We start from the raw sequence: 56614 nt of genomic DNA, 5'->3' as shown, positions 1-56614 counted from the left end.
CGCGAGGTCGACAACGGCTCGACGGTGTAGCGGTGCCGCCCGGCCTGCAGCACGGCATCGGCATAGAAGCCCGAATCGGCGGTCCAGGTGCCGTAGGCGCCCAGGTAGTGGCTGCGCAGGTCGTTGGAACCGACGGCCAGGTTGGCGATGCCGCTGGCGAAGCCGTTGACCCTGACGCGGCCGTCGAGTTGGCCGACGTACACGCCGGCACGCCAATTCGAGGCGGCGAAGAGGTCGGTGCCGGCCTGGAAGCCCTTGACGTTGCCCTTGCTGTGCGGGCTGACGGTGCCCTGCTGGCGAATGTCGATGTCGGTGGCGATCACACGGCCCCAGGCACGGCGCTCGGTGTCGGTCGATGCGGGGCCGCCGGCCTTGACGTCGTCGTCGCCGATGCGCTGGTGCAGGTTGCCGATCATGGCCAGATCCATCTGGCGCACCTGGCTGGGCAACGCGGACAGCAGCGGGACTTCGGCGCGGTAGGTTGGCACTTGCACGGTGATCGGGCCTGTGGTGCCTGTGGCGCCTGTTGCTGGCGTTGCCGTCGATACCGTCGCCGTGGTGGTCGAGCGCAGGTACCAGTTCTCGCCGGCACCGCTCGCGTCGGCGGCATGCAAGCGGTATTCGTAGGCGCCCGCATCGACGTGGCCGCCTGCGAGAGAGAAGGCGTCCTTCGTGGTCTGCGCGGTGGTGGTGGCACCGTTGCGCCCCGAGATCACCTCGATGCCGTTGCCCGTGGTCAGCGCGCCCAGGCCACCGAGTTGCGTGATCTGCACGCTGGTGCGGCCGCTGGCCGAGGCGCTCGCGCCGTCGAGCACCAGCCGGTCGCTCACGCTGCTGCTGTCGCCCAGGAAGGTGCCCAGCCGCAGCACGCCGTTGTTGCCGGCATAGGCGCCGGTGACGGTGAGCGTGGTGCCCGGAGCGGTGCCCACCAGCGAGACGGTGCCGCTGTTGGCGAGCGAGGCCACTGTCTGGCTGAAGCCCGCGAGGTCGAGCGTGGCACCGCTTTCCACCGTGTGCGCCGAGGCTGCACTGAAGGTGCCGGTCGCGCCTGCCCTCAGGGTGCCTTCGGCCACGTCGGTCGCGCCGGTGTAGCTGTTGGCGCCCGAGAGCGTGAGGGTGCCACTGCCCAGCTTGGTGATGAAGCCGCTGCCGCTGATGTTGCCGCTGAGCGCTGCGCTGAAGCTGCCGGTGTCGATGACCGGGTCTTCGCTGCCGGTCAGCACGATGGCGTTGGCGAGGTTCAGGCCGTCGGCGGCGAAGCCGAGCGTGGTGCCGTTGTCCATTGCCAGCGCGCCGGTGCCCAGCGCCAGGCTGTTGCGGACGTTCAATCGGCCCTGCTTGAGCGCGGTGCCCCCGCTGTAGCTGTTGGCTGCGGTCAGCGTCGCGGTGCCGGCGCCCTCTTTCACGAGCAAGCCGGTGCCGCTGATCGTGCTCGACAGTGTGAGCGCATTCGAGCGGTTGATGGCCAGCGTCGCGTTGTTCAGGATGTTGCCCACGATGCTGCCCGTGGTGCCGCCGTTGCCGAGCTGCAGCGTTCCCGCACTGATGGTGGTGCCGCCTGCGTAGCTGTTGTCGGCGGTGAGGATCGTGGTGCCCGTGCCGGCCTGCACAAGTGCGCCGGTGCCGCTGATGGTGCCTGATAGCGTCAGCGCGTTCGAGCGTTGGACGGTCAGCGTTGCGTTGTCGACGATGTCGCCCTTCACCGCGCCGGTGGTGCCGCCATTGCCGAGCTGCAGCACACCAGCGCTGACCGTGGTGGTGCCTGTGAAGGTCTGGTCCTGTGCCAGCGTGAGCGTGCCTGCGCCGGTCTTCTCGATCCCGCCCGAGCCGCTCACCAGGCCGGCGTAGGTGGCGTTGTCGGGCTGGGCGAAGCGCACGAGTCCGTTGTCGGTGATCGCCGCCGGCGCGAATTGCGCGCTGCTTTGCAGCACGCCACCCGAACCGACCGTCATGCTGCCTGTGTAGGCGCTCGCACTGGCACCGAGGATCAGGGTGCCGCCATTGACGGTCGTGCTGGTGATGCCCGAGGATGGCAGCGCGACGTTGAAGGTCCAGACCCCGGCGTTGCTCTGCAGCGTCTGGAATCCAGTCAGGGAAAGCGGAGCAAACGTCGAGGCGCCACCGTCGTCGCTTTCGAGCGTGAGAAGGTTGGCACCGCCGCCGCCGCTGATGTTGCCGGTGATCGAAGACCCCGTGTAGACATGCAGCGAGTCGTTGCCGTTGGCAAAGTTGAGCGAGCCGATGACGCTGCCCTTGTTGGTGAAATCGACGGAAGAGGTGCCGTTGGCACCGAACACCGTGGCAATGCCTGGGTTGGTGCTGCCTGCTACATAGCCCGCTTCCATCGTGCCAGTGTTGAGGATGGTGTTGTGGCCGGAGTTCGCCTGGAACCAGATCGCCGCGTGGGTCGATCGCACGGTTCCGTGATTGATGATCGTGTTGCCGCTGCCCACGGGATTCACGGCCTCCGAATTGCCGGCAGTTCCATCCGCGAAGACGTTGGCGTTCTGCTCGATAGTGAGGGTGCTGTTGCTGTTGAACTCGATCGTGTTGGCGCCGATGCCGCCCGGGTAAGGACTGTTCCCGTTGGTGGAGACGTTCCGGACCGTGGCGCCGCTTCGGACCGTGATGGTGGCTTGGTTGCCAAGGCTGATCGCGGAACTGTTGCCCGTGTCGATCAGCGCACCCGGCTGCACGTCTACTGAGGTGTTGTCAGCCGTGGCTGGGCCCGTCCCGACGGTCGTGGTCTGGTTTCCCGTGCAATTGATCGCATTGGCATTCGTACCCGTCGTACATGCGGCGGAGGCGGGCAAGGAAGCAGCCGCCAGCAAAGTGGCGGCTAGCAGGGCCACGCCCTGCGTGGCTGAGGTAGATCTTGCGTGGCCACGTCCCAATTCGGAAGCGACGGTCCAAAGGGCGAGTGCGTCGTTCCAGATGACGCGAAAAATCCGGTTCATAACCTGTCTGTCCTGGCAATGCGCTCCGCAAGAACTGCGGGCGCGGGCGCCGGTGTTTCCGGTGCTCTCATGCCTCCCTGTGCGAGCCGCGGACTCTAAATAGAAACAATCGTAAATGGAGCTTTCGCCTCAGCCCGAATTATGCATTCACCCGTATAAACGCCAATTTATTCACATTTGTTTTTATTGCATCCTGAATCGATCACAGGATTACATTGAAATATGAGCGACTGAATTTCATTTATCGTGTCAATTGGAAACAACAGGGTTCGGAACAGGCTTCTTTTTCGCTCCGCAAATAGCCCTTCGGCCGAATTTGATGGATTTGATCAATCAACTGGTGCGGCCCTATAACCCCGCAAAACACCGAGACACGGCCGAGATTCTCATTTAACAAAGTTTGCTTCCATGACGATAGCCCACCGAGCCGACGCGATCGCGATAGTTGATGACGACCTCCGCGTGCGGCAATTGCTAGGCAGCTACCTTTCGCAAGAGGGATTCGAAGTATTCGAGGCCGAGAACGGTGCATCGCTCTCGTCGATCCTGCGGCGCCGCGCGATCGACCTCATCGTGCTCGACCTGCTGCTGCCGGACGAGGACGGCTTTTCGATCTGCCAGCGGCTGCGAGCCAATGGCATCCGGATCCCTATCATCATTCTCAGTGCGCAGGCGCAAGATACCGATCGAATTGCAGGATTGATGATGGGCGCGGACGACTATGTCCGCAAACCATTCAATCCCAGGGAAATACGAGCGCGTATCCAGGCAATTCTGCGACGCAGCCCTCCGAGGGAGGAGCCGGGCGGTCCTTCGAGCAGAAACGAGGTGGTCCGGTTCGGTCCATTCGAATTCAACCTGGGCACGCGCACGCTTCGCAGGGACGGGCAAATCCTGGGCATCACAACTGTTCAGATCGCGATACTCAAGGTGCTGGTCCGCCATGCGGGGCAGCCGCTTTCGCGGGAAAAACTCGCGCAGGTCGCGCGCGGCCGCGAACTCGGTGCTTTCGAGCGCAGCCTGGATGTGCAAGTCTCCCGGCTTCGAAAGCTATTGCAGAACGGGCCGTTCTCTTACATCCTGACAGTCTGGGGCGTCGGGTATATGTTCGACCCCAGCGGCGAAGGCGGGGTTGTCCGACCACCCGACCTGGACGCGAAGCTAGTTGGGCATCCGGCCATTGAGCACGTCGCCTGAGCGCGCGACACTGTGTTCGCGGGATCGAGACGCGGTGCGGAAATCGTGATGGTCTGGCCCTACCCCGCCGGCAAACCATCGAAAGATGTTGGTTTGCTTTCCTCTTTCTTCGCCGAACCTGACGAAGAGAAAGCCCCGTTCTGCATTGCCCTGCGCGTCAACGGGAATGCCGGCAGCCCGAAGGGCAGTGACCTCTTCGCTGGCATCCAGGTCGAATGGCAGTTTCAAGGTGATGGTCGCGCTGTGGATGGTCCGTCTCGGCATTGCTCCGCTTTCGCATGCTTGCAAATGTCCGAGTTGACCCGAAAGGAGCCTCTCCAGGCATCCCGTATTTATAGGAGGTCCGCACGCGATCGGCATGGAGCGGTCCTTGCCGAGCGGCCGTATCAGCCCGAGGCTTTCACGGCCTCGACCAGAAACCGCACAAAGGCTTTCCCGGCATCGGGCAGCGAGCGCCCCGCCATGGTCTCGATCTCGAGGTGGCGCTCGTTCATCTCGCGGTCCTTGAGCGGAATGGCGACCAGCGCCTTGCTGCGCAGCAGCGTGCGCATCGACAGCGCGCCGTAGAAAGCGATGCTGCCGCCGGCCGCCGCAAAGCTCAGCAGCGCACTCGCATGGTTGCTGGACATGGCCTGCTCATAGCGCAAACCCTGCCGGATGCAGCTGGCGTCGAGCAGGCGCCGGATCGAGCTGTCTTCCTGCGGCAACCCCAGCGGGTACGCCACCACCTGGCGCAGCGACAACTGCCGCTGCATCGCCAGGGGGTGATCCCTCGCCATCACGGCCAGGATGGGGCTGGGGTGCCGCAGTTCGATCTCGATGCCGGGCTCGGGCACAGCGCTCAAGGTGATGCCCACGTCGGCTTCGCCGTCGCGCACGCGCCTGGAAATGTCGCCCAGCGAACAGACCTCGAGGTGAAAGCGGATGCCCTCGTGCTTTTGCCGGAACTGCGCGATCAGCGTCGGGATGAAGTCGAAGGCAAAACCCTCTGTGCTCGCCACGCGCACATGCCCGCTGCGCAGGCCGCGCAGGCCGGCGATGTCGTTGGTGACCCGCTCGATGTCCTGCTGCGCCCGCTTGGCGTGCGCGGCCAGCATCTCGCCGGCCGCATTGGGCACCATGCCGCGCGCGTGGCGCTCGAACAGGAGCGTGTCGAGCTCGCGCTCCAGCCGCGCCACCTGCCGGCTGACCGCAGAGGGCGCGACGTTGAGCTTGAGCGCGGCGTCCTTCACGGAACCGGTCTTCACAACCTCTAGAAAGTACCGGGCCGCGGTTTCCTGCAAGGCGCGAATTGCCATGGATTTCCCCGGTTGGTGCGGCCGCAAGCGGCCTGCATCGATTGCCGAATCGGCAATCGACAATTCTAAACATTGCGCTTGTAGCAGCGCCCCGCCACTCCTAGGATGAACTCATCCCCCTAGCTCCAGGAGTATCCCGATGAACCGTCTCCCGCTCATGGTCGGCATGGTGCTGCTGTCCTGCCTTGGTCTTGCACCGTTGGCCGCCCTCGCCGCGGACACGGGTTTCCCGTCGCGCCCCATCACGCTGGTGATTCCCTTCCCGCCCGGCGGCGCGACGGACGTCAACGGCCGCGTGATTGCGCAGCGGCTCGGCAAGGAGCTGGGCCAGCCCGTCGTCGTCGAGAACCGCGCGGGCGCCGGCACCGTCGTCGGCGCAAGCTATGTGTCGAAGGCAGCGCCCGACGGCTACACGCTGTTGATCAGCTCGGGCTCCACATTCACCGTCAACCCGGCGATCCGCTCCAACCTGCCCTACGACCCGGTGAAGAGCTTCGAGCCGATCGGCATCGCGGGGCGCGTCGCGCTGATCCTGCTGGCCAACAGCGAGGTGCCGGTGCAGACGGTGAAGCAGTTCGTCGATTACGTGAAGGCCGCGCCGGGCAAATACTCGTACGGCTCCTTCGGCACCGGAACGACCGCCCAGTTCGCCGGCGAGACCATGCTGCATGCCACCGGTCTGAAGATGACGCACGTGCCCTACAAGGGCAGCGCCCCCGCAATGACCGACCTGATGGGCGGGCAGATCCCGTTCAGCATCGATACCGTGAGCGCGGCGATCCCCCAGCTCAAGAGCGGCAAGATCAAGGCCATTGCACTGACCACCGCGAAGCGTTCCGCGCTGCTTCCCGACGTGCCCACCTTCGCCGAGAGCGGCTACGCCGAAGTCGACATGGACTCGTGGCTCATGGTGGCGGGGCCGAAAGGGCTGCCCGCCGACGTCAAGGCCAAGCTCGAGAAGGCGCTGGCGGTGACCATCGCCGACCCCGACACGCGCACCAAGCTGCTGGGCCAAGGCTTGGAGCCGACCTACAGCAACGCCGCCGCGGCAAGCGAACTGATCACCCGTGAATTGCCCCTGATGCGCGCCGTTGCGGCGCGCGCCAACATCACTGCCGACTGATGAACCACATGAACACCGGCACGGAGCTCGTCGAGAAGTCCGCCGTCGAACTCCGCCGCCTCATCGGCAGCAAGGCGGTCTCGCCCGTCGAACTGCTGGAGGCGTGCATCGCGCGGATCGAGCGCGTGAACCCCTTCGTCAACGCGGTGACCGCCACCTGCTTCGAGCGCGCGCGCGCCGAGGCCAAGGCGGCGGAAAGCGCCGTCCTGCGCGGCGACACGCTCGGCCTGCTGCATGGCCTGCCGCTGGGCGTGAAAGACCTGGAGCCCACCGAGGGCCTGCTCACGACCTGGGGCTCGGCGATCTACCGCGACCACGTGCCGACGGAAGACATCGAGCTCGTGGCCCGGCTGCGCCGCGCGGGCGCCATCGTGGCGGGCAAGACCAACGTGCCCGAGATGGGCGCGGGCGCCAACTCGCGCAACGACGTGTGGGGCGCCACCGGCAACCCCTTCAACCCGAACCTGAATGCCGGCGGTTCCTCCGGCGGCTCGGCGGCCGCGCTGGCCTGCGACATGCTGCCCGTGTGCACGGGCTCCGACACCGGCGGCTCGCTGCGCATTCCGGCCGCCAAGTGCGGCGTGGTGGGCTTCAGGCCCTCGCCGGGCGTGGTGCCCAGCGTGCGCAAGCCGCTGGGCTGGACGCCCATCTCGGTCGTCGGCCCGATGGGCCGCACCGTGGAAGAGGCCTGCCTGCAGCTGGCGGCCTCCGCTGGCATGTGCGCGGGCGACCCGCTGAGCTATCCGCTGGACCCGATGTCCTTTCTCGTGCCACCGCCCGTCGACCTGGGCCAGCTGCGCGTGGCATGGACCGAAGACTTCGGCACTTGCGCGGTCGACGACGGCATCCGCGTCACCTTCCGCCGCAAGATCGAAGCCATGCGGCATCTGTTCGGCCGCTGCGACAAGGTCGAGTTCGACATGGGCGAAGCGCATCGCTGCTTCGATGTGCTGCGCGCCGAGGCCTTCGTGGCGGGCATGCAGGCAGCCTACGAGCGCGACCCGAACAGCCTGGGCCCCAATCCGCGCGCCAACTACGAGATGGGCGCGCGCATGAGCCTGCTCGACAGCGCCTGGGCGCAGGCCGAACAGACCCGGCTGCTCAAGCGCTTCCAGGCGACCTTCGCCGACTACGACCTGGTGCTGTCGCCAACCACACCGGTCTCGCCCTTCCCGTGGACGCAGCTGTACGCCGACACCATCAATGGCGAGACGCAGGCCAACTACTACCGCTGGCTCGCGCTGACCTACGTGGTCACGCTGACGACGCACCCGGCAATTTCGCTGCCTTGCGGCCTCGACCACGCGGGCATGCCGTTCGGGCTGCAGATCGTGGGTGGGTTCAGGGCCGACCACCAGGTGCTGGGTGCGGCGCATGCGATGGAGGCGGCGTTCTCGTCGGATGCGCAGCTGCGCCGTCCGCGCCCCGACCTGGCCTCGTTGCGCGCGGCCGAGCCCGCGCTGACGTCGATCGTCAAGACGCCGCCGATTTTCGACAGCCGCGCCGAAGGGTCCGCCGCTGTGTCGGTCGTCTGAGCGAAGGTGCCGCTCCCGGCACCTGCATCACGTAGCATCCGGCCATGAGCTACACAGTGAAACTGGTCGACTTTCCCGACGCCCCGGCCGACGTCATCGCCACCGCGGAGTCGCGCTTCCGCCGTGAACTCGACAAGCTGCTGGGCGACGGCGTCGAACCTGCGCTGAAGGCATTCGAGAACGCCAGCGAGTCCAGCGCCGACGAACTCACCAAGGACGAACTCGCACTGGCCGCCACCTGGGCCAAGGCCTACGAAGCCGCGAAGACCGCGGGCTTCCGCGCGCTCGGTGAAGCCGACGAGGCCTACTTCGAGATCCGCCTCGACTGACCTGCCGTCTTCTTTCGCAACGACTCGGGAGCCGGCCTGCGGCTGCCGCTGGACCCAGAAGAAACAACCGCGCGGGAGGCGCCCGGCAGCTTCGCCACCCGCTCCGACAGAAAGTCCACCAGCACGCGCACCCGCAGCGGCAGTTGGCGGCGCGGGGCATACAGCAGGTGCGCCTCCTGCGGCGGACCGGTGTGACGGCCCAGCACGCGCACCAGCCGGCCTTGCGCGAGCAGGTCGGCCACCATCCAGGTGGGCTGCAGCGAAATGCCTGCGCCGCCGAGCACGCTGTCGAGCAAAGCCACCGCGTTGTTCACGCGGTAGCGGCTGCGCACCGGCACCGTGACGGAGCCTTCAGGGCCCTGCAGCAGCACGCCGTCGTCGCCTGATGCGTAGCGCAGGTAGTCGTGCGCCAGCAGGTCCTGCGGCTTGCGCGGCCTGCCGCGCGCCGCGATGTACTCGGGCGAGGCGACCAGCACGCGCGGCCACGTGCCCAGGTGGCGAGCGACGAGGTCGGGCGGCAAGGCGCCGCCGACGCGCAGCGACACGTCGATGCGCTCCTCCAGCGGATCGACGAAGCGGTCGTCGAGCACCAGCTCCAGTTCGATGTCCGGATACAGGCCCAGGAACTCCAGCGCCATCGCATTGAGATGCCGCTGGCCCATCGTCACCGGCGCGCTCATGCGCAGCAGGCCGCGCGGCTGCTGGATGCCTTCGCGTGCATCGGACACCGCGTCGCCGTAGTCCTCCAGCATGCGCCGTGCGCGCTCGTGAAAGCGCTGCCCCTCCTCCGTCAGGCTCAGGCCGGCCGCCGTGCGCCGCAGCAGGCGCACCCCGAGCGAGCGTTCCAGTCCCGCGACCAGCTTGCTGACGGTCGGCTGCGTGGTGCCGAGCGCGCGGGCCGCGCCCGACAGGCTGCCCAGCTCCACGCTGTGCACGAAGGCTTCGAGGGCGCGCAGGGTGTCCATGATTTATTCGGATATGGAATGGTCTGCATGCCATTCTGCCTTCTACCCATCCGGATGCGCATGAAAGAAAGTCGAGTCCTGGCCTTACCGCTCATCGAAGGACTCCCATGACAACCCCGAAATTCGCATCGATCCTGCGCCACGGCGCCCTCGCACTCACCCTGGCCGGCATGGCTGCCGGCTCGGTGGCCGAACCGGCTGCCGCGCACTGGAGCCCCAGCTGGATGTCCAGCACGCAGCCGATCTGGAGCGGCGACTTCGTGCTGCCCACCGGCCTGCCGTTCCAGTTCAACCGGCAGACCGTGCGGCAGGTCGCGCGGCTGAGCATCGGCGGCTCGCGGCTTCGCGTGGCGATCAGCAACGAAAGCGGCGCCACGCCGCTGCACATCGGCGCGGCGCGCGTGGCGCGGCATGCCGAGGGCTCGGGGGTCGTCGAAGGCAGCGACCGGCCGCTGCGCTTCGGCGGGCAGGCCGAAGTCACCATCCCGCCCGGCGCGCGGCTGGTCAGCGACCCGGTGGACATTGCCCTGCCTGCAATCGCCGAGGTGGCCGTGTCGCTCTACCTGCCGCAGCCCAGCCAGCCCGCGGGTTTTCATTTCGACGCACGCCAGACGGCCTACGTGGCCGACGGCGACCTGAGCGCGGCGCAGCGCTTGCCTGCCACGGCCACCGCGTGGAGCACCCGCGTCTACGTGAGCGGCCTCATGGTCGAGACGCCGCGGCCACCCATCACCGTCGTCACCCTCGGCGATTCGCTGACCGACGGCAACGGCTCCACGCCCGGCGCCAACACCCGCTGGCCCGACGCGCTGGCCGAACGGCTGGCGGGCCGCAACGTCGCGGTGCTGAACGCCGGCATCTCCGGCGGCCGCCTGCTGAAGGACGGCATGGGCCGCGCCGGGCTGGAGCGCGCGGGCCGCGACGTGTTCAGTCAGCCCGGCGTGCGCGCCATGGTCGTGCTGCTGGGTACCAACGACATCGGCTGGCCCGGCGGCCCCTTCGCACCGAACGAGCCCGCGGTGAGCGCGCAAGCCGTCATCCAGGGCCTGCGGCAACTGGCCGAGATGGCCCATGCCCACAACGTGCGCATCATGGCCGGCACCATCGCGCCGACCGAGCGTGCGCTGGAAGGCACGCCGCTCGAAGGCCACTATTCGCCCGACAAGGACAAGGTACGCCAAACCGTGAACCGCTGGATTCGCGAGAGCAAGGCGTTCGACGCGGTGGTCGATTTCGATGCGCTGCTGCGCGACCCGGCCCGCCCTTCGCGGTTGAAGGCGGCAATGGACTCGGGCGACCACCTGCATCCGGGCGATGCCGGCTACAAGGCGATGGCGGCGGCCATCGACCTGGACGCCCTGCTCGGCGCCCCCGTCCAGCCCTAGGGAGCCGCTTTCCTCAGGGTTCGCGAGCCCGGAAACATACTGTACACAAACACAGTGTTTGCCTAGAATTCGTCGTCTCCAAGAACAACTTCAAGGCGACGCCCATGACCACCGCCAATCCGCCTGCGCCCTCTGCGCAGGTTCTTTTTTTCTCCCGGCTGCACCCGTTGCAGGCCCGCTCCCGCTCTCGCACTGGCCGGATTTCGACCTGGCCCTTCAAGGTAGCCCGCGACAGGGACGACATTCGCGTCCAGGCGGCGCGCGTGATCCGCACGACGGCCGAGAATTGGTGGCCATCCGAATCCTGATGGAGGTGCGCAATGGCTGCTCGCAGACAGCTTCTCATCGGGCTTTTTCCTACCAGGGAAGTCCAGGCCAAAATCGAGACTCACCGCAAGGAATGGTTGTGGCCCCGCGGCTGCTCCTTTCCGCCCCTGGAGCGCCTGCACCTGACGCTTCAGTACCTCGACGACCAACAGGAAGACGCCGAGCAACGCCTGCGTGCCGCGCTCGCCGAAGTGTCGACGCAGCCGCTGGAGCTCACGCTCGACCGCTCGTGCACCTGGCCGAACAATGTCTCGGTGATGCAGCTGTCCGAGCACGAAGGATTGCGACGCCTTCAGCGCGACATCACCCACGTGCTGCTGCGGGCCGGCTTTCCCCTTCTGGTTCACGTGTGGACACCGCACATCACGATCGCACGGCACTCGGAGCATGCCGCAGGGCCCACATTGCGGACCCCGATCCGCTGGACAGCGACCGAGTTCCGCCTGGTGCGCTCGCATTTCACGTCCCCGTTCCGCCACGAGCTGCTGGGCTCCTATCCCCTGCACTGAACTGCGCAAGAAAACAGCTCAGATCAGCATGTCCTGCGCGTCGTCCTCGAAGCCCTCGACCGGCTGCGCCTTGGCCAGCGCAAGCCACACCGCAAACGGAATGCGATCGAACGCGCGATGCACGGCCGCGCGTGCCACCACGAGACGCTCGCCCTCGAGCACCATCACGCCGCACTCGGCCGGCACCTCCTCGGGCGTGGCGATGCAGCGGCCTTTCGCGTCGTTGCCCAGCACGTACCAGCACTCGCCGCCCAGGTCGAGGTAGGCCGCGCGCTTGTCGGGCTTGCGCAGGTCGCCCAGCAGGTCGGCGCGGCTCACCTTCACCTCGTGCACGATGGGGTGCGCATAGACCTCGACGCTGGTATTGCGAATCGAGAACACATCGGGCCGCGCAACGCACCAGCGCGGCTTGCCGCCCTCTTCCAGCGGCGGCAAGCGGGCCCGCAGGCCCAGGCCGCGCCATGCGATGCGGCCGCCGCGCGTCATCTCGCGCGCCACGCGCTCGACCAATGCCTCGTGCGGCGACAGCGCCGCGCGGTTGATGGTTAGCGTGGTGGCGATGCGCGCAATGCCGGCGTCGGTCACGCGCAGCGTCTCGTGGCCATGCACGGCGCGCACGCGCTCCAGGTAGCCGCCGGCGAGCAGTTCGACCTCGATGGCGTCGCAGCAGGGCCACCCCGCGGATCGGTAGATCTCGCGCAGCCGCCGCGCATGCAGTTTTCCGAACGGCACCTCGCCGGTTCTCTGTATAGGCGGCGGAGGCTCCACCACGGGCGGCGGAAAACCGGGATCGGTGAACGGCGGCTCCACGGGTGGCGGATCGCCCTCGGGCGGAAGTCCGGGCGGCGGTGGGGGCGGCACGGGTATGGGCACGTCGGGCGCTGGCGGCGGCGGGCCGATCGGCGTGTCGACGGCGGAGTCAAGAGCGAGTGCGGACATGGGAGAAACAGGTTAGCGAAAAGTCGAAGGGTGCGCGAGGCATGGAACGATCGGTTGCATTCGCCCTTGCCCGTCAATGGAAGTCGCGGCTGGTGTTGCTCAGCGCGAGCCGGCCCATGAGCGGCGTCAGGTCCTTGAAACCGGTGGCGATCAGGTGCTGCACCTTGCCGCCGCTGTCGTCGTCGCGCTGCCATGTGCCCTGCACCGCGAGCAGGTGCGACTTCAGCAGCGGCTCGCGCCAGGCCTCGATGACATGGCTCCAGACGATGACGTTGACGTTGCCGGTCTCGTCCTCCAGCGTGACAAAGATGGTGCCGTTGGCAGTTCCGGGCCGCTGGCGCCCCTTGACGATGCCGCAGGCGCGCACGGTCTGGCCGCTGGGCTGCGCACGCAGTTGCTCCGCGCTCAAGAGCTTCATGCGCGCGAGGCGCGGGCGCAGCAGCGCGAGCGGATGGCGGCGCAGCGTGAGGCCGAGCGCCGCATAGTCGCCGACGATCTCCTCGCCCTCGGGCGCGGCCGGCAGCAGCAGTGCCTGTTCGTGGATCGGCACACCCTTGAGCAGGGCCGGTGCGCGGCGCTGTGCAGTGGCGTCCCACACCTGCTGGCGGCGATGGCCCGAGAGCGACATCAGTGCATCGGCCGCGGCCAGCGCGGCCATGTCCTTGCCGTCGAGTTCAGCGCGCAGGGCTAGGTCTTCGGTGCTGGTGAAAGGCGCCTGCGCACGCGCTTCGAGCAAGCGCTCGGCGCCCTGTTTGCTGAGGCTCGAGATCCGTTTCAGGCCGAGCCGCACCGCAGGCTGGTTCTCGTTGCCCAGGCGATCGGCGTAGCGCGCATCGGTGCCCGGCGGCATGCGCGGTGCATCGAGCGCGCGGGCTTCGAGCGTGGTGTCCATCTCGCTCTTCGTGACGTCGACCGGGCGCACTTCCACGCCATGGCGCCGCGCGTCCTGCACGAGCTGCGAGGGGCTGTAGAAGCCCATCGGCTGCGAATCGAGCAATGCCGCGAGGAAGCAGGCCGGCTCGTAGTTCTTGAGCCAGCTGCTGATCGTGACCAGGAGCGCGAAGCTGGCAGCGTGGCTTTCGGGGAAGCCGTAGTCGCCGAAGCCCATGACCTGCTTGAAGATGGCTTCGGCGAAGCTGGCCTTGTAGCCGTTATCGACCATGCCCCGCACGAGCTTGTCGTGGAACTTGCCCAGGCCGCCCTTGCGCTTCCACGCGGCCATGGCGCGGCGCAATTGATCGGCCTCGTCGGCAGTGAACTTGGCCGCGATCATCGCGATCTGCATCACCTGCTCCTGGAAGATCGGGATGCCCAGCGTGCGCCCCAGCGCCTCGCGCAATTCTTCTTTCTCGTAATGGATCGGCAGATTGTTGCGCACCCGCTCGCGCTGCTTGAGATACGGATGCACCATGCCGCCCTGTATCGGCCCCGGCCGCACGATGGCAACCTCGATCACGAGGTCCTCATAAGTCCGGGGCTTCAGGCGCGGCAGCATCGACATCTGCGCCCGGCTCTCGATCTGGAACACGCCGATGGTGTCGGCATCGCAGATCATGTCGAACACCTTCTGGTCGTCGTTGGGGATGTGATGCATCTCGATCGCCGAGTTGCGCCAGCGGTTCATGTGGTCGAGTCCCCGGCGGATCGCGCTGAGCATGCCGAGCGCGAGCACGTCGACCTTGAGCATGCCCATCGCCTCGAGGTCGTCCTTCTCCCACTGGATGACTGAGCGGTCTTTCATCGAGGCCTTCTCGACCGGCACCAGCCGCGTGAGCTTGGTGTGCGTGAGCACGAAGCCGCCCACGTGCTGGCTCAGGTGGCGCGGAAAGCCCTTGAGCCGCTGCGTCATCTCGATCCATTGCACCAGCTTGAGTTCGTCTTCCTCCACGCCCACGCGCGCGGCCGCCTTGAACAACTGTTCGCCGAGCACGGTGTCGTCGAACCAGTAGTGGTCTTTCGCGAACTCGTCGATCAGCCGCTCGTCGATGCCGATGGCCTTGCCCACATCGCGCAACGCGCTGCGCGAGCGGTAGCAGATGACGACGGCCGCGATGGCGGCGCGCTCGCGGCCGTACTTCCTGTAGATGTACTGGATGACGTCTTCGCGCTTCTGATGCTCGAAGTCGACGTCGATGTCGGGCGGTTCGCGGCGGTGGCGGCTCAGGAAGCGCTCGAACAGCAGGTGGCCTTTTTCGGGGTTGATCGCGGTGATGCCCAGGCAATAGCAGACTGCGGAATTGGCCGACGATCCGCGCCCCTGGCAGAGGATGTGCTCCGAGCGCGCGAAGCGCACGATGTCTTCCACGGTGAGGAAGAACATCTCGTATTCGAGTTCGAGGATCAGGTCGAGCTCTTTCTGCACCTGCGCCCGCACCACGTCGGGAACGCCCTGGGGATAGCGGACCTGCGCTCCCTCCCACGTCTTTCGCACCAGCGTCTGCGCCGGTGTTTCATGGCTGCCCACGCTTTCCAGCGGGTACTTGTAGTTCTCGCGGATCACCTCGGGATCGAAGTTGCACCGACCGGCCGCCACCAGCGTGTTCGCCAGCATCTGCGGCAGGTAGAGCTCCGCCAGCCGCATGCGCGGGCGCAAGTGCCGTTCGGCATTCGACTGCAGCGCAAAGCCGCATTCGGCCACGGTCCTTCCTTCGCGCACGGCCGTCAGCACGTCGTGCAGCGGCTTGCACGAACGCGCATGCATGTGCACGTCGCCGGCCGCCACCAGCGGCACGCCGGCCTCTTCGCCCGCCTGCATCAGCGTGACGAACCAGAGGTCGTCGTCGAGCTCGTTGAACAGTTCCACGGCCAGCCAGAGGTTGTCGTCGTACAGCGCCTTGGCGGCCATCAGGTCTTCATGCAGCGTTGCCGTGTCCATCGCGCCGCCGGGGTTGCGCTGCGGCACGAAAAGAACCTGGCAGTCCTGCAGCGAGGCCACGTCGCTGTCTTCCCAGCTCACGCGGTACTCGCCCTTGGGCAGTTCGGTGTTGCGCGCGGCGGTGATGAACTCGCAGAGATTGCCCCAGCCTTCGGTGCCGTTCGCGATCACCACGAGCCTGAAGCGCTCGAACTGGAACTCGCTGCCGAACAGCAGGCGGAAACCGGGATTGCGCGGAATCGGCGGCTCATCGGGATGTTCGCGCTCGTACTCGTCCAGCTTCGCAGGCAGGTCGCGCAGGGCCACATGCGCGCGCACGATGCCCGCCACCGAGCATTCGTCGGTGATCGCCAGCGCCGTGTAGCCGAGCTGATAGGCCCGCTCCACCATTTCCTCCGGCGTCGAGGCGCCACGCTGGAAGCTGAAGTGGGTGAGGCAATGCAGCTCGGCGTAGTCGGGCAGCGTGAACGCGGGCTTCCCGCGCAGCGGCAAAGGCAGCGCATGCACCTTCGCCGAGTTGCGTCCACGCAGTTGCTTGCCGCTCAGGTCAGGCATAGAACCCCTGCAGGTACCAGCGCACCTCGCCGGCAGAAAAGCGCGCGGAGGGCCGCTCTCGGAAGATCCACACCAGGCCGGCTTCGGGGCTTTCGGCGACGTAGTAGTCGCGCATGGCGGGCTGGCCGCCGTCTTCCTTGTCGCCCCACCAGCCGGCCTCGACACGCTGCGGCCCGATCAGCCTGCTCAGCGGGCCGCGGTAGCACGGGCGCTCGCCGTCCATTTCGAGCAGCAGCGGCTCGGGCAACAGCCACGGCGGGTAGATGGCATCGGGCTGCGAGGCTGCGGTTTTTTCGTCCTTGCGGGCCTTGGCGGGCGCGTTCTCCTTTTGCAGCGCGGGCCGCCACGCCTGCTTGCGCTCGGGCCGGTGGTCGGCCTGCGCCGACGGCACCACCACCTGCTGCGCTCCGAGCCGCACGCTGAGCCGCTCGACCATCTCGTGCAGCCTGTCGCCCTTGCGGTTGTCCTCGGGCAGGAAGCTGGTGCTGGCGCCGGCCCACGCATCGGTTTCGAGCGTGCGCAGCCTGAGCCAGCTCGCGGGCGCCGCGAGCGTGGTGAGGGCGAGCTTTTCCGACAGCAGGCGGCGCAGGTGCGCCATGTCCTGCGTGGGCTCGGCCGTGCGCACGGTGACCTGCTGGTGCGGCGGCAGGTTCACGCCGTTGAAGCGCTTGAGGTCGAGCGTCCATTGCAGCTCGAGCGCGCTCGCACCGCGCTGACGGGCGCGCAGCCAGATCTGCAGGGCCGACAGCAGCCGGTTGGCCGACCACATGAGTTCGGGCGCGGTCTCGGCCAGCGCGGGCAGTTCGAGCTTCTGTTCGAACACGTCGGGCAGCGTGAGCCAGGCATGGCTTTCGGGGCGCAGGCCCCAGGCGGCGTCGAGCGCCTCGCGCAAGCCGGTGCCGAAGCGCCGCGTGAGGCCGCCGCGCGGCAGTGCCGCCACATCGCCCCAGGTGCGGCAGCCCAGGCGCGCGAGCAGGTCGAGGTGCTCACGCGCGGCGCTCAGGGTGTCGAGCGGCAGGCCGGCCGGAATGTCCTGGGGCCTGTTCTCGTCGCGCTCGAACAGGCGCAGCCGCGCCAGCGCGATCAGGCTCGTGGCGCCCTGCGCGCCCAGCATGCGCACATCGGGCGCGGGGTTGGCGGCCAGCAACTGGCGCATCAGCTGCAACCGCCCGCCCCACAGGCGCTCGCAGGCGGAGACTTCGAGCATCAGCGCTTCGTCCTGCCAGGCGACGTGCGGGGTGTACTGCAGCGCCCACCAGCCCAGCGATTCGGGCGTGGGCAGCGCGGGAGCGTCGGGCGTGTCGGCGTCAAGCGACCACTGCAAGGCGATCCAGTGCATCCGGGCCCCCTCCTTTCCACGCGTCGATGCGCACCACGGTCGCCGAAGGCGCTGCCGTCTCGCCGGCCGGCACCGTGCCCGACTGCTGCAACCGCAGCTTGCGCCGCAGCCGGGCGGCGGCCAGCAATGCGGCCATGCGTTCATTGCGCGCCGGCAGCATCACCGGCGCGGCCAGCGGCGGGCCGCGGCGCTTGAGGATGTGCAGCTCGATCTGCGACGCATCCGATTCGCAGCGTCCGGCGCGGATGCGCAGCCGCGCCGGCGAGGCCGACAGCGCGGCCGATTCGGGCCGGCATACGAACAGCAACACCTCGTGCTGCGCGGCCGCCAGTTGCAACCGCCGCAATTCGCCCACCCGCGCCTGTGGCAGCCACGCCACGACGGCGGCGATGTCCGCGCAGCGCAGCGCCTGCTCGCAGGCCCACAGCCGCGCGGCCGGAGCCTCGCTCCCGACCCACATCAGGGCCTCCACCGGCAGCCCCTGCGCTGCGAGCGACGGCCCGCAGGGTTCATAAGGCGCACCGACCAGCACCACCGGCCCGCCGCGCGCCTGCACCGCCTGCGCCAGCGCGGGCAGCAGCAGCCGCCAGACATGGGCCTCAGGTGTGGTTTGCAGCAGTTCCGTCATCGCACCCACCGGCCAGCCGCCGCCCGGCAGCTGCGCATCGAGCGCGGCGTGACCGGTGGCGGCGACCTGCGCGTCGGCCAAGCCGAGTTCGTCGGCATGCCAGACGCCACGGCCCGCGGCAGCGGAAAAGGAGTCGAGGAAAGGGAGGCCCATGGGTGAAGACTGTTAACTGTATTTTTATACAGTACCTTCCAGGCCGCAACCAAAGACCCGATTTACCTGGCAGGGCCATCGCCTTAAGATGGCATCGCTAACACTAAGTTACCAACATGCACAAAAAGATTCATCTGCTGGCTTCGGCCTTTGTCGCTCTCTCCACTGTCCTGGGGCTTCCGTCTGCGGTGCAGGCGCAGACCAAGCCGCTCCTGATCGGCCAGACCTACGTGCAGACGGGGCCGCTGGCGTCCCTGTCGCCCGAGCCCCTGCTCGGCATCCGTGCCATGTTCGCCGCGGTGAACGCGAGCGGCGGCATCAACGGCCGGCCGGTCGAGCTGCGCCAGCTCGACGATGCCTACGACCCCGCCAAGGGCGCCGAGAACGTCAAGACCTTCGTGAAGGACGGCGCCATCGGCGTGCTGATGCCCATCGGCACTTCGTCGTCGATCGGCGCGATCAAGGCGGCCAACGAACTCAAGGTTCCCATCGTCGGGCCCTACACGGGTTCTGGCCCGGTGGTGAAGCCCACCGAATACGGCTTCCCGGTGCGCATCAGCTTCGACGAGGAGTACAGCCGCATCGTGAACCACCTCTTCACGATCGGCCTCTCGCGCATCGCCTTCGCCCACAACGACAACCCGGGCGCACGGTCGGCGCTGGAAAGCACGCAGAAGTTCATTGCCGAGCGCGGCGAGAAGATGGCCGGCAGCGTGGCGATCAAGAACGACGGCTCCGACGCCGCCGAGCGCGCCGCGGAGCTGGCCAAGCTCAAGCCCAAGGCGGTGGTGCTGGCGGCCACCAACGAGGTGGCGGCGAAGTTCATCACGGCCTATCGCGCGACGGGCAACGAGACGGCCTTCTATTCGTTCTCCTTCCTGAACGGGCAGAAGCTGTTCCAGGACATCAAGAAGGACGCGGCCGGGGTGGTCATCTCGCAGGTCGTTCCCTATCCCTGGAACAACGCGATGCCGGTGATCGCCGAGTACCAGGCGGCCATGAAGAAGATCGGCGCGACCGAGTTCGGCTATGCCAGCCTCGAGGGCTACGTCGCTGCGAAGGTCATGGTCGAAGGCCTGAAGCGCGCCGGGGCGAACCCGACGCCGGAATCGCTGCAGAAGGGCCTGGAGTCGTTCAAGACGCTCGACATCGGCGGCATTGCGGTGTCGTACCGGCCCGGCGAGCACCGCGGCCTCACCTTCTCCGAGCTGTCGATGCTGAAGGCCGACGGGCGCTACCTGCGCTGAGGGCCCTGCCTGCTGCTGGCCCCGACAGGTTCCAAGCCGGAACCTGCCGGCGCAGAATTTCGTCCGTGACGACGCCTTTCACGAACGAGCCCCACCTTCCCGCTCTCACGCGCGCCCGGCTGCTGCGCGCGAGCGTCGCACTTTGCGCCGGCGCCGCGCTCCCCTCCTTCGCCCAGCAACAAGGCAGGCCTGCGATGAAGATGAACACCCGCCCCATCCCCTCCACCCAGGAGGCCCTGCCCGTGATCGGCTGCGGCACCTGGATCGGCTTCGACCAGCGCCCCGGCAGCGAGGAATACGCGCGCCTGCCCGGCGTGCTCGACGCACTGTTCGCGGCCGGCGGCACGGTGATCGACAGCTCGCCGATGTACGGCCGCTCCGAGGAAAGCACCGGCGAGCTGCTGGCCGCGTCGAAGCTGCAAGGCAAGGCCTTTCTCGCCACCAAGGTCTGGACCTCGGGCCGCGAGGCCGGCATCGCGCAGATGGAGCAGTCCTTCGCGCGGCTGCGCACGCAGCGCATGGACCTGATGCAGGTGCACAACCTCGTCGACTGGCGCACGCACCTCGCCACGCTGCACGGCTGGAAGGAGCAAGGCCGCGTGCGCTACATCGGCATCACGCACTACACCGCCTCGGCCTACGGCGAGGTCGAAGCGGTGCTCAAGGCCGAGAAGCTCGACTTCCTGCAGATCAACTACTCGCTCGACGCGCGCGAGGCCGAGCAGCGCCTGCTGCCGCTGGCGGCCGAGCGCGGCGTGGCGGTGATCGTCAACATGCCCTTCGGCGGCGGCGGACTGCTGCGCCGGCTGCGCGACCGGCCCCTGCCCGCCTGGGCCGGCGAGATCGGCTGCACGAGCTGGGCGCAGGTGCTGCTGAAGTTCGTGCTGAGCCATCCGGCCGTGACCTGCGCCATACCGGGCACCAGTCGCGCCGAACACATGGCCGACAACGCGGCAGCCGGCGCGGGCAGTTTTCCCGACGCGGCCTTCTGGCAGCGAGAAGCCGCCGCTATTCGAACTTGACGTTGTGCTCGCGCACGGTGGCGCCGAAGGCGTCGTACAGTGCGCGGAAGAACTCGGCGAACTTCGCGGGGCTCATGCCGTAGCCCTCGAAGCCCTGTTGCACCAATTGCGCATGCACCTCGGGGCGCTTCAACGTGTTCTGCAGCTCCTGCGAGAGCCTTTCGGTGATCGCCTGCGGCAGCCCGGGCGGCCCGAAGAAGCCGGCCCATGGCGTGATGGTGAGCTTGCCCAGCCCCAGCTCGCCGCCCGTGGGCACGTCGGGCAACAGTGCGCTGCGCTGCGGCAGCAGCGTCACCAGCGCGCGGATGCGCCCTTCCTTCACGAAGCCCGGCGCCAGCGTGCCGGTGGTGAACATCATCTGGATCTGCCCGCCCAGCAGGTCGGTCATGGCCTGCATGTCGCCCTTGTAACGCGCGTTGACCACCTTGCGGTCGCCCAGCAGCTGCAGCATCGCGAGTTCCGAGGCGCTGTTGCTCGACGCCGAGTTGAGCGCGCCGGGCTTCGAGGCCACCAGCGCGAGCAGCTCGTTCACGCTCTTCACCGGCAGACTGGTGGGCACCACCAGGAACATCGAGAACTGCCCGGCCGAGCTGATCGGCGTGAAGGCCTTGAAGGGGTCGTAGGGCGGCGTCGGCCGCAGCGTGGGCGCGGCCACCATCGCGGTGTTGGTGCCCATCAGGAGCGTGTAGCCGTCGGGTTTGGCCGACGAGGTGGCCTGCGCGGCCAGCACGCCGTCGGCGCCGGGCCGGTTCTCCACGATCACCTGCTGGCCGAGCTGCTTGGCCAGCCCCTCCGCGATGATGCGCGTGAGCACGTCGGCGCCGCCGCCGGCCGCGAAGCCCACGATCAGCTTCAACGGCTTGTTGGGAAACCCATCGGCGCTCCATGCCGCCGTTCCCGGCAATGCCGTACCGGCGGCAAGGGCCGCCAGCGTGAATGTCCTGCGTCGCATGATGAAGGCCCTCCGCTTCAAAAGAGATGACGCACGCCGAATTCCCATCCGGTCGAGCGCTGCCCGGCCGCCGGCGCCACGCCGCCGCTGACCACGTAGCGCGCCTGCCCGCTGTTCATGAGCCGCGCGTAGGTGCCGTAGAGCGCGGTGCGCTTGGAGAGGTTGTGCACGTAGCCGATGCCGAACTGCCGCGCGTCGTTGCGGTTGCGCGGCATGCCGTTGGCGTTGCGCAGGCTCTCGTCGCTGCGGTCGTCGAGGTAGGCGTAGCTGATGCGGATGCGCCCCACCTCGAAGGCCGGGATGTGCGCGCCGATCTCGGCCGTGTTTTTGCGCACCGTGCCGGCCGCCAGCTTCACCGTCACCTTGTTGTAGAGCGCGAAGAACTTGGCAAAGCCCGCATCCCACGAGCCGCCGATGTTGGCGTGCGTGTAGTTGCCGATGGTGGCGGTGGCATCGAAATGGGAGCGCGTGACTGCCGCCGCGATGTCGAACACGCCCGAGGCGAAGCCGAAGCGCGCACCGGCGAAGTTGCCGTCGTGGCGGTTCGCCACGGTGGAATCGTTCTCGCCCGTGCCTGCCATCGCCATGCCGTAGAAGCCGCCGAGGTTGGGCGGCAGCCAGTAGCTCACGGTGTTGCTGCCGGTGATGGCCGTGGGCAGCGGCCCGGTGCCCACGCCGGCAAAGGTGAGGTTGCCCGCGCGCGCCACGCCGTTGGCGTTGAAGGGGTCGAAGTAGATGCTGTTGTAGTGCGTGGGAATGAAGTCGTGGCCCAGCCGCACTTCACCCAGCGTGTCCGACGAGAGGCTCACGAAGGACATGCGGTCGAAGGTGATCGGCCCCGCCGTGCCCGCGCCGCTCGTCTGGTTGTTGCTGTTGCTCGGGCGGCCGGTGCCGGTGTCGGGGTTCAGGCTGCCTTCGAGCCAGAAGCCCGCGCGCAGGCCGCCGCCCAGGTCCTCAGTGCCGCGAAAGCCCAGCCGGCTGGTGGACAGCCCGCCGTTCGACAGCGCCTTCACCGAGCCGCCACCGACGCCGTTCGTGTACTGGATGCCGAGGTCCATCACGCCGAACACCGTGACGCTCGACTGCGCGTGCGCCACGCCGGTGCCGGCCAGTCCCAGCGCCGACCACATCAAGATTCTCTTCATGGTTTCTTGTCTCCTGCTTCTTCTCTTCGGTTGAAAAACTCGGAACACGCGCAGGGCTGCGCCACCGGGTGCGCTCGGGTGTGCGCACCGGTTGGCGAAGGCCGGGGTGAAAAAGGTCTAGCTCGAGGGCTCGGCCCGCTCGGCGCGCACGAGCACGGCGCCCTTCGAGAGCGGCCCCACGTTGCGCCGGTACTGCTGCAGCCAGCCGGTGTCATGCGCCGGCGGCGGTGCCTGCCAGTCGTCGCGGCGCGCCTGCAGTTCGGCGTCTGTCAGTTCGATGTCGAGGCGGCGTGCATCGAGGTCGATGGTGATGGTGTCGCCGTCGCGCACCAGTCCCAGCGGTCCGCCGAGCGCGGCCTCGGGCGACACCTCGGCCACCACCAGCCCCTTGCAGACCAGGCCCGAGAGATGCCCGTCGGTCAGCAGCGCCACCTGGTCGCCCAGCCCCGCGCCGTCGACGGCGAAGACCACGCGCGACGCACCGCCGCCCATGGCCGGGCCGCCGCAGGCACCGGCGCCACGCATCACGACGACCTGACCGGGCACGATCTCGCCCTTCTTCAGCGCGGCGATGGCGGCGTCCGAAGTCCAGAAGCACACAGCCGGGCCGGTGAAGCGGCGCACCTTGCGCTCGGCGATGCCGGTCTTGATGAGACCCGACTCGGGCGCGAGGTTGCCGCGCAGCAGCACGATGGCCGGCAGCGGTGCCACCGGGCGGCCGATGGGGCGAATCACCTCGGCGTCGGCCACTTCGGCATCGCGCAGGTTGTCGGCGACCGTGCCACCGGTGACGGTGAGCGCGCCCGTGTCGAGCAACGGCTCGAGCTGCTTCATCAGCGCGCGGCAGCCGCCCGCCGCCTCGAAAGCCTCGATCGAATGCGCGCCGATGGGCCGCACACCGGCCAGCACCGGCGTTTCAGGGCCGAGGCGCTCGAACATGCCGTACACGTCGACGCCGCACTCGCCTTCGGTCGCCACCGCCTGCAGGTGCTTGGCAGTGTTGAGCGAGCCGCCGATGGAAAGCACCGCGCGCACTGCGTTGGCGAAGGCACCTGGCGTGAGGATGTCGCGGGGCTTCAGGTCGTCCCACACCATCTGCACGATGCGCGTGCCGGCCGCGCGCACGTCGGCCATCATCTTCGGGCTCAGCGCGGCCACCGGCGCGCTGCCCGGCAGCGCCATGCCGAGCGCTTCGCAGACGATGTGCATCGAGTTCGCCGTGCCCAGGCCCGAGCACACGCCCGGGCCGCGGATGGCCTCGCGGCTCATGCCCACGAGCTCTTCCACCGGCAGGTTGCCCGTGACGGCGTGCATCGCGCCGATGAACACCTCCTCGATGTCCATGTGGTGGCCCTTGTACTCGCCGCTGGGCTGGTAGCCGCAGGGCACCAGCAGCGTCGGTATGTTCAGCCGCGCGGCCGCCATGAGCTGGCCCGGCACGGTCTTGTCGCAAGAGGTGAGGCACACCATGCCGTCGAGCTGCGCGCCTTCGACGGCCACCTCGATGTCGTTGGTGACGAGGTCGCGCGCCGCCAGCATGTAGGCGCCGCGCGCGCCCGCGCCGGTGATGAAGTCGCTGGGCGCGGCCGTGCGGATCTCGAAGGGCACGGCGCCGGCCGCGCGGATGGCGGCCTTGATCTCGGCCGCGACGCGGTCGAGGTGGCTGAAGCAGGCGGCCAGCTCGGAGGAGCTGTTGACGATGGCGATCTTGGGCTTCTCACAGTCCTCCTCCGGAATGCCGAGCGCGCGCCAGTGCGCGTTGCGCACCGACCAGAGGTAGGAGCCGCGCGGGAAGTTGCTGCGCAGGGGGCGGGTCATGGCTGGGCTCCCCTCTTCTTGGTGATCTCGATCACGCCACGGTCGGCATCCACGCGCACCCAGTCGCCGGTCTCGATGCATTCGAGCGGATCGCGCTCGAAGTCGGTCATCGAAGGCGCGTGCGTGACCACCGCGCCCAGCGCCATCTTGGTCGTCATCTCGTTGAACAGGAACGCGGCGGGCGCCGAGTTCATGAGCCGCGTCATGTGGAACATGGCCGACCAGCCCGAGGAGCCCTTGGCGCCCGGAAACACCAGCACCTTGCCCGCGAAGCTCCGGCCGCGCAGCTCGTGCCGCGTCTCGATGACGGTGCCGGTGCGCGGATCGATGCCGCCCCAGCCCGAGATGCGGTCGCGCGTGACCAGCGCTTCGCCTTCCGCGATGCCGCCCACCACCTTGCGGCCGCGAATGACCAGAGGAACCATGTTGTGTGCGATCGCGCTCATGGTTTTGCTCCTTCCCCCTCTGGGGGAAGGTTGGGATGGGGGCTGGCAGAGCGCTCGATGGGTGCGCCGCATGCCCCCACCCCAGCCCTCCCCCATGAGGGGAGGGAGAAAGTCCGGAGAGCGAGCCTCATTGCATGCCTCCATTCCATCGCCCCGTGCAGGCAGCATCGATGCATTCGGCGGTGCTGCCGAACCAGGCCTGCACGCCGAGGATGGCGGGCAGGTAGTGGGCCTGCTTGGCCGAGTCGAGCGCCACGGTCTTCGTGCCCTTGGGCACGGCGCGGCTCATGGCGGAGCAGCTGTCGCCCATGATGATGCCGCCCGCGTCCTCGATGATCTTCGTGTAGCCGTTGCGGTCGGCCAGCGACTTGATGGCGCGCGGCGTGAAGATCCACAGCTCGCAGTCGGCGTGAACCTTGCGGCCCTCGATGAGCTGCGCGGCCTCCCAGATCTGCTCGATGGTGTAGTGCGGGCAACCAAGCATCACGTACTGCACCTCGGCGTCCTTGCCCGTGATGTTGATCTTCTCGTAGGTGGCGCGGCGCTCGGCCTCGCCGTAGCGCAGCACCTGCGCCGGCGCGCGTCCGCCGAGTGCCTGTTCGAGCGTGAGCGCCTCGGGCGTGACGCCCGCGATGTGATACATCTCCACGCCGCCCGAGGAGGATGCCGCCGCGCCGAAGTGCTTGAGCCTCGGCAGGTTCGGCACCCGCGAGATGCCGCGCCGGCTGTGCACCACAGGCACGCGCTCCTGCACGTGTTCGCCGATGTAGTAGCCGAGCAGGCCCCAGTCCTGCACCGACTCGACCTCGATGTCGAGCTCGACCACGTGCGTGGCATGGCGGTTCTCGTCGAGGTGGTATCCCCAGTACGGAATGCGCCCGGTGAGCATGGCCGCGCCGGTGCTCTCGCGGCCTTCGGTGTTGGTGCGCGCGCCCAGCACCGAATTGCAATAGACCACCGCCGACGACTCCATCCACGCGCAGTGCTCGCCGCGCGTCGGGATGTTGCCCACCTGGTAGGGCGTGCAGGTGTTCATGATCTGCGCGCCGAGGCCGGCGGCGTGGCGTTCGCTCTTCTCGTAGAAGCGCACGATCTCCTCGCTCACGCCCATGCGCTCGGGCTGGCCGGGGTCGAAGCCCAGCTGCAGGTGGCTGGTGAAGACCTTGAACTTCGGTATCTCGACGGTCTCCTGGCTGTCGAGGCTGAATTCGGAGAACACCGCGTCCATGCCGCCGCCCTTGGCGAGCGCGAAGTCGCGCTGGAAGGGCGTGGTCGAGGTGATGGTGGCGCAGACGTTGCGCGTCTCGACCAGTCGCTCGGCGCCGAGGGCTTCGCCGTAGCGCACCAGCAGGTCCATCGCCTTCTGCACCGCCGGGCCGTCGCGCCCGTCGTACATGGCTTTTTCTTCATCGCTCAGGTGCATGACCTGTGTCTCCGTTCTTCTGTGTCGTGGGGAATGAACCCCGGCCGGGACTGCTAGCCCGGCGAGGGTGTGGGTACGTGGCCGCCGATGTCGCGCGCGATGCTCAGCGCGATGTCGTGCAGGCGCGGCGCGAGTTCGTTGCGCAGGCGCTCCTCGCTGAAGACGAAGGCGGCGCCGCCGCCGTTGAGCGCCATCACCTCGCCGTCGGGCCCGATGAGAGGCACCGACACCGAGTTGATCTCGCGGTGGAACTCGCCGAGCGAGAGGCAATAGCCCAGCCGCTTCGACTCGCCGATGGCGCGGTTCATGCCGGGCGCGATGCTGTCCCACTCGGGGCCGCGCAGAAGGCGCATCGAATCGATGAGCTGGTTGCGCTGCGCCTCGGGCAGCGCCGAAAGATAGGAGCGGCCGAGCGCCGAGTTGGCCAGCGGCGCGCGCGAGCCCACGTCGAGCCGCGCCGAGAGCATCGACGAGCGCGGGCGGCAGGCTTCGATCAGCACCATCTCCATGCCGTCGCGAATGGCCAGGTAGACCGAGGCGCCGACTTCTTCCGCCATCGCCTGCATGCTGGGCCGCGCGGCGGCGCGCACGTCGAGGCTGCCGAGGAACACGCGCGACAGCGACACCACGCCCGGCCCGAGCATGAAGCGGTCGGGCGCCTGCGCGGGCTTGAGCATGCCCAGCGAGAGCAGCGTGGCGACCAGCCGGTTGACGGTGGCGCGCGGAATGCCGGTCATGCGCGCCAGGTCGGCATGCCCGAGCACCGGGCGGTCTTCGCTGAAGCAGCGCAGCACAGAGATGCCACGCTCCAGCGCGCTCACGGTGTCGGAGCGCTCGCCGCGCGCGTCGGCCGGCTCGGCGGACAGGGAACTGTCGTTTTTTTCAGTGGACATGGAGAAATCCTTCGCAAGACTCTCCAATGTAGAGGCTCGCGAACGCAGGGCTGCCGGGTTCATGGCCTTGCATGTGCGTCAGGCGCCGGCCTCGGCCGTGGCCAGCGGCGCAGCGTCCTGCCCCGCCCCGGCACGCAGGTACACGCCCTGCTCCAGCAGGCCGGACTGCAGCGCGCCCACGTCGATGAAGCGCGGCGCGATGCCGCCGCGCGAGGCCAGCGCCGCCGCCACGCCCGCGGCCTGGCCGGTGATCCAGCACTGCGGAATCTCGCGCATGAAGCCGTGCGAGTTGCGGTCGCACGAGATGTGGCGCCCGCAGGCCAGCAGTCCGTCGAGCTGCTTCGGCACCAACGCGCCGTAGGGAATGGAGATGTTCGGGAACTTGGGCGAGACGGCGGGCGACACGCCGATCTCGTCGGCCAGCGGCACGCCGTCAGGCCACTGGTTGCGCAGCACCGAGCCCACGCCGCTCAGGCGCCGCGCATGGCGCACGCCGATCTGCGGCGCGCTCAGCATCAGGTAGGCGTTCTCGAAGCCCGGCGCATGGGCGCGAAAGTAGTCGAGGTGCGCGGCCATGGCGCGGTGCGAGCGCACTTCCACGGCGGTGAGGTCGTCCACGTCGAGCGCCGAATAGCCCGATTGGCGCGGCCCCATGAAGAGCGCCACGTCGTTGCGCCAGGAGACGAAGGGCCGCTCGAAGAGGCCGCACTGCTCGCGCCCGCCGGCCATGAAGGCGGTGAAGGCCTCGGGCTTGCCGGCCTTGAACTCGATCCAGCGGTTCATGTCCACGCCGCCGAAGAGCCAGGAGGTGTTCATGCAGTGATGCACGTCGGCCTCCTCGATGTCGTTCACATACTCGGCGCCGGCGCGGGCGAACAGGTCGCCGTCGCCGGTGGCGTCGACCACCACGTCGGCCATGATGGCCATGCGGCCTTCCTTGCTCTCGAACACCACGCCCTTCACCGCGCCGTCCTGCACGATGGGAATGGCGGCCCATGAGTGGTAGATGAGCTTGACCTTGCGCTCCAGCACGATCTCCTGCGAGAGCAGCTTCAGCCGCTCGGGGTCGATGGTGGGCGACCAGGTGACGACGCCGTGGTACGCCGCGGTGCGCTGCGACCAGTGCGCGGCCTTGGCGGCGTCCTGCGAGCCCCAGTCCTCGCGCACCGGGCCGGCGATGGCGTCGGCCGGCAGGCGGTCGAACAGCTCTTCGGCGAAGCCGCGGATCACCAGCTTGCCTTCCCAGTCGGTCATGCGGTCGATCCAGATGACCAGGCCACCGGTGGAAAGGCCGCCCAGGTGGTTGTAGCGCTCCAGCAGCGCCACGTCGGCGCCCGCACGAGCGGCGGCGGCGGCGGCCGCGGTGCCCGAGGGGCCGCCGCCCACCACCAGCACGCCGCAGCGGTGATAGACCGGGATGCTCTTGCCGGGCTCGGCCCAGCTGCCGTGGTCAGGCCGCTTGACGCGGCTGTCGCGGTCGAAGATGTCGGAGGACAGGATGCGCTCGTCGGTACGGACGACAGTTTTCATGAATGCGTTCTCGGCTTGGCTTGTTTCGTCGTATTTTGATTTCACTTTCCATTTTGTCAAACTCAAAGAGTCAATATTTGGGGTATTCCCTAACAAATATGGATTTTTATGGATTTCAAGATCAATATTGAAAAAGCAATCCAACGGAGACAACAATGAGAAAACTTCACGGCACCCGCCGTGCCTTCGGCTCGGCCCTCAGCGCCGCGGCCCTGCTGGGCCTCGCGCCATTGGCGCTGGCGCAGGACTTTCCGGTGCGCGGCAAGCCCATCCGCATCGTCGTGGGCTTCACGGCCGGCGGCGGCACCGACGCGCAGGCGCGCATCGTTGCGCAGAAGCTCGGCGAGGTCCTGAACACCAGCGTGATCGTGGACAACAAGCCCGGCGCCAGCACCATGCTGGCGGCCAACGAGGTGTCGCGCGCCCAGCCCGACGGCTACACGCTGCTGTACGCACCCTCGTCCACCATGGCGCAGAACCCGCACACCTTCGCGCAGGTGCCCTACGACCCGTTCAAGGACTTCACCGCCATCTCGATGGGCGGGCGCGGGCCGCTGGTGCTGTCGCTGAGCACCACCGTGCCGGTGAACAACGTGAAGGAACTGGTGGCCTACGTGAAGGCGCACCCGGGCAAGGTGAGCTACGCCTCCTTCGGCGCGGGCACCTCCTCGCACATCTACGGCGAGGCCTTCGTGAAGAAGACCGGCATCGACGCGGTGCACATCCCGTACAAGGGCGGCTCCGACGCGGCGAAGGACCTGATCGGCGGGCGCGTGCAGTACATGTTCGACTCGGCCTCCTCGGCCATCATCACCGCCTCCACCGGCAAGGTGAAGATCCTCGCGGTGGCGGCCAATGCGCGCATTGCCGCGCTGCCCGACGTGCCCACCTTCGCCGAGCAGGGCTATGCCGGGCTCGACCTGCCGAGCTGGCTGGGCTTCTACGGGCCGGCGCGCATGCCGGCGCCGGTGGTCGAGAAGCTCAACGCCGCGCTGGCGAAGGTGCTGGCGATGCCGCAGGTGCGCGAGTTCTACCGCAGCGGCGGCTACGAGGCCGGCTCCACCACACCGGCGGAGTTCGCCAGCATCACGCGCTCGACCTACGACAGTTGGGGCGCGATGGTGCAGCAGGTGGGGTTTGTCAAGCAATGAACGACAGGCTTGTTTCTCTTCGCCGCCGCCGCGTTGCCGCCTGGCTCGCGCTCGGCGCAGCCGTGCCTCCGCTGCTTGCGCATGCCGCCGCGCCCTTTCCGGAGAAGGGCCGCACCATCCGCATCGTGCTGGGCCTGGCGGCCGGCGGCGCCTCGGACGCGCAGGCGCGCTTCATCGCCAACAAGCTCGCCGAGGTGCTGCAGACGCCGGTGATCGTGGAAAACCGGCCGGGCGCGAGCTTCATCCTCGCGACGGAGGAAGTGATCCGCGCCGCGCCCGACGGCTACACCTTCATGTACGCGCCCTCCTCCGTGGTGGCGCAGAACCCGCAGACGCTGGCGCAGGTGCGCTACGACCCGTTCAAGGACCTGACGCCGATTTCGCTCGGCGCGCGCGGCCCGCTGGTGCTGACCGTGCACGCGAGCGTGCCGGCGCGCACGGTGCAGGAGCTGGTGGCGTACATCAAGGCCAACCCGGGGAAGATGAGCTACGCCTCCTTCGGCACCGGCACCTCCTCGCACATCTACGGCGAGGCCTTCGCGCGGCAGGCCGGGCTGGACGTGGTGCACGTGCCGTACAAGGGCGGCGCCGACGCCGCCAAGGACTTCCTCGCGGGCCGCGTCCAGTACTACTTCGACGCGGCGCCCAACGCCATCCAGAACACCGCCACCGGCAAGGTGCGTATGCTGGCGGTGGCCGCACCGAAGCGCAGCCCGATGCTGCCGGACGTGCCCACCATGGGCGAACAGGGCGTGAGCGGCGTGGACATGCCTAGCTGGCTGGGCTTCTACGGGCCGGCGCGCATGCCGGCGCCGGTGGTCGAGAAACTCAACGCCGCGCTGGCGCAAGTGCTGGCGATGCCGGCCACGCGAGACTTCTTCCGCCAGGGTGCGTACGAGGCCGAGTCGTCGAGCCCGCAGCAGTTGGCCGACCTGACGCGCGCGACCTACGACCAGTGGGGCGACATCATCCGCAAGCTCGGGCTGGTGAAGCAGTCCCAGTAAGCCAGGCTCAGCGGAAGAACTCCGAAAGCCGCGCGTTGACCTCGTCGGCGCGCTCGTACTGCGCCCAGTGCCCGGCGCCGTCGATCACCACGCCTTCGCGCGCCGGTCCTTCGGCGGCAAGCTGCGCCACCAGCGGGCGCGGATCGGCTGTGACGTCGAACTCGCCCCACAGCAGCAGCGTCGGCACGCCCAAAGTGCCAAGCGCCTGCTGCAGCCCGCCCGACTGCGACACCTCCTTGCTGCGAAAACGCGTGCCGTGGCAGGAGATGTCGTGGATCTCGAAGGCCAGCGCATCGATGGCGGACTTCTCGTGCAGCATCAGCGCGCCCAGGTTGTGTAGCAGCGCGGCGCGTTCGGCTTCGCGGTCGGGGGCGGCGCGCCAGTTGATCATCTGCGCCGTCATGCGCCGCAGCGTGCCGTGGCCGCCGCTGCCGATCAGCGCGAAGCGGCGCACTGCCCCGCGCCCGGCCCCGAAGCGCGCGGCCGTCAGCCCGCCGAAGGAGAAGCCGCCGAGGTCGATGACGCTGCCCGCGCCGACGAGCTGGTCGAGCGTGCCGCCAAGCGCAGCGAGCAGCGGCTGCAGCGGGTCTTCGCCGGGCGCCACGCGGGGCAGCGCGTCGGATTCGTTGAAGCCCGGCATGTCGGGCAGCCACAGCGTGCGGCCGGCCGAGAGCGCCTCGGCGTTGCGCAGCCAATGCATCCAGCTGCCGTGGCCGCCGTGCAGCAGCACCAGCGGAGGCTTCGTCGTGTCGGTGCCGAAGCGCCGCCAGCGCACGCGCACGCCCTCGTGCACCGGGTCGTGGTGGGTGGAGAGCGCGTCGATGCGCGCGATGAGGTCGCGTGCCCCGGTCTGCGGTGTCGTCATGGCAGCATCCGCTGTAGTTCGGCCTCGCCATCGAGGAACTGGTGCTTGAGCGCACCCAGCACGTGCAGCCCGAAGAGCACGTACAGCACATAGCCTGCCCAGGCGTGCACACCGCCCAGCACGGTGTGCCAGGTTTCCTTCACGGCAGGCTCGATGGCCATGATCCAGCCGATGCGCGGCCATTCGAACAGGCCGAAGAGCTGCATCGGGTGGGTGGCCGCGTCCTTCCAGGCCGAGTCGTGCATCCAGCCCGACAGCGGCAGCAAAACCATCAGCAGGTACAGCGCGCCATGGGCCGCATGCGCCGCGAACCGTTCGAGTGCACCGTACGAGCCCGGCATGGGTGGCGGTTTATGCGTGGCGCGCCAGAGGAGCCGCAGGATCACAAGGCCCAGCACGGTGATGCCGATCGACTTGTGGGTGTCGACGGCCGGGCGCACCCAGTCGTCGGGGTAGTGGTCGACCAGCAGGATCAGGACGATGTTGGCGATCATGAGCACCGCGACCAGCCAGTGCAGCACGATGGCGGTTCGGGTGTAGCGGGTTTGTGCGAGCATGCGGGGAATTTTCGGGCGTGAGGCGACTCAGTCGAAGGCGCGTGCGATTGTCCCGGCTTTGCCCGGGATTTTCGAAACCGCAGGCCGAGTTTTTGCGTATCGACGAACGACCGACTGTCGCCCCGGGGCACCTTCACTTGAACGATTCTCTCCAACGCGCCTTCGCGGCCGCATCGCCGCGCCTGTCGCCCCCCAATACTCCGCTGCGAAGCTGGCTCATCCATGGCGGCGTGCTCGTGCTTTGGGCGCTGCTCTTCGCCATGGCCTTCAAGTTCGGCAACGTCGCCTCATGGTCGGTGGGCGTGGCCTATGTGCTTTACGACACGGTGCTGCTGCTGTTCGTGGCGTGGATGACGCTGCCGATCCTGCGGCCGCGTCCCCTGCCCGCTGTCACATCCGCGACCCGGCGCAACACGCTGGGCGTGATCGTCGCCTCGCACAACGAGGCCGCCGTGCTGCCCGTGACGCTGGCCGCCCTGCTCGGCCAGGCCGACGTGCCCGACCGCATCGTGATCGCCGACGACGGCTCGACCGACGGCACGGCCGAGCTGCTGACCACGCGCTACGGGCTCGTCGCGCCGGCCCCGGGCGAGCTGAGCGCGCCCAGCGCCACGCATCCCTCTCTTTACTGGCTGCGCCTGCCGCACGGCGGCAAGGCGGTCGCGCTGAACGCGGCCGTCCTGTGCATCGACACCGACACCGTGCTCACGGTCGATGGCGACACGCTGCTCGACACGCAGGCCATCGGCGCCGTGCGCCGGGCGTTCTCCGAAGAGCCCAACCTGGTGGCCGCCACCGGCGTCATCATCCCGGTGTGCAGCCGCACGCTGGCCGGCCGCTGCTTCCAGTGGTTCCAGACCTACGAGTACATCCGCAACTTCCTCTCGCGCTATGCGTGGATGCGCGTCAACGGCCTGCTGCTGATCTCGGGCGCCTTCGCCGGCTTTCGCACCGACGCGGTGTGCGCCGTGGGCGGCTTCGACACCGACTGCCTGGTGGAAGACTACGAGCTCATCCACCGCCTGCACCGCCACGCCCAGGCCCACGGCCTGCCATGGACGGTGCGCGTGCTGGGCGACGCGCAGGCCCACACCGATGCGCCCAGCAGCACGGGCGCCTTCCTGCGCCAGCGCCGCCGCTGGTTCGGCGGCTTCCTGCAGACGCAGTTCTGGTACCGCGCCATGGTCGGCGACCGGCGCTACGGCTGGCTCGGCGTTGCGATGCTGCCGGTGAAGGCCATCGACACGCTGCAGCCGCTCTACGGCCTTGCGGCCTTCGGGCTGCTGCTGGTGTACCTGGTGCGCGGCAACTTCGGCGTGCTCGCGCCGGTGGCCGGCGTGATCGGCGCGAAGATCGTGCTCGACCTCGTCTTCCACCTGTGGTCGGTGTACCTGTATCGGCGCTGGATCGGCCACGGCAGCGAAGCCAACATGGTGCAGGCCCTCCTGGCCGCGCTGGTCGAGCCCTTCACCTTCCAGGTCCTGCGTCACACGGGCGCGGCCTGGGGCTGGTGGATGTTCCTGACCGGGCGTGGCACCTGGGGGCGGCAAACACGCGTCGGGCTGGTGGATGCCGAGGGTGTACGGCGAGGCTGAAGCCTCAATCGAAGTTCAGGATCACCTTCATGGACTGCGACCGGTCGGCCGCCAACGCGAAGGCCCGCGCCGAATCGCGGTAGGACAAGGTCGCGGAGATCAGCGGCTTCACGTCGACCAGGCCCTTGTTGAGCAGCTCGACCGCCACCGCGAACTCTTCGTGGAAACGGAATGCCCCGCGCAGGTCGAACTCCTTGGCCACGATGGTGTTGATCGGCAGTGTCATGTCGCCTCCCAAACCCAGTTGCACGATGACGCCGCGCGGCCGCAGCGCGTCGAAGGCGCCGACCAGTGCGCGGGCATTGCCGCTCGCTTCGAACAGCACATCGAAACTACCCTTGTCCGCTGTGAAGCGCGCCAGACCGTCCGGAGTCTCGGCCACGTTGACGACTTCGTCCGCGCCGACCTTGAGCGCCTTGCCCAGCGTGTGCGCGCCGACGTCGGTCGCGACGATGTGGCCCGCCCCCGCACGTCGCGCCGCGATGATCGCCAGCGCACCGATCGGCCCGCAGCCCGTGACCAGCACGCGCTTGCCGAGCAGCGACCCGGCGCGCCTCACTGCGTGCAGCGCCACCGCGAAAGGCTCGGCCATCGAACCCTCGGCATCGCTGAGCGAACCGGCCAGCCGGTGCGCCTGGTGCGTGTCGACCACGATCTGCTGGCGAAAGGCACCTTGCACATGCGGCGTGCGCATCGCGCTGCCGTAGTAGCGCATGTCCAGGCAGTGGTTCTGCAGGCCCTGCTGGCAGTACGTGCAAAGGCCGCACGGACGGCTCGGGCTGATCGCGATGCGTTCGCCCAGCTTGAAATCCGTGACCCCGGTGCCGACCGCCTCGATCACACCCGCCACCTCGTGGCCGAGCACCATCGGCTCCTTGATGCGGATGGCACCGAAGCCACCGTGCTGGTAGTAGTGCAGGTCCGACCCGCAGATGCCGCCGCAGCGCACGCGCACCTGCAGTTGGCCGGCACCCAACTCGGCGGTTTCGAACTCCTCGACGCGCAGATCGCCCGGGGCATGAATGACAAGAGCTTCCATGGTGACGGCCCTTTATTTCTTGAGATCTACGCTGTCGAGCAGCGACTTGAAGTAGACGGACTGGCTGTTCATGAAGGCCTGGAACTGCTCGCCCTCCATGTAGGCCGGCTGCAGGTTGGCCCTGAGCAGCGCATCGCGGAATGCCGAGTCTTCAGCCGCCTTGCGGGTGACATCCCGCAGGTACTTCACGACATCGGGTGGCGTCTTCAACGGCACGCCCAGACCGCGCCAGGTGCCGATGACAAGATCAACGCCCTTCTCCTTGAACGTCGGAACCTTTTCGTAGGGTGCCGGCAGTTGGCGCTCTGCCAACGCGGCCAGTACGCGCACCTTGCCCGCTGCGACGTGCGAGCCGATCTCGGCCGGGCTCACCATGATTGCATCCACGTGCCCTCCGACCAGCGCACCCACGCTCGGTGCCGCACCCTGGAACGGAACGTGGTTGAAGCGCACCCGCGTCTTCTGCTCGACGGCAGCCGCCGCCAGGTGCCAGATGGTGCCGGTACCCGCATTGCCCATCGACACCGCGCCGTCCTGCTTGCGCGCGGCTGCCAGCAGGTCGTCGATGGACTTGTACGGCGACTCGGCACGCACGGCGATCACGCCCGGGTCGCCGTTGAGCCGCGCGATCGGAATGAAGTCGGCGGTCGTCACCTTCGTCATGTTGAGGTGGGGAATGATCGCCAGCTCCGAAATGAGCACGCCAATCTTGTAGCCGTCGGCCGGCGCGCGCTGCGCCTCGGTCATGCCGATGCCGCCGCCCGCGCCGGGCTTGTTGACGACGATCAGAGGCTGCGGCACGCTTTTCTTCACCGCATCGGCGAAGAGCCGGGCCATCACGTCGGTGCCGCCGCCGGCCGAGGAAGGCACGATCACCTCGATCGGCCGCGTGGGGTAGTCCGCTGCATGCACAACAGGCAAGGTCAGCAGCATGCCCGCGAAAGTCGCGGCGGCGGCGCAGGCAAGACGAAAGCGCTTCATGGATGTCTCCTTTTTTTGGGTAATCGTCAGAGCACGGACACCATGCCGCCATCGACATAGATGATCTGCCCGCTCACGTAGTTGGATGCGTCTGACGCGAGGAAGATGGCGGTGCCGATCAGTTCCTCGGGCTTGCCCCAGCGCCCGGCCGGGGTGCGCCCCTTGACCCAGGCGTCGAAGCTCGGGTTGTCGATGAGCGCCTGGTTCATGTCGGTCAGCATGTAGCCCGGTCCGATGGCGTTGGCCTGGATGTTGTGGGCCGCCCACTCGGCGGTCATGGCGCGGGTCAGCATCTTGATGCCGCCCTTGGCGACCGTGTAGGGCGCCACCGTGGCGCGCGCCAGTTCGCTGGTGAGCGAGCCGATGTTGATCACCTTGCCCCGGCCGCGCGGAATCATCCGCTTCGCCGCCTCGCGCCCGACGACGAAGGCGCTGGTAAGGTTGGTCTCGATCACGCGGCGCCAGTCTTCGGTGGCCAGCTCGACCATCGGTTTGCGGTACTGCACGCCGGCGTTGTTGACCAGGATGTCGACGGCAATGCCAGCCGCGTCGAGCTTGCCGAAGGCCGCGACGACCGCGGCTTCATCACATACGTCGAACGCATGGGCATCGACGGTGTAACCCTTGTCGCGCAAGGCGGCGGCAGAGGCCTCGAGCCGGGCGGCGTCGACGCCGTTGAGCACCAGGCGCGCGCCCGCGGCCGCAAGGCCATCCGCAATGGCAAGGCCGAGCCCGCGCGAGGAGCCGGTGACGAGTGCGGTCTTGCCCGCGAGGCTGAAGAGTTGAGTGGACATGATGGATTTCCTCAGGGGGTTTGCAGTGTGCCGTCGACCAGGCGCGTCTGCGTCCAGGTGGTCACAACGTTCTCGCAGGGGTACTTGCGGGCCTCTTCCTCGTCGATGTCCACGCCGAGGCCCGGCTTGTCGTTGGCGTAGACGTAGCCGTCCCTGAACTCGGGCAACCCGGGGAACACGTCCAGCAGCGCGCCGGGCGGGCCCTTCAGGTCCTGGATCACGAAGTTGGGCGGCTGCACGCCCGACCATTCCTGCACACCGAAATTGCGCGCGGCCAGGTCGATGTGGATGTTGGCCGCATGCGCGACCGGCGACATGTCGCCGGGCCCGTGCCAGGCCGTCTTGACGCCGAACTGCTCGGCAAAGAGCTGCAGCTTGCGCCCGGGTGTGATGCCGCCGATCTGGCTCAGGTGGACGCGGATGAAGTCGATGAGCCGCTCGGTGATGAGCGTCTTCCACTCATAAGGGTTGTTGAAGAGCTCGCCCTGCGCCAGCGGGATCCGCGTCTTCTCGCGCAACTGGCGCAGCCACTTGCCCTCTTCCAGCGGGATCGCGTCTTCCAGGAAGAACAGGTCGAAGCGCTCCATTTCGCAGGCGAACCTGATCGCCTCGATCGGGCTCAGGCGCTCGTGCACGTCGTGGCACAGCGCCACGTCGAAACCCACCTTGCTGCGGATGCCCTCGAAGAGCTTGAGCGTGTCGCGCATGTAGCTTCGGCTGTCGAGGTAGACGCCATCGGGTGCGCCGCGCGGCGCGCTGGCGGGCGCGGCGCCGAAGCCGCCACCGCCGTAGCCGCCGCTCTGGCAGCGGATGTGGGTGATGCCCTGCGCCATGTAGCCCTGGATGTTGTCGCACAGCTCGGCCAGGTCGCGGCCGTCGGCATGCCGGTAGATCGGCACGCCTTCGCGCACCTTGCCGCCAAACAGCTGGTAGACCGGCATGCCTGCCATCTTTCCCTTGATGTCCCACAGCGCCATGTCGACACCCGAGATCGCGTTGTTCTCGGCCGGGCCGTTGCGCCAATAGGCGTTCTGGTGCATGAGCTGCCAGAGCTCTTCGATCGCGCTCACGTCGCGCCCGACCAGCAGCGGCTTGAGGTACTGCTCGACCAGGCATTGAACGACGAGGTGACGGTAGGCGAAGGTCGCGCACCCGAGGCCGTACAGGCCGGGCTGGTTGGTCTCGACCTTCACGACCACGAGGTTGATGCCCTCGGGCGCCGTGAGGATGACCTTCACGTCGGAGATGAGTGTTGCCATGTTTCGGGTTCGTCAGTGCTGGGTGGAAAAGCCCGGGGCCGCATGCGGCGCCTCGGCGGGCAGAGGGATGTCGTTCGAGATGCGCCGGCCCGACTCGGGCGAGAACAGCACGGCCTGCGTCAGGTCGAGCGAGACACGCACCTTGTCGCCGGCCTGCAGCGTGCTGTAGCCCGCCTGCGTGACCATGATCTCGTCACCCACGCCGTCGTCACGGTCGTGCGCGGTGCGGGCCGTATCGAGGCGAACGGTCACGATCGATTCGGCCCCCACGTGCTCGACCAGCGCCACGGTGCCGGCCATGCCGGGTTGCGCCGGATCGGTGCCGATGGCGAGCGCGTTGGGCCGCACGCCCACCAGTACTTCCGCGCCGCTGCTGGCGCCGCGAACGCCCAGGTGTGCCGGCAGCGGCATCCGCAGCTCGCCGATGGCCAGCCGGCCGCCGTCGATGCGCGCGTGCACCAGGTTCATGGCCGGCGTGCCGATGAAGCGCGCAACGAAGGTGTTGGCGGGGTTGGTGTAGATCTCGCGCGGAGTGCCGATCTGCTGCGCCTCGCCGGCATGCATCAGCACGATGCGCGTGCCCATGGTCATGGCTTCGATCTGGTCGTGCGTGACGTAGACGAAGGTGCCGCCCAGGTCGCGGTGCAGCTTGATGATCTCGGCGCGCATCGACGAGCGCAGCTTGGCGTCGAGGTTCGACAGCGGCTCGTCCATCAGGAACACCTCGGGCTGGCGCACCATGGCGCGGCCCAGCGCCACGCGCTGGCGCTGCCCGCCCGAGAGCGTGCGCGGGTGGCGGTCCATCATCTCGGTGAGCGACAGGATCTTCGCGGTGCGATCGACCAGTTCCCGGACTTCGGGCGAGCTTTCGATCCGGCGCTTGGCGAAATGCCCCAGAACCGGTATGTGAAACCACCACCGGAACTTGCGCATGATCAGCGGGAAGGTGATGTTGCGCCGCACCGTCATGTGCGGATAGAGCGCATACGACTGGAACACGAAGGCCATGTCGCGCGCGCTGGGCGGCAGCGTGTCGACGCGCCGCTGGCCGAGGTGGATCTCGCCGCTGCTCACGGTTTCAAGACCCGCCAGCATGCGCAGCAGAGTCGACTTGCCGCAGCCCGAGGGGCCCAGCAGCACCAGGAATTCGCCGGCGGGCACATCGACGTGGATGTTGCCCAGCACCGTCTTTGCGCCGAAAGTCTTGGTGACGTTTTTCAGGGAGATGGATGACACGATGCGATCCTTGCGTTCCGTCAACCCTTGACGCTGCCGGCGGTCATGCCGGCAACGACATAGCGCTGCACGAGGAGATAGAAAAAGACGGCGGGCAGCGTGTACATCAGCCCGATGGCCATCACCGAATGCAGCGGCGTGCTGAGTTCGCCGACGAAGCCGGCCAACCCCACCGACGCGGTGTGCAGCTCGGGCGCGCTGACCAGCGTCTGCGCGAACACGTACTCGTTCCAGCCGTGGAAGAAGGCGATCACCGCAGTGGCCGCGAGCGTCGGCGCAATGAGCGGAATCACGACGATGAACACCGTGCCCAGCCGCGAGCAGCCGTCGATGCTGGCGGCCTCCTCGATGTCGATCGGCACGCCGTCGATGGCGCCTTTCAATATCCAGGTGATCACCGGCACCGTGAAGGCGGTGTTCACCAGGATCAGGCCGGTGAGCGTGTTCAGCAGCGAGAGCTGCCCGAAGATCGCGTACAGCGGCACCACCAGCATCGCCTCGGGCAGCATCTGCGTGACGAAGAGTGCGAGCCCCACGATGGCAATGCCGGCGAACTTGAAGCGCGACAGCGCATACGCCGGCAGCACCGCGAGCGCCAGGCTCAGCACCGTGGTGCCGACCGCCACGATGGCGCTGTTGAGCAGCCAGGTGCCGACGTCGGTGCTGGTGAACACGTCGCGGAACACATGCCACTGCGCCAGGCCCGGCAGCAGGTGCGGCGAGGTCGAGAACAGATCGGCCGACGACGTGGTCGAGGTGACCAGCATCCAGTAGATCGGAAAGGCCGTGACGCCCAGCATGCCGAGGATCACGATCATCAGCAGCGCCTGGCGCCAGGCGAGGGTTGTGGTCGTTGTTTTCATCAGTGCCCCGCCGCGCGCTCGGCGCGCACCGTCAGCCGGAAATAGACCACCGTGACGACGAGCGCCAGCGACAGGCCGACCATGCCGACCGCGGCGGCCTCGCCCAGTTCGCGGTAGGTGAAGGCCCGCCGGTACAGCTCGATGACGAGCGTGTTGGTGGAGCCGATGGGGCCGCCCTGCGTCATGAGCCAGATCAGGTCGAAGCGGCGCAGCGACCAGATCGTGATGAACAGTGTCAGCAGCATCACGGTAGGCCGGATGGCGGGCCACACGACCGCGCCGAACACGCTCAGGCGGTCGGCGCCGTCGATGATCGCCGCCTCGCGCAGGTCGCTCGACACGCCCTGCAGCGCCGAGAGGATCACCACCGAGGTGAAGGGAAAGATCTGCCACACGGTGGTGAGCAGCACCGCGGGCAATGCTCGCGAGGGGTTGTCGAGCCAGCCTTCCATGCCCGACGACAGGCCGAGGAACTGGAAGACGTGCTGCAGCACGCCGTACTGCCCGTTGAACATCCAGATGAAGATCAACGCGACCGCGACCGGCGGCGCCGCCCACGGAATGGTGATGAGCGAACGCGCGATGCCGCGCCCGCGAAACGGCATGTTGAGCAGCAGCGCCGTCCCCAGGCCGATGCCGATCGCGAACACCACGCAGGCCACCGTGTAGACCCCGGTAATCACCAGCACCTGGGCGAACTCGGGCTGGCCGAACAGGTCCGTGTAGTTGCGCAGCCCCACCCAGCCGTGCTGGCTTGGCGACAGCAGCGAAGTCTGCGTGAAGCTCAGGTACAGCTCCTGCACCAGTGGATAGGCCTGAAAGACCAGCAAGTACAGCATGACGGGCGCGCAGAACAGGTAGGGCGCCCACCCCACCCCGCCCGAGGCGGCTTGCTTGTTGATGGCCATTCGGCAGTTCCGGGCCGCTTACTTGCGCAGCACGCGGGCGCTGACGAGGCGCTGGGCGTCGTCCATGGCCTTCTGCGGATCGGCACCGCCCTGTAGCACGCGCAGCACCTGCTCCAGGATCACCTGCTGGATCTCGGGCGTGCGTGCCTCAAAGCCCCGCACAAGCTGGGGCACGCTGTGCGGCGACTGGTCGTCATACACCTTGAGCCATGGCTTGGCCTTGAGCTCCTCGGGCGTGCGCTCGATCACCGTGGCGACGCTGGCCGCACCGAGGATGGCCTGCAGTTCCTTCTGGTTCTCGGGCTGCATCATCCACTTCATGAAGGTGACGGCAGCAGCCTTGTGCTTCGTGTTGGCGTTGATGGCCAGCGGCGCGAGGATCAGGCCCTGCGCCCGGGTCGGGAACGGCGACGGCGCGGCACCCAGCGGCAGGTCGGGCGCCTGCTGGTTGAAGATGCCGGCCACGCCGCCGTTGTCGATCTCCATCGCCAGCTTCTTTTCCCAGAACATGCGGCGATAGGTGGCTGCGTCAGCGCCCTTGGGCGTGGCGCCCAGGTCGTACATCTTCTTGTAGGCGACCACACCCTCCACCACCTTGGCGCTGTTGATGGTGAGGTTGCCCTTGTCGTCGCTCCAGCGCCCGCCGAAGCCGTAGACGAAGTTGCACAGGTCCTGCCAGAAGCCGTTGCTCTCGGCCATGGTGGCGCGGTAGGCGAAGCCGAACACGTTCTCACCGGTGGCCGCCTTGGCGGCGCCCAGGAACTCGTCGAACGTGGCCGGCGGCTTGCCGCCCTTGAGCAGTTGCGGGTTGTAGATCAGCTGGTAGTTGCTGATCTCGAAGGGCACGCCGTAGCGCTTGCCGCCGATCACCAGGTATTTGTTGGGGTCGGTCAGCCGGTAGTCGCCCGGCTTGATGTCGCCGTCGATGGCCACGATGCGCTGCGCCTGCGCGGCGGCGTAGTAGTCGATCAGGTCGAAGCGGATGAGATCGGGCCCGGCGCCGCCGCCCATCTGTGTGAACACGGTCTTGGCGAGCGTGGAAAAAGGCAGCGCGAGCGGCTGCACTTCAATGGCGGTCTGGCTCTTGTTGAACTTGTCGACCCACTGCTTGAGCTTGTCGCCACGCCCCGATTCCGCAAAGGTCGCCCCGGCGAAGCTCAGTGTTTCCTTGGCCTGAGCGCGGGCAGCGCCGGGCAATGCCCACGCGAACACGGCTGCGGCTCCAAGCGCGACGGCGCTGGCGGGTAGGCGAGGAAGGCTCGAGAGTTTCTTCATGCAGGTCTCCAGGAGGCAGCTCAGTGGCCGCGAGTTCTTCGGTGAAAGGTGCGCAAGAATATCGTGATATTTCACGATATTTATTCGTGATTACCCTGCCTTCCCTCGGAGAAGGAGGCTGCACCGTCCTCATTGGAGATTGGGCGTTCAGCCCTGTGATTTCGCTTGCATATCAGATATGCTGAGGCCTCGAAACAAGGAATTTCCATGGCAACCCGTTCCCCTGCCAGGCCCAAGCTGGTTTCCGTCGACACCGCAGCGCCGGGCACCTTGCACAAGAGCCCCGCCAACCAGTCGGATCAGGCCTACGAGCGCATCGAAGAACTGCTGATTTGCTGCAAGCTGGCGCCCGGCCGCTTCCTGGCCACGCACGAGCTGCAAGCCATGGTCGGCTACGGCCGCACGCCGGTGCACCAGGCGCTCAATCGCCTGGCGGCCGACACGCTGGTGCAGATCACGCCGCGGCACGGCATCCGCATCGCCCCCATCGACCTCACGCGCGACCGCCTTCTGCTGCGGCTGCGCCGGGACATGGAGCGCTTTGTCATCCGGCTCGCCACCGAGCGCTCAGGCGCGTCGGAGCGCAACCGCATGCAGCACATCAAGCGGCAGCTCGTCGAGCACGGCGCGAACATGACGATCGAGCAGTTCAACGTGGCCGACCGCCTGATCGACCAGCTCTTCCTGGCAGCCGCGCAGGAGCCTTTCGTGGAGGGCACGCTGCGGCCGCTGCACACGATCTTTCGCCGCATCGGCTGGATCTATCACATGCATGCGCCGGAGAAGGTCGATCTGCAGGGCACCATCGATGGGCACATTGCGGTGATCGAGGCCGTGGCGAGCGGGAACGTCGACGGCGCCATTGCCGCCTCGGATGGCCTGATGGATTTCGTCGACAGCATGTTCGAAGTGCTCGAGCGCGACGTGGCGCCGAACACGCTCGACTGCAGCCTCAATGGCGACGACAGCTATCTGGCGCTGGGCGCCTCCAGCCCGGTCGGCTGAGCTCCTATCAAGCGCCGAAACGGAAGCTCGACACCACCAGGCCGCCCATGAAGGCATCCTCGTGGTACACGCGCTCGCCGGCCTCGCCCTCTGCCGCACCGACGGCCACCATCAGCGGAATCAGGTGCTCTTCACGCGGATGCGCCATGCGCGCCGCCGGAGCTGAAGCCCAGTCGATCAGTTGGGCGCTGCGCCCGGCCGGCGCGCCCTGCACCACCGCTTCGTCGAGCCAGTCGTCGAAAGCCTTCGACACGCCGTGCGCCTGCGGCCCGAAGTTGCGCAGGTTGTGATAACTCAGGCCGCTGCCGACGATGAGCACGTTCTCGTCGCGCAGCGGTGCGAGCGCGCGGCCCAGCGCCAGGTGCTCAGCCGGATCGAGCCCGCGGCGCAGCGACAGTTGCACCACCGGCACGTCGGCCTTCGGGTACATCGCGGCCATCGGCGAGAACATGCCGTGGTCGTAGCCACGCTCGGGGTCGATCTGCACCGGCAGGCCCGCCGCGGCGATCAGCGACTGTACGCGCTGCGCGAGTTCAGGCGAACCGGGCGAGTCGTAGTGCACTTCGTAGGTGTGCGCCGGAAAGCCGCCGTAGTCGTAGATCATCGGCGGCTTCGGGTTGCCCTGCACCGTGAAGACGGGCGCTTCCCAGTGCGCCGACACCATCAGGATGGCGCTGGGCGTGCGGCCGATCTGGCGCGGCATGTCGGCCAGCGAGGCGGCGAGCTGGTCGTAGGTCGGGCCCATTTCCTTTTTCATCCAGGGCCAGGGGCCGCCGCCGTGCGAGATGAAGTAGGTGGGCAGGCGCGATGAAGCGCTGGCGTTGTCGTGGGTCAAGTCGATGCTCCTTGAAGGCGTTGCATCGACTGTAGACATTTCCTGCAAGGAAATCGACAGGCTACGATGCATCGAATCAGTTCTCCACAGGAAAGATTGCCATGGACCGGATGACCAGCCTGCGAGTGTTCCGCGAAGTCGTCGAGGCCGGCAGTTTCGTGGCCGCGGCCGAGCGGCTGGGCCTGTCGCCGCCGATGGCCAGCAAGCACGTGGCACAGCTTGAGAAGTCGCTCGGCGCGCGGCTGCTGCATCGCTCCAGCCGCCACCTGAGCCTGACCGAGGCCGGCACCGCCTGGTACGAGCAGAGCCGACGCGCCCTCGACCTGCTCGATGCGGCCGAAGCCGCCATCGGCCAGGCCCACGACGCGCCGCGCGGCCAGCTCAAGGTGAGCGCGCCCGTGTGGTGCGCCACGCCGCGCTTCGCACGGGTGCTGGCCGACTATCGCGAGCAATACCCCGAGGTGCTGGTCGACATGCATCTGGAGAACCGCAAGGTCGATCTCGCCGCCGATGGCTACGACCTGGCCTTGCGCGCCACGCAGGAGCCCTCGCCCGCGCTGATCGCCCGGCCGCTGTGCCGCGTGCCTTTCTACCTCGCGGGCACGCCGGCCTGTCTGGAGCGCATGGGCGGCGCTCCCGCCTTGCCGGCCGATCTGGCGAAGCTCGGCGCCATCGTGCCGAGCTACGTCAACCTGGAGAACCTCGCGCTCAAGGGACCGGGCGGGCGCATGTTTGCGCTGCGGCTCACGCCGGCCCTGCGCTCCGACGACACCACGCTCACGCTGCACGCGGTGCGCGCGGACATGGGCATCGCCTTCATGCCGCTGTGGCTAATCGACGAGGACATCGCGCAGGGCCGGCTGGTGCGGCTGCTGCCGGAGTTCGAAGCCGAGCCCGTCACGCTGTTCGCGGTGTACACGAGCCGGCAGTACATGTCGCCCAAGCTGCGTACTTTCATCGACTTCCTGGGCGAGCGGCTCGGCAGGGACGCGCCGCGGAGCGCACCTTTGCGGGGCAAGGTCATGCATGCGCGGCTAAAGTCCTGAGTTCTCCGGGAGACTGTTTCCTTGTTCCGCCTCTTCGAAAAACTCCTTCACCCCTACCCCGCCGCCGAACCTGCGTTGCCGCCGCAGGGCTTCGTGGCCTTTCTCTGGGCCTGCACGCACGGCGTGCGCGGCAAGATCGCTGCGATGGCCGCGCTCACTGCCGCCATGTCGATCTTCGAGGCGGCGCTGTTCGCAATCCTCGGGCGCATCGTCGACTGGCTCGGCGGGCTCGAGCCTTCGCGCCTCTGGGTAGAACGCGGCACCACGCTCATGTGGCTTGCCGCGTTCCTGGTGATCAGCATCGGCGTGGTCGCGCTGCAGACCATCGTGAAGCACCAGACGCTCGCGGTGAACCTGCCGATGCGCCTGCGCTGGAACTTCCACCGCCTGATGCTGGGCCAGAGCATGGCCTTCTACCAGGACGAGTTCGCCGGCCGCATCACGGCCAAGGTGATGCAGACCGCACTGGCTGTGCGCGACACCATCTTCGTACTGGCCGACGTACTGGTGGCCATGGGCGTGTACGTGGCCACCATGATCCTGCTGGTGGGCGTGCTCGACGCGCAACTGGCATGGCCCTTCCTGATCTGGCTGGCGCTGTACATCGCCTCGCTGGCCTACTTCGTGCCGCGCCTGGGCAAGATCGGCAAGGCGCAAGCCGACGCCCGCGCGCTCATGACAGGCCGCGTGACCGACGCCTACACCAACATCGCGACCGTCAAGCTGTTCTCGCACACGCAGCGCGAGGCCGGCTTCGCGCGCGACGCGATGCGCGAATTCATGCACACGGGCTACGGCCAGATGCGCCTCGTGAGCGCCTTCGAGATCGTCAACCACACGCTGAGCATGGGTCTCACGGCCGGCATGGCGGGCATGGCGCTGTGGCTGTGGTCGCACGGCGCGGTCGGCGTGGGTGCGGTGGCTGCGGCCACGGCGATGGCGCTGCGGCTGCAGGGCATGTCGCACTGGATCATGTGGGAGATGACCAGCCTGTTCGAGAACATCGGCACGGTGCAGGACGGCATGAAGACGCTGTCGCGCCCGCGCACCGTGCTCGACGCGCCCGGTGCCAAGACCCTGGAGGTGCCGCGCGGCGAGGTGCGCTTCGAGCACGCGAGCTTCCGCTACGCCGACGCCGGCCGCCGCGTGATCGACGACCTGAACCTCGTGGTGAAGCCCGGCGAGAAGATCGGCCTGGTGGGCCGTTCGGGCGCCGGCAAGTCGACGCTGGTGAACCTGCTGCTGCGCTTCCACGACCTGGAGAGCGGCCGCATCCTGATCGACGGGCAGGACATCGCGCACGTCACGCAGGACTCGCTGCGCAGCCACATCGGCATGGTCACGCAGGACACCTCGCTGATGCACCGCTCGGTGGCCGACAACATCGCCTACGGGCGGCCCGACGCCACGCACCGGCAGATCGAGGCGGCAGCGAAGCGGGCCGAGGCGCACGAATTCATCCAGACGCTCGGCGACGCAACCGGACGGCGCGGCTACGAGGCGCACGTCGGCGAGCGCGGCGTGAAGCTCTCGGGCGGCCAGCGCCAGCGCGTGGCGATTGCGCGCGTGATGCTGAAGGACGCGCCGATCCTGCTGCTCGACGAAGCCACCAGCGCGCTCGACTCCGAGGTCGAGGCCGCCATCCAGCAAAGCCTCTACGCGCTGATGGAAGGCAAGACCGTGATCGCAATCGCGCACCGGCTGTCGACCATCGCGGCCATGGACCGCCTGATCGTGCTCGACGAAGGCCGCGTAGTGGAAGAAGGCGACCACCGCACGCTGATGGCGCAGGGCGGGCTGTATGCGCGGCTGTGGGCGCATCAGAGCGGGGGCTTCCTGGGCGACAACCTCGAGGAAGACGAGGCGCTGCGCGCCTGAACGGCGCCGGTTGCGCCTGCAAACAATCGTCACAAATGAGGCGAGCCGCCCCGAGCCCCCGGAGAAACCTCCGGGCAGCGCTTCACCCGCGCCTACAGCACACGCCGCCCCCTGCCGACAGTGGTGCCACTCAGGCAGCGCAATGCTGGACCCGTCTCAACACAGAGGAGTCCTCGCGTGAATTCCATCATTTACATCGTTGGTCTGATCGTGGTGGTCGTAGCCGTGCTTTCGTTCTTCGGCCTTCGCTGAGACCGGGCACGCGCCATTGCCTCCCGCGAGATGCAGAACGGGGCCGCTTGCGGCCCCGTTTCCTTCGTGGCCGTCCCTGATGCGCCGGGCATAATTCGCGCGCCCCCGCACCCGGCGGGGCGATGATCGATTGGCTGCGAAGGGACCCTGTTGACCAACACCGCGCTGCGCGAAACTGCTTTTCCGGACGCGGTGATCACCGAGGCCATCCGATGGACCGAGCAGACCGGTCCGCTCGACGATGCGCAAGCCCTGCGCACCGCAGCCTCGCACACAGCCGATGCCCACGGGCAGATCGTCGAACGCGCACTCCGGCTCGGCGAACGCATCGGCCTTCAGGCTGAACTCGCACGCGCCCGTCATTGGGCACCCTGGGTACTGCTCGCGCTGGTGGCGCTGATCGTCATGGCCGGCCTCGGGCTGGCGGGCAACGTGGTCGGCGGCGGCGAGCGCCACATCAACGTGATCGTCGCGCTCGCGAGCCTGCTGGGCCTGCATGCGCTCACGCTGCTGCTCTGGCTCGTGGGCCTGTGGATGCCCTTCGTTTCCTTCAGTACAACATCGCTCGGCTGGATCTGGCTGTCGCTCACCGCCCGCGTGGCCGGCGGCAGGCGGGGCCAGGCGCCGCTGCTGGTGCGCGCCGCCACCGGACTGCTGTCCCGCGCCAGGCTGCTGCCATGGGCCTTCGGGCTCGTGAGCCACGGCATCTGGTCGCTGTCGTTCGCCGTGGTGCTGGCCGCGATGCTGTTCGCGCTCGCGTTCCGCAGCTACACGCTGAGCTGGGAGACGACGATTCTCGAGCCGGCCTTCTTCGTGCGGGCCGTGCAGGCGCTGGGCTGGGCGCCGGCGCAGCTCGGCTTTCCCGTGCCCGATGCCGCCGCCGTGCTGGCCGCGGCACCCGGTGCCGCAAACGCTGGCGGCCAGCGCGCCTGGGCGCTGTGGCTCACCGGCTGCATCGTGATCTACGGCCTGCTGCCACGCGTGGCGCTCGTGCTGTGGAGCGCGGCCGTGTGGCGCAGCCGCCGCAAGGCGCTGCAGCCCGACTGGAGCGAGCCCTACTACCGCAAGCTGCTGGCCCGCTTCGCCGCGATGGCCCCGGCGGCCATCGTCGATGCCGACCCGGGCCGCACGCGCGGTGCGCTGCCCACGGGCCTGCCGGCCTCGGAACTGCATGACGCACTCTTCGTCGTCGGCTTCGAACTGCCGCCCGATATGCTCTGGCCCCCGACCGCCCTGCCCGCCGGCACGGCAACGCAGGTGCAGCGCATCGACGGCAGCGCCCCCGCGCGCCGCGCCCTGCTCGACCAGTTGGCCCACGTCCATCCGCGTACCGTGCTGCTGGTCTGCCACGCCGCATCGAGCCCCGACCGCGGCACCGAGCGCTTCCTGCGCGAGCTGCTCGCGCATTGCGGCGAGTGCCGCATCTGGCTGGCCGATGCGCCCCATGCCGGCGCCACGCAGCGCTGGCTCGACTGGCTGCGCGACACCGGGCTGGAGCGCGTAACCGCCAGCGACCGCCTCGACGCCTCCTTGCAGGACAGGGTCGCCGCACCATGACGCCGCAGCCACCTATCCGCATCGCCGTCGTCGGCCACACCAACGCGGGCAAGACCTCGCTGCTGCGCACGCTCACGCGCCAAGTCGGCTTCGGCGAGGTGTCGCAGCGCCCCGGCACCACGCGCCATGTCGAATCGGTCGACCTCGACGTGGACGGTGCAGCCGCCGTGCGCTTCTTCGACACGCCGGGCCTGGAAGACGCGGTCGCGCTGCGCGAGCACCTGGCCGGATTCGACCAGCAGGCCACGCCTCCCGAGCGCATCCGCCGGTTCCTGCAGGGCCCCGAAGCCCATGGCGTGTTCGAGCAGGAGGCCAAGGTGCTGCGCACCATGCTCGACATCGACGCGGCCTTCCTGGTCATCGACGTGCGCGAACCGGTGCTGCCCAAGTTCCGCGACGAGATCGAGCTGCTCAACTCCTGTGCGCGCCCCGTGCTGCCGGTGCTGAATTTCGTGCGCGACGCCGCCAGCCGCGAACCGGCATGGAAGGAACTGCTCTCGGCCTATGGCCTGCACGTGCAGGTGCGCTTCGACGCGGCGGCCCCCTTCGTCGGCGCCGAACAAGACCTGTACAACGACCTTGCCACGCTGCTGCGCGAGCGCCGCGACCTGCTGCGCGCCGTGGTCGACACGCTGGACGCCGAGGCGGCCCGGCGCCGCCAGTCCGCCTGCGCGCGCATTGCCGGCCTGCTCGTCGATGCGGCCGCGGTGCGCCGCACGGTGTCGTCCACCGAGTTCGCCGACGCGGCACGCCGCCAGGCGCTCGTCACGACGCTGCAGAAGGCGGTGTTCGACAAGGCCCAGCGCTGCACCGACGACCTGCTCGCGCTCTACGGCTTCCGCCAGGGTGACGCCGACGAGGCCCCGCTGCCGATGATCGAAGGCCGCTGGACGCTCGACTTCTTCAGCCCCGAAGCCATGAAGGACGCGGGCCTGCGGCTCGGCAAGGGCGCGGTCATCGGCGCGGCCGTGGGCGTGGTGGCCGACCTGGCGGTGGCCGGCATCTCGCTCGGCGCGGGCGCGGCGCTGGGCGGCGCAATCGGCGGCGCGGTGTCGCAGGGCTGGGGCCCGCTCGGGCGCAAGCTGGCCAACAAGCTGCGCGACGTGCACGAACTCACCGTGGAAGACGGCGTGCTGTTCACGCTGGCCGCATGGCAGCTCAAGCTCACGCAGGCCCTGGAGCAGCGCGGCCATGCGGCCACGCAGCGCATCGCCGCCGATGCGCCCGAGAACGGCGACGCCCCCACGCGTGCCGCCGCGGCCGCGGTGCGTGGCGTCCAGCCGGCGCGAAACCATCCCGAATGGGAAGCCACGGGCGTGGCCAGCCGCGCGTTCTGGCGCCCTTCCCCCCAGCGCGAAGCACTCGTGGCAGACCTCTCGCACGCGCTGCTGCGTGCCTTCGAAGCCGCCTGAAACCGCCGCGTCAGTTCACCAGCGCCTGCAGGCGGGCGTAGTCGCCGGGCCGCGCACCCATCTGCTCGGGCGTCGAACGCTTCGCGATCCGCTCCAGGAACAGTTGCCGGTTGGCCGGGGACACCGTCATGCCCTTGTCGCGCAGGAACTTCTCGTCCTCGAGCTCGCCGGCGATCACGCCCACGTTGGTCCACTTCGCAGTTTCCGCGAGCACCTTCTCGACCATCGCCTGCTGGGGCGGCGCGAGCTTTGCCCAGGCGGCCTTGCCGATGACGATGCCCAGCGTGTCGTAGACGTGCCCCGTCAGCAGCACGTATTTCTGAACTTCGTAGAGCTTCTTCGACTTGACGATGTCGAGCGGGTTTTCCTGCGCCTCCACCTCGTTCTTCTTGAGCGAGCCGTAGAGGCTCATGAAAGGCAGCGTCACCGGCTTGGCGTCGAGCGCGGTGGCGAACAGCTGGTAGGCCGCGGCGGCGGGCACGTACAGGCGCAGGTCGCGGAAGTCCTCGGGCCTGGACAGCGGCTTTGCCGACGTGACCTGCCGCGCGCCGTAGTACACCGAGGCCACCATGCGGTTGCCGCTCTTCTCGTTGTAGCCCTTCATCAGCTCGGCCAGCAGCGGGCTCGCCAGGTACTTGCGCATGTGGTCGAGGTCCTTGAAGGCGAAGGGGTAGGTTCCCAGGCTCAGCGGCGGATAGCCCTCGGCCAGCGTGGCCTGCCCGACGTAGGCGATCTGCACCGAGTCGTTCGCCAGCATCAACGGAAAGTCGCCTTCCTGCCCCAGCTTGGAGGAAGGAATGACCTCGATCTTGATCTTGCCGTCTGACTGCTCGGCGATCTTGCGCGCCGCCAGCTCCGCCTGCTGGTGGAAGATGCTCGTGGGCTCGTAGACATGGCCCCACTTGAATTGCAGCACCTGGGCTTGGGCGTGGACAGCGATGACGCCGCCCAATGCCATCAGCAGGACGCCCGCCCGGTGCCACGGCAAGAAGCTTTTCATGAACTCTCCCTCGATGAGAAAAGGCAAAACCAGTGCAAATTGCGCGCCAGCGCAAGGAGATGCCACGGAAACACCCCCGGGCTCGATCGTAAGTATTTGAAACAAAAGTGGTAATCGGGTTTGCCCGAGCACAGGCATACGATCACGCAAGCAACACAGAGGCTCTTCCATGTCCCCCTTGCCCCTCGAACCCGACGACGACAACAGCACGGACCCGGACGGTGCAGGCATGCGCAAGGGCCTGACCAGCTACGGCGACCGCGGCTTCTCGCTGTTTCTGCGCAAGGCCTTCATCAAGGGCGCGGGCTATACCGACGCGGCGCTCGACCGCCCCGTGGTCGGCATCGCCAACACCGGCAGCGCCTACAACCCTTGCCACGGCAACGCGCCTCAGCTCGTCGAGGCCGTGAAGCGCGGCGTGATGCTCGCGGGCGGCCTGCCGATGGACTTTCCGACCATCTCGGTGCACGAGAGCTTCGCCGCGCCCACCAGCATGTACCTGCGCAACCTGATGTCGATGGACACCGAGGAAATGGTGCGCGCGCAGCCCATGGACGCCGTGGTGCTGATCGGCGGCTGCGACAAGACCGTGCCTGCGCAGCTCATGGGCGCGGCCTCGGCGGGCCTGCCGTCGATCCAGCTCATCACCGGTTCGATGCTCACCGGCAGCCACCGCGGCGAGCGCGTGGGCGCCTGCACCGACTGCCGGCGCTACTGGGGCAAGTACCGCGCGGGCGAGATCGACGCCGAGGAAACCGCCGACGTCAACAACCAGCTGGTCGCCAGCGTGGGCACCTGCTCGGTCATGGGCACGGCCAGCACCATGGCCTGCATCGCCGAGGCGCTGGGCATGACGATGCCGGGCGGCGCCTCGCCGCCCGCCGTCACGGCCGACCGCATCCGCATCGCCGAGCAGACCGGCGCGCAGGCGGTGCAGATGGCGCGCGACCATCTCACCATCGACAAGGTGCTGACCCCCGCCGCCTTCGAGAACGCGATGCGCGTGCTGCTGGCCATCGGCGGCTCGACCAACGGCATCGTGCACCTCGCGGCCATTGCCGGGCGCATGGGCCTGGACATCGACCTGCACGCGCTCGACCGCATGGGCCGCGAGACGCCGGTGCTGCTCGACCTGAAGCCCTCGGGCCAGCACTACATGGAAGACTTCCACGCCGCCGGCGGCATGGCCACGCTGCTGCGCGAACTCAAGCCGCTGCTGCACCTCGATGCGCTCACGGTCACGGGCCGCACGCTGGGCGAGGAGCTCGAGCGCGCGGGCCCCGGCTTTCGGCAGGACGTGGTGCGGCCAGCTGCCCGGCCGATCTATCCGCAGGGCGGCATCGCGGTGCTGTGGGGCAACCTGGCGCCGGGCGGCGCGATCATCAAGCAATCGGCCGCCGACCCGGCGCTGATGGAGCACGAAGGCCGCGCGGTGGTGTTCGAGAACGCCGAAGACCTGGTGACCCGCATCGACAGCGACGACCTCGACGTCACGCCGCAAGACGTGCTGGTGCTCAAGAACATCGGCCCCAAGGGCGCGCCGGGCATGCCCGAGGCGGGCTACATCCCCATCCCGCGCAAGCTCGCGCGCGCCGGCGTGAAGGACATCGTGCGCATCTCCGACGGCCGCATGAGCGGCACCGCCTTCGGCACCATCGTGCTGCACGTGACGCCCGAATCGGCCATCGGCGGGCCTCTCGCGTATGTGCGCAGCGGCGACCGCATCCGGCTCAGCGTGGCGAAACGCGAGATTTCGCTGCTGGTGACGGGCGAAGAACTTGCGCGCCGCGCGAAGGAAGCGACGGTGGTCGAACCCACCGCCGAGCGCGGCTACAAGAAGCTGTTCCTGCAAACCGTGATGCAGGCAGACAAGGGCGTGGACTTCGACTTTCTCCGCGCGCCGAACACGGTGGGGAAGGTGCCGCGGGCATGAGCGCCGATTTGGGCGCATCGGCGGTGCGTTCTTTCAGCCGGTGCTCGTGGGTACGCGCGCGTGATGCTTTTCTTCAATGGCTGTTCGTGCACGGAGGCTTGTCGTTCGCCTGCCGCAGGTACGCAATCAGGTCCGCCCGCTCCATGGGGTCCGGCACGCCGTCATAGGTCATGGCGCTTCCGGGCACCATGGCCAGGGGCTTCGCCAGGAAGCGGTCGAGCGTCTTGTCGTTCCACACGATCTTCGAATTCTTCATGGCCTGCGAATAGCTGAAACCGGGCACGCTGCCAGCCAGCCGTCCGAACAGGCCGCAGTGCCTGGGCCCGACCCGGTCGGTCGCCAGCGCATGGCACGCCAGGCAGCGCGCGTAGATCTGCTCGCCGCGCACCGCATCGGGCGCGGCGCCCCATGCGGCCATGCCTGAGAACAGCGCGGCAACCGCCAGAAGCTGCAGGGGCGTCACGACACGAAGGCCGAAGGAACCGGTGCTTCGCCAAGCGCGTGGCGCAGCACGGCCCAATGCATGGCTTCGTCCCCGAGGATGCTCGCTGCCGCCTTCGACAGGTCGCGGTTCACAAACAGCGGCACGGCCCCCAGGTAGGCGCTCACCGCGCCCTGTTCGAGCTTGGCCGCGAACCGCAGCACGTCCGCCTGCGACTTCAGCTGGTCCGCCGGAAAGTCGTACTTCGGCTTTGCGGCAACGGCCTTGCCGCCGAGCTTGGCGATCGTCTGGGCCAGCACCTCCGCATGCGCCTTGTGGTGCCCCTGGAAGGTCACCGCCAGGTCGAGCACCGGCTTCTCGAGCAGCTTGCTTTCGGCACCGAGCTGGTACGCCGCAATGGCTTCCAGCTCCGCGCCCAGCGCGGTATTGAGGATCTGCACATCGTTCCCGGTCGCGCGGCCGGCCTTGGCGGCCAGCACGTCCTTGCCCGCCAGCAGCGCAACCGCAGCGCCGGACAGCACCAGGCCCGAACGGCCCAGGAACATGCGCCGGGCGGCAATGGGGGAAGTCATCTGAAAGAAGGACATTTTGTTTTCCTCGCAGGGGTGAACGTCACGAGCGGGGCGATTCCCGCGCGTCGACAAGGCTCGACAGCACACCCGCCACGATGCGATCGCAACGTGCGCCATCGAATGAGAAGGCGTCGCCCAGTGCGACGTCCATGTCGCGAGACAGGCCCTCGCGCAGCAGGCTGCGTGCGCGAAAGAAGCGCGTGCGCACGGTCGCCTCGGGCAGTTCGAGTGCAATCGCCGTCTGCGCCACGCTCATTTCCTCGACCGCCCGCAGCATGAACACGGTGCGATAGGCATCGGGCAGCCGGTCGATGCGGCGCTCCATCAGAAGGCGGAGTTCTTCACGCATGGCCAGACGTTCGGGTTGCAGGTCGGGATCGTCGGCCACCGCCGACGCCGGGTCCGGATCCACGTCGGCAACGTGCGCCCCGTCGAGCTGAATCACCTGCGCCCCTCGGCGCCGCAGGCGCCCCAGGGCCTCGTTGATGACGATGCGCACCAGCCAGGTCGAAAGCAGCGCATCGTCCCGGAAGGTGCCGATGGCCCGCCACGCGCGCAAATAAGCCTCCTGCACGGCGTCTTCCGTCTCGGAGTCGCTCTTGAGCACGCTGCGCGCCGTGCGGAACAGCAGCTGGTTGTGGCGCCGCATGATGGCCTCGAAAGCCCGTGTGTCGCCCTGTGCGGAGCGTGCCGCAAGCTCGCGGTCGGATGCACCCTCGGTTGCGGGGGCGGCGTCGGGTGTGGAGGCGGTGTGGGGCATGGTGTGCTGCTTTTCCCATTAGATGGCGCGGGCTCGCGCTGCGTTTCAGTTATTTCTGATGCGCTCGGAACATCGTCTGCCATTCGTTCGCGCCGCGCCCGCTGTCCCGAGGCCTGGGCCTTCGGCCTCGGTCACTGCCGCGTCATGCAGCCTACCTAGCATCCGGCGGCTTTCGTTTCTCTTTCAACAAGCACTCGAAAATTTCACATGAAAAAGAACGTTCCCGCTCCCGCGCCACGCCCGGTTCGCGCCGCCCTCGCAGCCTTCGGCGGCAGCCTCTTGATTGCAGCCTGCGGAGGCGGCAGCGGCGGTGGCATCGCGTTCCCGGTTCTCCCGCCAGCGCCGGCGCCGGCACCGGCCCCCGCACCGCCGGCCCCTGCCCCGGCTCCCGCGCCCCTGGGCACGCTCGACGGCTCGGTCCCGCTGGTCATCGGCCATCGCGGACTGCCGGGCCTGTACCCCGAGGAAACCAAGGTCGCCTACGAAGCCGCGGCCGATGCCGGCGCCGATTCGCTCGAGACCGACCTGCACCTCACCAAAGACTGCGTGCTCGTCGCGCGGCACAACCCCTGGCTCAGCGACAACACCAACATCGCCGACGTCGCCAAGACCAACACCACCGTCGCGGGCCGCAAGCGCACCGTACCGGGCGTGCTGGTGAACGTGACGTACCCGCCCGTCGAGGCCAACGGCCCGGCCCAGTACCTGAGCGACCTGACCGACCCGAGCGATCCGAAGTCGGTGCTCAAGTCGCTCGTCGTCGATGGCGAGGACCACACCAACGACTGGTCCATCACCGACTTCACGATGGACGAGCTGCGCCAGTGGATCCGCGGCACCACCTACGACGCCAGGGACCAGCGTCCGACCGACCTCAACGGCAAGCTGCCGATCCTGAGCTTCCAGGAAATCATCGACATCGCCAAGGCCAAGAGCGCAGCCACCGGCCGCACGCTCACCGTGTACCCGGAGACCAAGAACCCGATCTGGAACAACGCCCAGGCCATCGCCAATGGCTGCGGGCCGGCCGGCAGCCATCCGCTGGAAGACGCGCTGCTGAAGATCATGAATTTCAACGACCTGAACCGCAAGGACGCGCCGATCTTCGTGCAGAGCTTCGAGCCCGAGAGCCTGAAGTACCTGCGCTCGGCCGGCATGAAAGCCCGTGCGGTGCAACTGGTGGACGGCAACGACGTCAACTACCAGACCGGCGAGATGATCTACGTCACCAAGGACGTCTACACCTTCGTCGACGGCCGCCCCTACAGCTGGACGCCGGCCGGCAACCCGAAGTGGTTCGGCGAGATGCTCACGCCCGCGGGCCTGGCCGACGTGAAGACCTATGCCGACGGCATCGGCCCGTGGAAGCCACAGGTCATGGCCCACACCATCGTGCCCTTCGTCGCAGGCAAGGGCCTGGCCGATGTGAACACCATCAAGCCCACCAGCCTGATCGCCGATGCGCACAAGGCCGGCCTGTTCGTGCACAGCTACACCTTCCGCAACGAGGCCAAGTACCTGGCAGGCCTCTACAAGGGCGACCCGACGGCTGAATACCTCGCGTACTTCCGCGCGGGCATCGACGGCGTGTTCTCCGATTTCGCGAACACGGCGTTCGCGGCGCGCGCGAACTACCTGAAGGAAACGGGCCGCTGAGGCCGGCAGCGAGCTGCATGTACCCCGGCGAACGGTTCAACGGATACAGCCACCTGCTGGGCCTGCTGCTCGCATTGCTCGCGACAGCCCTGCTGCTCGCCAAGACCCTGCCCACCGGCGACCCCGCGCGCATCGCGGGAGCGCTGGTG

At 68.0% G+C, this 56614-nt stretch carries 50 protein-coding genes (2 of these 50 running past the window's edge); 20 read left to right on the top strand and 30 right to left on the bottom strand.

Features of this window, described 5'->3' with window-relative positions; genetic code table 11:
* Positions 1 to 2957 carry the 5' portion of an autotransporter outer membrane beta-barrel domain-containing protein gene (locus ASD05_RS11630; protein ID WP_056592054.1) on the bottom strand. Its footprint begins 487 nt before the window's first position, so only the first 2957 of its 3444 coding nucleotides appear in the window; the start codon lies at positions 2955 to 2957; its stop codon lies off the left edge, out of view.
* A gap of 408 nt (positions 2958 to 3365) precedes the next feature.
* Between ASD05_RS11630 and ASD05_RS11625 the strand changes: the two genes are divergently transcribed.
* Entirely contained in the window at positions 3366 to 4154 is a 789-nt protein-coding gene (locus ASD05_RS11625; protein ID WP_056592051.1) for a response regulator, read from the top strand.
* On the opposite strand, the gene ASD05_RS30455 is transcribed toward ASD05_RS11625, so the two are convergent.
* The gene (locus ASD05_RS30455) at positions 4119 to 4382 is read right to left on the bottom strand and encodes a hypothetical protein (RefSeq protein WP_200955420.1); all 264 of its coding nucleotides are present in this window, start codon (positions 4380 to 4382) and stop codon (positions 4119 to 4121) included. The genes ASD05_RS11625 and ASD05_RS30455 overlap by 36 nt on opposite strands.
* Positions 4383 to 4540: 158 nt before the next feature.
* On the bottom strand, positions 4541 to 5452 hold the full coding sequence (locus tag ASD05_RS11620) for a LysR family transcriptional regulator (RefSeq protein ID WP_056592049.1): 912 nt from the start codon (positions 5450 to 5452) through the stop codon (positions 4541 to 4543).
* A 139-nt stretch (positions 5453 to 5591) separates the two neighbouring features.
* Between ASD05_RS11620 and ASD05_RS11615 the strand changes: the two genes are divergently transcribed.
* From ASD05_RS11615 to ASD05_RS11605, 3 genes are read left to right on the top strand one after another with little or no spacing between them, the layout of a single operon-like run.
* Positions 5592 to 6575 (top strand): Bug family tripartite tricarboxylate transporter substrate binding protein, encoded by a 984-nt coding sequence (locus tag ASD05_RS11615; protein WP_056592046.1) that lies wholly within the window; start codon positions 5592 to 5594, stop codon positions 6573 to 6575.
* An 8-nt stretch (positions 6576 to 6583) separates the two neighbouring features.
* The gene (locus tag ASD05_RS11610) at positions 6584 to 8110 is read left to right on the top strand and encodes an amidase (RefSeq protein WP_056594291.1); all 1527 of its coding nucleotides are present in this window, start codon (positions 6584 to 6586) and stop codon (positions 8108 to 8110) included.
* A gap of 44 nt (positions 8111 to 8154) precedes the next feature.
* Positions 8155 to 8439 (top strand): hypothetical protein, encoded by a 285-nt coding sequence (locus ASD05_RS11605; protein ID WP_007834682.1) that lies wholly within the window; start codon positions 8155 to 8157, stop codon positions 8437 to 8439.
* On the opposite strand, the gene ASD05_RS11600 is transcribed toward ASD05_RS11605, so the two are convergent.
* Positions 8415 to 9404 carry a LysR family transcriptional regulator gene (locus ASD05_RS11600; RefSeq protein WP_056592044.1) on the bottom strand — a complete coding sequence of 330 codons (990 nt, stop codon included), beginning with the start codon at positions 9402 to 9404 and terminating at the stop codon, positions 8415 to 8417. The two genes, ASD05_RS11605 and ASD05_RS11600, sit on opposite strands and share 25 nt — an antisense overlap.
* A gap of 107 nt (positions 9405 to 9511) precedes the next feature.
* Here ASD05_RS11600 and ASD05_RS11595 point away from each other — a divergent pair, with 107 nt between their 5' ends.
* From ASD05_RS11595 to thpR, 3 genes are all read left to right on the top strand, one after another.
* A complete protein-coding gene (locus ASD05_RS11595) occupies positions 9512 to 10789 on the top strand; it encodes an SGNH/GDSL hydrolase family protein (protein ID WP_056592040.1) in 1278 nt (425 codons plus the stop codon).
* A 104-nt stretch (positions 10790 to 10893) separates the two neighbouring features.
* Complete coding sequence (locus ASD05_RS11590) at positions 10894 to 11097, top strand: hypothetical protein (RefSeq protein ID WP_056592037.1); 204 nt, start codon at positions 10894 to 10896, stop codon at positions 11095 to 11097.
* A 12-nt stretch (positions 11098 to 11109) separates the two neighbouring features.
* On the top strand, positions 11110 to 11625 hold the full coding sequence (gene thpR / locus ASD05_RS11585; RefSeq protein ID WP_056592034.1) for an RNA 2',3'-cyclic phosphodiesterase: 516 nt from the start codon (positions 11110 to 11112) through the stop codon (positions 11623 to 11625).
* A gap of 18 nt (positions 11626 to 11643) precedes the next feature.
* Here thpR and ASD05_RS11580 read toward each other — a convergent pair whose 3' ends face one another.
* The 4 genes from ASD05_RS11580 to imuA all read right to left on the bottom strand — a co-directional run bounded on the left by ASD05_RS11580 (position 11644) and on the right by imuA (position 18114).
* Positions 11644 to 12564, bottom strand: coding sequence for a hypothetical protein (locus ASD05_RS11580; RefSeq protein ID WP_056592031.1), 921 nt, complete (start codon positions 12562 to 12564; stop codon positions 11644 to 11646).
* A 73-nt stretch (positions 12565 to 12637) separates the two neighbouring features.
* Complete coding sequence (locus ASD05_RS11575) at positions 12638 to 15994, bottom strand: error-prone DNA polymerase (RefSeq protein WP_056592028.1); 3357 nt, start codon at positions 15992 to 15994, stop codon at positions 12638 to 12640.
* Entirely contained in the window at positions 15987 to 17333 is a 1347-nt protein-coding gene (locus ASD05_RS11570; RefSeq protein ID WP_056592025.1) for a Y-family DNA polymerase, read from the bottom strand. The genes ASD05_RS11575 and ASD05_RS11570 overlap by 8 nt, the downstream gene beginning before the upstream one ends.
* On the bottom strand, positions 17302 to 18114 hold the full coding sequence (gene imuA, locus ASD05_RS11565) for a translesion DNA synthesis-associated protein ImuA (protein ID WP_056592023.1): 813 nt from the start codon (positions 18112 to 18114) through the stop codon (positions 17302 to 17304). The genes ASD05_RS11570 and imuA overlap by 32 nt, the downstream gene beginning before the upstream one ends.
* A gap of 116 nt (positions 18115 to 18230) precedes the next feature.
* Between imuA and ASD05_RS11560 the strand changes: the two genes are divergently transcribed.
* Together ASD05_RS11560 and ASD05_RS11555 are read left to right on the top strand one after the other, a co-directional pair.
* The gene (locus ASD05_RS11560) at positions 18231 to 19361 is read left to right on the top strand and encodes an ABC transporter substrate-binding protein (protein WP_056592020.1); all 1131 of its coding nucleotides are present in this window, start codon (positions 18231 to 18233) and stop codon (positions 19359 to 19361) included.
* Between the two features lie 194 nt (positions 19362 to 19555).
* Positions 19556 to 20383, top strand: a complete 828-nt coding sequence (locus tag ASD05_RS11555; RefSeq protein ID WP_157610080.1) for an aldo/keto reductase — start codon at positions 19556 to 19558, stop codon at positions 20381 to 20383.
* Here the strand turns inward: ASD05_RS11555 and ASD05_RS11550 are convergent.
* From ASD05_RS11550 to ASD05_RS11520, 7 genes are all read right to left on the bottom strand, one after another.
* Entirely contained in the window at positions 20370 to 21335 is a 966-nt protein-coding gene (locus ASD05_RS11550) for a Bug family tripartite tricarboxylate transporter substrate binding protein (protein WP_056594290.1), read from the bottom strand. The genes ASD05_RS11555 and ASD05_RS11550 overlap by 14 nt on opposite strands.
* 17 nt (positions 21336 to 21352) lie before the next feature.
* Positions 21353 to 22480: a porin gene (locus ASD05_RS11545; protein ID WP_056592014.1), complete on the bottom strand. Its 1128-nt coding sequence runs from the start codon at positions 22478 to 22480 to the stop codon at positions 21353 to 21355.
* Between the two features lie 117 nt (positions 22481 to 22597).
* The gene (locus tag ASD05_RS11540) at positions 22598 to 24298 is read right to left on the bottom strand and encodes a dihydroxy-acid dehydratase (RefSeq protein ID WP_056592012.1); all 1701 of its coding nucleotides are present in this window, start codon (positions 24296 to 24298) and stop codon (positions 22598 to 22600) included.
* Positions 24295 to 24744 carry an aconitase X swivel domain-containing protein gene (locus ASD05_RS11535; RefSeq protein ID WP_056592009.1) on the bottom strand — a complete coding sequence of 150 codons (450 nt, stop codon included), beginning with the start codon at positions 24742 to 24744 and terminating at the stop codon, positions 24295 to 24297. The genes ASD05_RS11540 and ASD05_RS11535 overlap by 4 nt, the downstream gene beginning before the upstream one ends.
* 127 nt (positions 24745 to 24871) lie before the next feature.
* Entirely contained in the window at positions 24872 to 26167 is a 1296-nt protein-coding gene (locus ASD05_RS11530; RefSeq protein WP_056592006.1) for an aconitase X, read from the bottom strand.
* A 53-nt stretch (positions 26168 to 26220) separates the two neighbouring features.
* Entirely contained in the window at positions 26221 to 27060 is an 840-nt protein-coding gene (locus tag ASD05_RS11525) for an IclR family transcriptional regulator (protein WP_056592002.1), read from the bottom strand.
* 78 nt (positions 27061 to 27138) lie between these two features.
* Positions 27139 to 28590, bottom strand: coding sequence for an FAD-dependent oxidoreductase (locus tag ASD05_RS11520; protein WP_056591999.1), 1452 nt, complete (start codon positions 28588 to 28590; stop codon positions 27139 to 27141).
* A 155-nt stretch (positions 28591 to 28745) separates the two neighbouring features.
* Here ASD05_RS11520 and ASD05_RS11515 point away from each other — a divergent pair, with 155 nt between their 5' ends.
* The gene (locus ASD05_RS11515) at positions 28746 to 29741 is read left to right on the top strand and encodes a Bug family tripartite tricarboxylate transporter substrate binding protein (RefSeq protein WP_056591996.1); all 996 of its coding nucleotides are present in this window, start codon (positions 28746 to 28748) and stop codon (positions 29739 to 29741) included.
* A complete protein-coding gene (locus ASD05_RS11510; protein WP_056591993.1) occupies positions 29738 to 30745 on the top strand; it encodes a Bug family tripartite tricarboxylate transporter substrate binding protein in 1008 nt (335 codons plus the stop codon). The genes ASD05_RS11515 and ASD05_RS11510 overlap by 4 nt, the downstream gene beginning before the upstream one ends.
* 7 nt (positions 30746 to 30752) lie before the next feature.
* On the opposite strand, the gene ASD05_RS11505 is transcribed toward ASD05_RS11510, so the two are convergent.
* On the bottom strand, positions 30753 to 31610 hold the full coding sequence (locus ASD05_RS11505; protein WP_056591990.1) for an alpha/beta fold hydrolase: 858 nt from the start codon (positions 31608 to 31610) through the stop codon (positions 30753 to 30755).
* Entirely contained in the window at positions 31607 to 32167 is a 561-nt protein-coding gene (locus ASD05_RS11500) for a cytochrome b (protein ID WP_056591985.1), read from the bottom strand. Before ASD05_RS11500 ends, ASD05_RS11505 begins: the two co-directional genes overlap by 4 nt.
* A gap of 137 nt (positions 32168 to 32304) precedes the next feature.
* Here ASD05_RS11500 and ASD05_RS11495 point away from each other — a divergent pair, with 137 nt between their 5' ends.
* Entirely contained in the window at positions 32305 to 33762 is a 1458-nt protein-coding gene (locus tag ASD05_RS11495; protein WP_056591982.1) for a glycosyltransferase family 2 protein, read from the top strand.
* Between the two features lie 4 nt (positions 33763 to 33766).
* On the opposite strand, the gene ASD05_RS11490 is transcribed toward ASD05_RS11495, so the two are convergent.
* The 8 genes from ASD05_RS11490 to ASD05_RS11455 are packed head-to-tail and all read right to left on the bottom strand — an operon-like array spanning position 33767 to position 42117.
* Positions 33767 to 34801 carry an L-idonate 5-dehydrogenase gene (locus tag ASD05_RS11490; protein WP_056591979.1) on the bottom strand — a complete coding sequence of 345 codons (1035 nt, stop codon included), beginning with the start codon at positions 34799 to 34801 and terminating at the stop codon, positions 33767 to 33769.
* A 12-nt stretch (positions 34802 to 34813) separates the two neighbouring features.
* On the bottom strand, positions 34814 to 35782 hold the full coding sequence (locus tag ASD05_RS11485; protein ID WP_082572040.1) for a tripartite tricarboxylate transporter substrate binding protein: 969 nt from the start codon (positions 35780 to 35782) through the stop codon (positions 34814 to 34816).
* A gap of 26 nt (positions 35783 to 35808) precedes the next feature.
* On the bottom strand, positions 35809 to 36576 hold the full coding sequence (locus tag ASD05_RS11480) for an SDR family oxidoreductase (RefSeq protein WP_056591977.1): 768 nt from the start codon (positions 36574 to 36576) through the stop codon (positions 35809 to 35811).
* Positions 36577 to 36587: 11 nt separating this feature from the next.
* Complete coding sequence (locus tag ASD05_RS11475) at positions 36588 to 37835, bottom strand: enolase C-terminal domain-like protein (RefSeq protein WP_056591975.1); 1248 nt, start codon at positions 37833 to 37835, stop codon at positions 36588 to 36590.
* A 12-nt stretch (positions 37836 to 37847) separates the two neighbouring features.
* Positions 37848 to 39071, bottom strand: a complete 1224-nt coding sequence (locus ASD05_RS11470) for an ABC transporter ATP-binding protein (RefSeq protein WP_056594284.1) — start codon at positions 39069 to 39071, stop codon at positions 37848 to 37850.
* 20 nt (positions 39072 to 39091) lie between these two features.
* Positions 39092 to 39934 (bottom strand): carbohydrate ABC transporter permease, encoded by an 843-nt coding sequence (locus ASD05_RS11465; protein ID WP_056591973.1) that lies wholly within the window; start codon positions 39932 to 39934, stop codon positions 39092 to 39094.
* On the bottom strand, positions 39934 to 40842 hold the full coding sequence (locus ASD05_RS11460) for a carbohydrate ABC transporter permease (RefSeq protein ID WP_056591970.1): 909 nt from the start codon (positions 40840 to 40842) through the stop codon (positions 39934 to 39936). Before ASD05_RS11460 ends, ASD05_RS11465 begins: the two co-directional genes overlap by 1 nt.
* Positions 40843 to 40860: 18 nt before the next feature.
* Complete coding sequence (locus tag ASD05_RS11455) at positions 40861 to 42117, bottom strand: ABC transporter substrate-binding protein (protein ID WP_056591967.1); 1257 nt, start codon at positions 42115 to 42117, stop codon at positions 40861 to 40863.
* 207 nt (positions 42118 to 42324) lie between these two features.
* Here ASD05_RS11455 and ASD05_RS11450 point away from each other — a divergent pair, with 207 nt between their 5' ends.
* The gene (locus tag ASD05_RS11450) at positions 42325 to 43122 is read left to right on the top strand and encodes a GntR family transcriptional regulator (protein WP_056591964.1); all 798 of its coding nucleotides are present in this window, start codon (positions 42325 to 42327) and stop codon (positions 43120 to 43122) included.
* A 7-nt stretch (positions 43123 to 43129) separates the two neighbouring features.
* Here ASD05_RS11450 and ASD05_RS11445 read toward each other — a convergent pair whose 3' ends face one another.
* On the bottom strand, positions 43130 to 43957 hold the full coding sequence (locus ASD05_RS11445) for a DODA-type extradiol aromatic ring-opening family dioxygenase (RefSeq protein WP_056591961.1): 828 nt from the start codon (positions 43955 to 43957) through the stop codon (positions 43130 to 43132).
* Between the two features lie 101 nt (positions 43958 to 44058).
* Here ASD05_RS11445 and ASD05_RS11440 point away from each other — a divergent pair, with 101 nt between their 5' ends.
* The 4 genes from ASD05_RS11440 to ASD05_RS11425 all read left to right on the top strand — a co-directional run bounded on the left by ASD05_RS11440 (position 44059) and on the right by ASD05_RS11425 (position 50102).
* Entirely contained in the window at positions 44059 to 45003 is a 945-nt protein-coding gene (locus ASD05_RS11440) for a LysR family transcriptional regulator (protein ID WP_056591956.1), read from the top strand.
* A 21-nt stretch (positions 45004 to 45024) separates the two neighbouring features.
* Positions 45025 to 46881, top strand: coding sequence for an ABC transporter ATP-binding protein (locus ASD05_RS11435; protein WP_056591951.1), 1857 nt, complete (start codon positions 45025 to 45027; stop codon positions 46879 to 46881).
* 402 nt (positions 46882 to 47283) lie between these two features.
* Positions 47284 to 48690 (top strand): DUF2868 domain-containing protein, encoded by a 1407-nt coding sequence (locus ASD05_RS11430; protein ID WP_056591948.1) that lies wholly within the window; start codon positions 47284 to 47286, stop codon positions 48688 to 48690.
* Positions 48687 to 50102: a GTPase/DUF3482 domain-containing protein gene (locus ASD05_RS11425; protein ID WP_056591946.1), complete on the top strand. Its 1416-nt coding sequence runs from the start codon at positions 48687 to 48689 to the stop codon at positions 50100 to 50102. The genes ASD05_RS11430 and ASD05_RS11425 overlap by 4 nt, the downstream gene beginning before the upstream one ends.
* 10 nt (positions 50103 to 50112) lie before the next feature.
* Here the strand turns inward: ASD05_RS11425 and ASD05_RS11420 are convergent, their stop codons facing one another.
* Positions 50113 to 51102 carry a sialic acid TRAP transporter substrate-binding protein SiaP gene (locus ASD05_RS11420; RefSeq protein ID WP_056522555.1) on the bottom strand — a complete coding sequence of 330 codons (990 nt, stop codon included), beginning with the start codon at positions 51100 to 51102 and terminating at the stop codon, positions 50113 to 50115.
* 169 nt (positions 51103 to 51271) lie between these two features.
* On the opposite strand from ASD05_RS11420, the gene ASD05_RS11415 reads away from it, so the two are divergent.
* Positions 51272 to 53035, top strand: coding sequence for an IlvD/Edd family dehydratase (locus tag ASD05_RS11415; protein ID WP_056591943.1), 1764 nt, complete (start codon positions 51272 to 51274; stop codon positions 53033 to 53035).
* A 73-nt stretch (positions 53036 to 53108) separates the two neighbouring features.
* Here the strand turns inward: ASD05_RS11415 and ASD05_RS11410 are convergent, their stop codons facing one another.
* Genes ASD05_RS11410 through ASD05_RS11400 form a run of 3 tightly spaced genes read right to left on the bottom strand, consistent with a single transcriptional unit; the run spans position 53109 to position 54809 of the window.
* Positions 53109 to 53453, bottom strand: coding sequence for a c-type cytochrome (locus tag ASD05_RS11410; RefSeq protein WP_056594281.1), 345 nt, complete (start codon positions 53451 to 53453; stop codon positions 53109 to 53111).
* Positions 53454 to 53494: 41 nt separating this feature from the next.
* Positions 53495 to 54064: a ferritin-like domain-containing protein gene (locus tag ASD05_RS11405; RefSeq protein ID WP_056591940.1), complete on the bottom strand. Its 570-nt coding sequence runs from the start codon at positions 54062 to 54064 to the stop codon at positions 53495 to 53497.
* A 25-nt stretch (positions 54065 to 54089) separates the two neighbouring features.
* Entirely contained in the window at positions 54090 to 54809 is a 720-nt protein-coding gene (locus ASD05_RS11400) for an RNA polymerase sigma factor (RefSeq protein WP_056591938.1), read from the bottom strand.
* Between the two features lie 207 nt (positions 54810 to 55016).
* On the opposite strand from ASD05_RS11400, the gene ASD05_RS11395 reads away from it, so the two are divergent.
* Entirely contained in the window at positions 55017 to 56465 is a 1449-nt protein-coding gene (locus ASD05_RS11395; protein ID WP_056591935.1) for a glycerophosphodiester phosphodiesterase family protein, read from the top strand.
* Between the two features lie 17 nt (positions 56466 to 56482).
* Positions 56483 to 56614 carry the 5' portion of a PAQR family membrane homeostasis protein TrhA gene (trhA, locus tag ASD05_RS11390; protein ID WP_056591933.1) on the top strand. It continues 492 nt past the right edge of the window, so only the first 132 of its 624 coding nucleotides appear in the window; it begins with the start codon at positions 56483 to 56485; the stop codon falls past the right edge of the window.

The organism is Variovorax sp. Root434 (assembly GCF_001426595.1).
Lineage (GTDB): Bacteria > Pseudomonadota > Gammaproteobacteria > Burkholderiales > Burkholderiaceae_C > Variovorax.
Note: the sequence above shows the minus strand (reverse complement) of the source record. Positions and strands in the feature narration are given on the sequence as shown.

Bases quoted from the DNA above. Each gene is read 5' to 3' on its own strand.
- ASD05_RS11480 (WP_056591977.1), bottom strand. From the start codon at position 36,576: ATGTCCACTCAACTCTTCAGCCTCGCGGGCAAGACCGCACTCGTCACC.
- ASD05_RS11425 (WP_056591946.1), top strand. From the start codon at position 48,687: ATGACGCCGCAGCCACCTATCCGCATCGCCGTCGTCGGCCACACCAAC.
- ASD05_RS11475 (WP_056591975.1), bottom strand. From the start codon at position 37,835: ATGGCAACACTCATCTCCGACGTGAAGGTCATCCTCACGGCGCCCGAG.
- ASD05_RS11555 (WP_157610080.1), top strand. From the start codon at position 19,556: ATGAAGATGAACACCCGCCCCATCCCCTCCACCCAGGAGGCCCTGCCC.
- ASD05_RS11510 (WP_056591993.1), top strand. From the start codon at position 29,738: ATGAACGACAGGCTTGTTTCTCTTCGCCGCCGCCGCGTTGCCGCCTGG.
- ASD05_RS11520 (WP_056591999.1), bottom strand. From the start codon at position 28,590: ATGAAAACTGTCGTCCGTACCGACGAGCGCATCCTGTCCTCCGACATC.
- ASD05_RS11485 (WP_082572040.1), bottom strand. From the start codon at position 35,782: ATGAAGCGCTTTCGTCTTGCCTGCGCCGCCGCCGCGACTTTCGCGGGC.
- ASD05_RS11570 (WP_056592025.1), bottom strand. From the start codon at position 17,333: ATGCACTGGATCGCCTTGCAGTGGTCGCTTGACGCCGACACGCCCGAC.
- ASD05_RS11515 (WP_056591996.1), top strand. From the start codon at position 28,746: ATGAGAAAACTTCACGGCACCCGCCGTGCCTTCGGCTCGGCCCTCAGC.
- ASD05_RS11490 (WP_056591979.1), bottom strand. From the start codon at position 34,801: ATGGAAGCTCTTGTCATTCATGCCCCGGGCGATCTGCGCGTCGAGGAG.
- ASD05_RS11545 (WP_056592014.1), bottom strand. From the start codon at position 22,480: ATGAAGAGAATCTTGATGTGGTCGGCGCTGGGACTGGCCGGCACCGGC.
- ASD05_RS11465 (WP_056591973.1), bottom strand. From the start codon at position 39,934: ATGAAAACAACGACCACAACCCTCGCCTGGCGCCAGGCGCTGCTGATG.
- ASD05_RS11400 (WP_056591938.1), bottom strand. From the start codon at position 54,809: ATGCCCCACACCGCCTCCACACCCGACGCCGCCCCCGCAACCGAGGGT.
- ASD05_RS11625 (WP_056592051.1), top strand. From the start codon at position 3,366: ATGACGATAGCCCACCGAGCCGACGCGATCGCGATAGTTGATGACGAC.
- ASD05_RS11620 (WP_056592049.1), bottom strand. From the start codon at position 5,452: ATGGCAATTCGCGCCTTGCAGGAAACCGCGGCCCGGTACTTTCTAGAG.
- ASD05_RS11605 (WP_007834682.1), top strand. From the start codon at position 8,155: ATGAGCTACACAGTGAAACTGGTCGACTTTCCCGACGCCCCGGCCGAC.
- ASD05_RS11420 (WP_056522555.1), bottom strand. From the start codon at position 51,102: ATGAAAAGCTTCTTGCCGTGGCACCGGGCGGGCGTCCTGCTGATGGCA.
- ASD05_RS11455 (WP_056591967.1), bottom strand. From the start codon at position 42,117: ATGAAGAAACTCTCGAGCCTTCCTCGCCTACCCGCCAGCGCCGTCGCG.
- ASD05_RS11450 (WP_056591964.1), top strand. From the start codon at position 42,325: ATGGCAACCCGTTCCCCTGCCAGGCCCAAGCTGGTTTCCGTCGACACC.
- ASD05_RS11600 (WP_056592044.1), bottom strand. From the start codon at position 9,404: ATGGACACCCTGCGCGCCCTCGAAGCCTTCGTGCACAGCGTGGAGCTG.
- ASD05_RS11405 (WP_056591940.1), bottom strand. From the start codon at position 54,064: ATGTCCTTCTTTCAGATGACTTCCCCCATTGCCGCCCGGCGCATGTTC.
- ASD05_RS11525 (WP_056592002.1), bottom strand. From the start codon at position 27,060: ATGTCCACTGAAAAAAACGACAGTTCCCTGTCCGCCGAGCCGGCCGAC.
- imuA (WP_056592023.1), bottom strand. From the start codon at position 18,114: ATGGGCCTCCCTTTCCTCGACTCCTTTTCCGCTGCCGCGGGCCGTGGC.
- ASD05_RS11595 (WP_056592040.1), top strand. From the start codon at position 9,512: ATGACAACCCCGAAATTCGCATCGATCCTGCGCCACGGCGCCCTCGCA.
- ASD05_RS11590 (WP_056592037.1), top strand. From the start codon at position 10,894: ATGACCACCGCCAATCCGCCTGCGCCCTCTGCGCAGGTTCTTTTTTTC.
- ASD05_RS11460 (WP_056591970.1), bottom strand. From the start codon at position 40,842: ATGGCCATCAACAAGCAAGCCGCCTCGGGCGGGGTGGGGTGGGCGCCC.
- ASD05_RS11580 (WP_056592031.1), bottom strand. From the start codon at position 12,564: ATGTCCGCACTCGCTCTTGACTCCGCCGTCGACACGCCGATCGGCCCG.
- ASD05_RS11500 (WP_056591985.1), bottom strand. From the start codon at position 32,167: ATGCTCGCACAAACCCGCTACACCCGAACCGCCATCGTGCTGCACTGG.
- ASD05_RS11505 (WP_056591990.1), bottom strand. From the start codon at position 31,610: ATGACGACACCGCAGACCGGGGCACGCGACCTCATCGCGCGCATCGAC.
- ASD05_RS11395 (WP_056591935.1), top strand. From the start codon at position 55,017: ATGAAAAAGAACGTTCCCGCTCCCGCGCCACGCCCGGTTCGCGCCGCC.
- ASD05_RS11410 (WP_056594281.1), bottom strand. From the start codon at position 53,453: ATGGCCGCATGGGGCGCCGCGCCCGATGCGGTGCGCGGCGAGCAGATC.
- ASD05_RS11440 (WP_056591956.1), top strand. From the start codon at position 44,059: ATGGACCGGATGACCAGCCTGCGAGTGTTCCGCGAAGTCGTCGAGGCC.
- ASD05_RS11575 (WP_056592028.1), bottom strand. From the start codon at position 15,994: ATGCCTGACCTGAGCGGCAAGCAACTGCGTGGACGCAACTCGGCGAAG.
- thpR (WP_056592034.1), top strand. From the start codon at position 11,110: ATGGCTGCTCGCAGACAGCTTCTCATCGGGCTTTTTCCTACCAGGGAA.
- ASD05_RS11615 (WP_056592046.1), top strand. From the start codon at position 5,592: ATGAACCGTCTCCCGCTCATGGTCGGCATGGTGCTGCTGTCCTGCCTT.
- ASD05_RS11530 (WP_056592006.1), bottom strand. From the start codon at position 26,167: ATGCACCTGAGCGATGAAGAAAAAGCCATGTACGACGGGCGCGACGGC.
- ASD05_RS11535 (WP_056592009.1), bottom strand. From the start codon at position 24,744: ATGAGCGCGATCGCACACAACATGGTTCCTCTGGTCATTCGCGGCCGC.
- ASD05_RS11550 (WP_056594290.1), bottom strand. From the start codon at position 21,335: ATGCGACGCAGGACATTCACGCTGGCGGCCCTTGCCGCCGGTACGGCA.
- ASD05_RS11560 (WP_056592020.1), top strand. From the start codon at position 18,231: ATGCACAAAAAGATTCATCTGCTGGCTTCGGCCTTTGTCGCTCTCTCC.
- ASD05_RS11540 (WP_056592012.1), bottom strand. From the start codon at position 24,298: ATGACCCGCCCCCTGCGCAGCAACTTCCCGCGCGGCTCCTACCTCTGG.
- ASD05_RS11610 (WP_056594291.1), top strand. From the start codon at position 6,584: ATGAACACCGGCACGGAGCTCGTCGAGAAGTCCGCCGTCGAACTCCGC.
- ASD05_RS11415 (WP_056591943.1), top strand. From the start codon at position 51,272: ATGTCCCCCTTGCCCCTCGAACCCGACGACGACAACAGCACGGACCCG.